61 protein-coding genes (2 of these 61 cut by a window edge) are annotated in these 57,671 nt (G+C 43.0%); 5 read left to right on the forward strand and 56 right to left on the reverse strand.

Annotated elements, in window-relative coordinates:
- On the reverse strand, window positions 1-1,687 hold the 5' portion of the coding sequence (locus AAE02nite_RS00270) for a MutS-related protein (RefSeq protein WP_146894441.1). It extends 116 nt beyond the left edge of the window; the window shows 1,687 of its 1,803 coding nt (coding positions 1-1,687); its start codon is at window positions 1,685-1,687; the stop codon falls past the left edge of the window.
- 306 nt (window positions 1,688-1,993) lie between these two features.
- On the opposite strand from AAE02nite_RS00270, the gene AAE02nite_RS00275 reads away from it, so the two are divergent.
- A complete protein-coding gene (locus tag AAE02nite_RS00275) occupies window positions 1,994-2,551 on the forward strand; it encodes an O-acetyl-ADP-ribose deacetylase (RefSeq protein ID WP_146894442.1) in 558 nt (185 codons plus the stop codon).
- 1 nt (window position 2,552) lies between these two features.
- Here AAE02nite_RS00275 and amaB read toward each other — a convergent pair whose 3' ends face one another.
- The 13 genes from amaB to dapF form a co-directional block, all read right to left on the reverse strand.
- Window positions 2,553-4,118, reverse strand: coding sequence for an L-piperidine-6-carboxylate dehydrogenase (gene amaB, locus AAE02nite_RS00280; protein WP_174761886.1), 1,566 nt, complete (start codon window positions 4,116-4,118; stop codon window positions 2,553-2,555).
- A gap of 181 nt (window positions 4,119-4,299) precedes the next feature.
- Window positions 4,300-5,811: a Do family serine endopeptidase gene (locus tag AAE02nite_RS00285; RefSeq protein ID WP_146894443.1), complete on the reverse strand. Its 1,512-nt coding sequence runs from the start codon at window positions 5,809-5,811 to the stop codon at window positions 4,300-4,302.
- 202 nt (window positions 5,812-6,013) lie between these two features.
- Complete coding sequence (locus AAE02nite_RS00290) at window positions 6,014-6,451, reverse strand: Hsp20/alpha crystallin family protein (RefSeq protein WP_246150697.1); 438 nt, start codon at window positions 6,449-6,451, stop codon at window positions 6,014-6,016.
- A 166-nt stretch (window positions 6,452-6,617) separates the two neighbouring features.
- Window positions 6,618-7,466 (reverse strand): porin family protein, encoded by an 849-nt coding sequence (locus AAE02nite_RS00295; RefSeq protein ID WP_146894444.1) that lies wholly within the window; start codon window positions 7,464-7,466, stop codon window positions 6,618-6,620.
- Between the two features lie 83 nt (window positions 7,467-7,549).
- Window positions 7,550-8,740 carry a M20 metallopeptidase family protein gene (locus tag AAE02nite_RS00300; protein WP_146894445.1) on the reverse strand — a complete coding sequence of 397 codons (1,191 nt, stop codon included), beginning with the start codon at window positions 8,738-8,740 and terminating at the stop codon, window positions 7,550-7,552.
- Window positions 8,741-8,902: 162 nt separating this feature from the next.
- Window positions 8,903-9,436, reverse strand: coding sequence for an SPOR domain-containing protein (locus tag AAE02nite_RS00305; RefSeq protein WP_146894446.1), 534 nt, complete (start codon window positions 9,434-9,436; stop codon window positions 8,903-8,905).
- Complete coding sequence (deoC, locus tag AAE02nite_RS00310) at window positions 9,417-10,106, reverse strand: deoxyribose-phosphate aldolase (protein ID WP_246150700.1); 690 nt, start codon at window positions 10,104-10,106, stop codon at window positions 9,417-9,419. Before deoC ends, AAE02nite_RS00305 begins: the two co-directional genes overlap by 20 nt.
- On the reverse strand, window positions 10,096-13,479 hold the full coding sequence (gene secA, locus AAE02nite_RS00315) for a preprotein translocase subunit SecA (protein ID WP_146894447.1): 3,384 nt from the start codon (window positions 13,477-13,479) through the stop codon (window positions 10,096-10,098). The genes deoC and secA overlap by 11 nt, the downstream gene beginning before the upstream one ends.
- Before the next feature lie 327 nt (window positions 13,480-13,806).
- On the reverse strand, window positions 13,807-16,068 hold the full coding sequence (locus AAE02nite_RS00320; protein WP_146894448.1) for a family 1 glycosylhydrolase: 2,262 nt from the start codon (window positions 16,066-16,068) through the stop codon (window positions 13,807-13,809).
- Complete coding sequence (glf, locus tag AAE02nite_RS26505) at window positions 16,055-17,248, reverse strand: UDP-galactopyranose mutase (protein ID WP_218033418.1); 1,194 nt, start codon at window positions 17,246-17,248, stop codon at window positions 16,055-16,057. Before glf ends, AAE02nite_RS00320 begins: the two co-directional genes overlap by 14 nt.
- A 78-nt stretch (window positions 17,249-17,326) precedes the next feature.
- Window positions 17,327-18,571, reverse strand: coding sequence for a glycosyltransferase family 1 protein (locus AAE02nite_RS26510; RefSeq protein WP_246150702.1), 1,245 nt, complete (start codon window positions 18,569-18,571; stop codon window positions 17,327-17,329).
- Window positions 18,572-19,063: 492 nt separating this feature from the next.
- Window positions 19,064-19,582, reverse strand: coding sequence for a GNAT family N-acetyltransferase (locus AAE02nite_RS00330; protein ID WP_146894449.1), 519 nt, complete (start codon window positions 19,580-19,582; stop codon window positions 19,064-19,066).
- A gap of 159 nt (window positions 19,583-19,741) precedes the next feature.
- On the reverse strand, window positions 19,742-20,521 hold the full coding sequence (gene dapF, locus AAE02nite_RS00335; RefSeq protein ID WP_146894450.1) for a diaminopimelate epimerase: 780 nt from the start codon (window positions 20,519-20,521) through the stop codon (window positions 19,742-19,744).
- Between the two features lie 213 nt (window positions 20,522-20,734).
- Here dapF and AAE02nite_RS00340 point away from each other — a divergent pair, with 213 nt between their 5' ends.
- From AAE02nite_RS00340 to AAE02nite_RS00350, 3 genes are all read left to right on the forward strand, one after another.
- Window positions 20,735-21,634, forward strand: a complete 900-nt coding sequence (locus tag AAE02nite_RS00340; RefSeq protein WP_146894451.1) for a class I SAM-dependent methyltransferase — start codon at window positions 20,735-20,737, stop codon at window positions 21,632-21,634.
- 3 nt (window positions 21,635-21,637) lie between these two features.
- Window positions 21,638-22,588 (forward strand): Ppx/GppA phosphatase family protein, encoded by a 951-nt coding sequence (locus AAE02nite_RS00345; protein WP_246150704.1) that lies wholly within the window; start codon window positions 21,638-21,640, stop codon window positions 22,586-22,588.
- A gap of 99 nt (window positions 22,589-22,687) precedes the next feature.
- Window positions 22,688-23,749, forward strand: coding sequence for an Ldh family oxidoreductase (locus AAE02nite_RS00350; RefSeq protein ID WP_146894452.1), 1,062 nt, complete (start codon window positions 22,688-22,690; stop codon window positions 23,747-23,749).
- Window positions 23,750-23,821: 72 nt separating this feature from the next.
- Here AAE02nite_RS00350 and AAE02nite_RS00355 read toward each other — a convergent pair whose 3' ends face one another.
- Window positions 23,822-24,649, reverse strand: coding sequence for a murein L,D-transpeptidase catalytic domain family protein (locus AAE02nite_RS00355; RefSeq protein ID WP_146894453.1), 828 nt, complete (start codon window positions 24,647-24,649; stop codon window positions 23,822-23,824).
- Window positions 24,650-25,083: 434 nt separating this feature from the next.
- Here AAE02nite_RS00355 and hscA point away from each other — a divergent pair, with 434 nt between their 5' ends.
- The gene (hscA, locus tag AAE02nite_RS00360) at window positions 25,084-26,949 is read left to right on the forward strand and encodes a Fe-S protein assembly chaperone HscA (protein ID WP_146894454.1); all 1,866 of its coding nucleotides are present in this window, start codon (window positions 25,084-25,086) and stop codon (window positions 26,947-26,949) included.
- 118 nt (window positions 26,950-27,067) lie between these two features.
- On the opposite strand, the gene AAE02nite_RS00365 is transcribed toward hscA, so the two are convergent.
- From AAE02nite_RS00365 to rplJ, 41 genes are all read right to left on the reverse strand, one after another.
- Window positions 27,068-27,373 (reverse strand): FtsB family cell division protein, encoded by a 306-nt coding sequence (locus AAE02nite_RS00365; protein WP_146894455.1) that lies wholly within the window; start codon window positions 27,371-27,373, stop codon window positions 27,068-27,070.
- An 81-nt stretch (window positions 27,374-27,454) separates the two neighbouring features.
- The gene (gene eno, locus AAE02nite_RS00370) at window positions 27,455-28,726 is read right to left on the reverse strand and encodes a phosphopyruvate hydratase (protein WP_146894456.1); all 1,272 of its coding nucleotides are present in this window, start codon (window positions 28,724-28,726) and stop codon (window positions 27,455-27,457) included.
- 56 nt (window positions 28,727-28,782) lie between these two features.
- Window positions 28,783-29,898, reverse strand: coding sequence for a glutamine-hydrolyzing carbamoyl-phosphate synthase small subunit (gene carA, locus AAE02nite_RS00375; protein WP_146894457.1), 1,116 nt, complete (start codon window positions 29,896-29,898; stop codon window positions 28,783-28,785).
- A 77-nt stretch (window positions 29,899-29,975) separates the two neighbouring features.
- Window positions 29,976-30,494 carry a 50S ribosomal protein L17 gene (gene rplQ / locus AAE02nite_RS00380; RefSeq protein ID WP_146894458.1) on the reverse strand — a complete coding sequence of 173 codons (519 nt, stop codon included), beginning with the start codon at window positions 30,492-30,494 and terminating at the stop codon, window positions 29,976-29,978.
- Between the two features lie 71 nt (window positions 30,495-30,565).
- Window positions 30,566-31,555 (reverse strand): DNA-directed RNA polymerase subunit alpha, encoded by a 990-nt coding sequence (locus AAE02nite_RS00385; protein ID WP_146894459.1) that lies wholly within the window; start codon window positions 31,553-31,555, stop codon window positions 30,566-30,568.
- 40 nt (window positions 31,556-31,595) lie between these two features.
- Window positions 31,596-32,201 carry a 30S ribosomal protein S4 gene (rpsD, locus tag AAE02nite_RS00390; RefSeq protein ID WP_146894460.1) on the reverse strand — a complete coding sequence of 202 codons (606 nt, stop codon included), beginning with the start codon at window positions 32,199-32,201 and terminating at the stop codon, window positions 31,596-31,598.
- 51 nt (window positions 32,202-32,252) lie between these two features.
- Window positions 32,253-32,645, reverse strand: coding sequence for a 30S ribosomal protein S11 (gene rpsK, locus AAE02nite_RS00395; protein WP_146894461.1), 393 nt, complete (start codon window positions 32,643-32,645; stop codon window positions 32,253-32,255).
- Window positions 32,646-32,654: 9 nt separating this feature from the next.
- A complete protein-coding gene (gene rpsM / locus AAE02nite_RS00400; RefSeq protein WP_146894462.1) occupies window positions 32,655-33,032 on the reverse strand; it encodes a 30S ribosomal protein S13 in 378 nt (125 codons plus the stop codon).
- A 9-nt stretch (window positions 33,033-33,041) separates the two neighbouring features.
- Window positions 33,042-33,158 carry a type B 50S ribosomal protein L36 gene (gene ykgO / locus AAE02nite_RS00405; protein WP_071885446.1) on the reverse strand — a complete coding sequence of 39 codons (117 nt, stop codon included), beginning with the start codon at window positions 33,156-33,158 and terminating at the stop codon, window positions 33,042-33,044.
- A 1-nt stretch (window position 33,159) separates the two neighbouring features.
- A complete protein-coding gene (gene infA, locus AAE02nite_RS00410; RefSeq protein WP_026461690.1) occupies window positions 33,160-33,378 on the reverse strand; it encodes a translation initiation factor IF-1 in 219 nt (72 codons plus the stop codon).
- 5 nt (window positions 33,379-33,383) lie between these two features.
- Complete coding sequence (gene map / locus AAE02nite_RS00415) at window positions 33,384-34,154, reverse strand: type I methionyl aminopeptidase (RefSeq protein ID WP_146894463.1); 771 nt, start codon at window positions 34,152-34,154, stop codon at window positions 33,384-33,386.
- A 2-nt stretch (window positions 34,155-34,156) separates the two neighbouring features.
- The gene (secY, locus tag AAE02nite_RS00420) at window positions 34,157-35,473 is read right to left on the reverse strand and encodes a preprotein translocase subunit SecY (RefSeq protein ID WP_146894464.1); all 1,317 of its coding nucleotides are present in this window, start codon (window positions 35,471-35,473) and stop codon (window positions 34,157-34,159) included.
- A 6-nt stretch (window positions 35,474-35,479) separates the two neighbouring features.
- Complete coding sequence (gene rplO / locus AAE02nite_RS00425; RefSeq protein ID WP_146894465.1) at window positions 35,480-35,926, reverse strand: 50S ribosomal protein L15; 447 nt, start codon at window positions 35,924-35,926, stop codon at window positions 35,480-35,482.
- Window positions 35,927-35,933: 7 nt separating this feature from the next.
- Complete coding sequence (gene rpmD, locus AAE02nite_RS00430) at window positions 35,934-36,107, reverse strand: 50S ribosomal protein L30 (RefSeq protein ID WP_146894466.1); 174 nt, start codon at window positions 36,105-36,107, stop codon at window positions 35,934-35,936.
- Window positions 36,108-36,112: 5 nt separating this feature from the next.
- Complete coding sequence (gene rpsE, locus AAE02nite_RS00435; protein WP_146894467.1) at window positions 36,113-36,631, reverse strand: 30S ribosomal protein S5; 519 nt, start codon at window positions 36,629-36,631, stop codon at window positions 36,113-36,115.
- Window positions 36,632-36,634: 3 nt separating this feature from the next.
- Entirely contained in the window at window positions 36,635-36,985 is a 351-nt protein-coding gene (rplR, locus tag AAE02nite_RS00440; protein WP_146894468.1) for a 50S ribosomal protein L18, read from the reverse strand.
- Between the two features lie 8 nt (window positions 36,986-36,993).
- On the reverse strand, window positions 36,994-37,548 hold the full coding sequence (gene rplF / locus AAE02nite_RS00445; protein ID WP_146894469.1) for a 50S ribosomal protein L6: 555 nt from the start codon (window positions 37,546-37,548) through the stop codon (window positions 36,994-36,996).
- Window positions 37,549-37,560: 12 nt separating this feature from the next.
- On the reverse strand, window positions 37,561-37,959 hold the full coding sequence (rpsH, locus tag AAE02nite_RS00450) for a 30S ribosomal protein S8 (RefSeq protein WP_146894470.1): 399 nt from the start codon (window positions 37,957-37,959) through the stop codon (window positions 37,561-37,563).
- Between the two features lie 85 nt (window positions 37,960-38,044).
- Window positions 38,045-38,314, reverse strand: coding sequence for a 30S ribosomal protein S14 (rpsN, locus tag AAE02nite_RS00455; protein WP_146894471.1), 270 nt, complete (start codon window positions 38,312-38,314; stop codon window positions 38,045-38,047).
- A 4-nt stretch (window positions 38,315-38,318) separates the two neighbouring features.
- Window positions 38,319-38,873, reverse strand: a complete 555-nt coding sequence (gene rplE / locus AAE02nite_RS00460; protein WP_146894472.1) for a 50S ribosomal protein L5 — start codon at window positions 38,871-38,873, stop codon at window positions 38,319-38,321.
- Window position 38,874: 1 nt separating this feature from the next.
- Complete coding sequence (rplX, locus tag AAE02nite_RS00465) at window positions 38,875-39,210, reverse strand: 50S ribosomal protein L24 (protein ID WP_146894473.1); 336 nt, start codon at window positions 39,208-39,210, stop codon at window positions 38,875-38,877.
- A gap of 2 nt (window positions 39,211-39,212) precedes the next feature.
- On the reverse strand, window positions 39,213-39,581 hold the full coding sequence (gene rplN, locus AAE02nite_RS00470; protein ID WP_146894474.1) for a 50S ribosomal protein L14: 369 nt from the start codon (window positions 39,579-39,581) through the stop codon (window positions 39,213-39,215).
- A 1-nt stretch (window position 39,582) separates the two neighbouring features.
- Window positions 39,583-39,840, reverse strand: a complete 258-nt coding sequence (rpsQ, locus tag AAE02nite_RS00475; protein WP_146894475.1) for a 30S ribosomal protein S17 — start codon at window positions 39,838-39,840, stop codon at window positions 39,583-39,585.
- Between the two features lie 7 nt (window positions 39,841-39,847).
- Window positions 39,848-40,051, reverse strand: a complete 204-nt coding sequence (rpmC, locus tag AAE02nite_RS00480) for a 50S ribosomal protein L29 (RefSeq protein ID WP_146894476.1) — start codon at window positions 40,049-40,051, stop codon at window positions 39,848-39,850.
- 4 nt (window positions 40,052-40,055) lie between these two features.
- The gene (gene rplP, locus AAE02nite_RS00485) at window positions 40,056-40,475 is read right to left on the reverse strand and encodes a 50S ribosomal protein L16 (protein ID WP_146894477.1); all 420 of its coding nucleotides are present in this window, start codon (window positions 40,473-40,475) and stop codon (window positions 40,056-40,058) included.
- 26 nt (window positions 40,476-40,501) lie between these two features.
- Window positions 40,502-41,341 (reverse strand): 30S ribosomal protein S3, encoded by an 840-nt coding sequence (gene rpsC, locus AAE02nite_RS00490; protein WP_146894478.1) that lies wholly within the window; start codon window positions 41,339-41,341, stop codon window positions 40,502-40,504.
- A gap of 24 nt (window positions 41,342-41,365) precedes the next feature.
- Window positions 41,366-41,734 (reverse strand): 50S ribosomal protein L22, encoded by a 369-nt coding sequence (rplV, locus tag AAE02nite_RS00495; protein WP_146894479.1) that lies wholly within the window; start codon window positions 41,732-41,734, stop codon window positions 41,366-41,368.
- 2 nt (window positions 41,735-41,736) lie between these two features.
- A complete protein-coding gene (gene rpsS, locus AAE02nite_RS00500; protein ID WP_146894480.1) occupies window positions 41,737-42,015 on the reverse strand; it encodes a 30S ribosomal protein S19 in 279 nt (92 codons plus the stop codon).
- Complete coding sequence (rplB, locus tag AAE02nite_RS00505) at window positions 42,015-42,839, reverse strand: 50S ribosomal protein L2 (RefSeq protein WP_146894481.1); 825 nt, start codon at window positions 42,837-42,839, stop codon at window positions 42,015-42,017. The genes rpsS and rplB overlap by 1 nt, the downstream gene beginning before the upstream one ends.
- 10 nt (window positions 42,840-42,849) lie before the next feature.
- Window positions 42,850-43,137: a 50S ribosomal protein L23 gene (rplW, locus tag AAE02nite_RS00510; protein ID WP_146894482.1), complete on the reverse strand. Its 288-nt coding sequence runs from the start codon at window positions 43,135-43,137 to the stop codon at window positions 42,850-42,852.
- A complete protein-coding gene (rplD, locus tag AAE02nite_RS00515) occupies window positions 43,137-43,769 on the reverse strand; it encodes a 50S ribosomal protein L4 (protein ID WP_146894483.1) in 633 nt (210 codons plus the stop codon). The genes rplW and rplD overlap by 1 nt, the downstream gene beginning before the upstream one ends.
- Window position 43,770: 1 nt before the next feature.
- Entirely contained in the window at window positions 43,771-44,388 is a 618-nt protein-coding gene (gene rplC, locus AAE02nite_RS00520) for a 50S ribosomal protein L3 (RefSeq protein ID WP_146894484.1), read from the reverse strand.
- A gap of 176 nt (window positions 44,389-44,564) precedes the next feature.
- A complete protein-coding gene (gene rpsJ, locus AAE02nite_RS00525; protein ID WP_146894485.1) occupies window positions 44,565-44,870 on the reverse strand; it encodes a 30S ribosomal protein S10 in 306 nt (101 codons plus the stop codon).
- Between the two features lie 10 nt (window positions 44,871-44,880).
- Entirely contained in the window at window positions 44,881-46,980 is a 2,100-nt protein-coding gene (gene fusA, locus AAE02nite_RS00530; protein WP_146894486.1) for an elongation factor G, read from the reverse strand.
- A gap of 7 nt (window positions 46,981-46,987) precedes the next feature.
- Window positions 46,988-47,455: a 30S ribosomal protein S7 gene (gene rpsG / locus AAE02nite_RS00535; RefSeq protein WP_146894487.1), complete on the reverse strand. Its 468-nt coding sequence runs from the start codon at window positions 47,453-47,455 to the stop codon at window positions 46,988-46,990.
- Between the two features lie 18 nt (window positions 47,456-47,473).
- Window positions 47,474-47,896 (reverse strand): 30S ribosomal protein S12, encoded by a 423-nt coding sequence (rpsL, locus tag AAE02nite_RS00540; RefSeq protein ID WP_146894488.1) that lies wholly within the window; start codon window positions 47,894-47,896, stop codon window positions 47,474-47,476.
- 96 nt (window positions 47,897-47,992) lie between these two features.
- Window positions 47,993-48,313: a DUF3467 domain-containing protein gene (locus tag AAE02nite_RS00545; RefSeq protein WP_146894489.1), complete on the reverse strand. Its 321-nt coding sequence runs from the start codon at window positions 48,311-48,313 to the stop codon at window positions 47,993-47,995.
- Between the two features lies 1 nt (window position 48,314).
- Entirely contained in the window at window positions 48,315-52,628 is a 4,314-nt protein-coding gene (rpoC, locus tag AAE02nite_RS00550) for a DNA-directed RNA polymerase subunit beta' (RefSeq protein WP_146894490.1), read from the reverse strand.
- A gap of 81 nt (window positions 52,629-52,709) precedes the next feature.
- Window positions 52,710-56,582 carry a DNA-directed RNA polymerase subunit beta gene (gene rpoB, locus AAE02nite_RS00555; RefSeq protein WP_146894491.1) on the reverse strand — a complete coding sequence of 1,291 codons (3,873 nt, stop codon included), beginning with the start codon at window positions 56,580-56,582 and terminating at the stop codon, window positions 52,710-52,712.
- A 150-nt stretch (window positions 56,583-56,732) separates the two neighbouring features.
- Window positions 56,733-57,113, reverse strand: coding sequence for a 50S ribosomal protein L7/L12 (rplL, locus tag AAE02nite_RS00560; RefSeq protein ID WP_146894492.1), 381 nt, complete (start codon window positions 57,111-57,113; stop codon window positions 56,733-56,735).
- 39 nt (window positions 57,114-57,152) lie between these two features.
- Window positions 57,153-57,671 carry the 3' portion of a 50S ribosomal protein L10 gene (gene rplJ / locus AAE02nite_RS00565; RefSeq protein ID WP_146894493.1) on the reverse strand. It continues 24 nt past the right edge of the window, so only the last 519 of its 543 coding nucleotides appear in the window; the start codon falls outside the window, past its right edge — the gene reads right to left on this strand; its stop codon occupies window positions 57,153-57,155.

The following is a 57,671-nucleotide window of genomic DNA, read 5'->3' on the forward strand; positions in this document are numbered from 1 at the left end:
TAAAACTGTAATTGGTTATATAATCAGGATGCTCCTGCTGCATGGCTCCCAGTTCTAAATCGTGGGTAGAAACCAGGCCCGCCGCGTTCCGGGTATGCATTTGCCGGATTAAAGCTTTTGCCCCTTCGTGCCGATCCCGCGAGTTGGTGCCTTTTAATATTTCGTCGAGTAAGTAAAAAACCGGGGTACTATCTGTGGTCAAATCCAGCAATTGCCGCAATCGTTTTAACTCGGCGTAAAAAGAAGAAGTACTTTCGGCAAGGTTATCTTCGGTGCGCATGGCCGTAAAAACCTGCACCGGATACAACCGGAAACGACGCGCGCATACCACCGAACCCGCCAGTGCCAGCACCAGGTTAACACCCAGCGTACGTAAAAACGTGCTTTTACCCGACATATTAGAGCCGGTAATAATACAGGTGTGCCCAGCCCCGGCCATTTTAAAATTATTCGTAATACGTGTATCTGTAAAAATTAGCGGGTGTCCCAATTCTCCGGCATCTGTCTCGAAAGGCGTTTGGCCGATAGCAGGCCAGGTATACTGGGGGTAAGCATAGCAGAAAGCAGCCAGGCTCGCCAGTGCTTCCGTTTCGGCAATTACGTCCAGAATATGCTCCAAATCCGGTGCTACCTGCTTTTTCCAGCTTTCCAGCCGGTACATCCAAAAGAAATCCCACATCAGAACAGCGTTCAAGACAAAGCTGATATACACATTCATGCGGGCCGAAAGGTATTCAACAATTACCGCTAACCGATGAATTTGGGTGGAGGCCGGCTGCCCTTCCACCACCAGGTTTTGTTTAAGATTATTTAGCTTTTTTGCTTCGGACGGGCGGTTTTCCAGGTGTTCGAGTAAATCGCGGTAGCTACGCAGCACATCGTACATGCCACTGCTTTGTTCGTAATAATCATCGCGGGCAGATGCATATTTATAACAGAGCAGGTATTGCGCCAGCATGAATATTACAGCCGGGTAACCACTAAAACCACTAAAAAAAAGAGTAATACTGGCTACCGTTAATACAGGTAATATAAAAGTAGCTGCTTTTAACCAGCTTTTATTGCGGTAAAAATCGGGCGCTTTCAACCAATCGAAAAAGGCAAAAGGTTCTTCTACCTGGTGCTTGTAATGCAGGGCTTTAGCTTGCAGGTGTTGCCGCCAGTCTATATCGGCCGCCAGTTCGGCCACGGCCGCTTGTCTTTCTAAAATCTCAGGTACGGGTGCAGCAGCGCTCAACCAATTAGCTACTTTTACTTTGCCAATACCGGTTACCGCCCGGTTTACAAGTTGGTAAACCGAATGCACCCCAAAAATATCTAAGTCGGAGGTATACGGATGTTTAGAATCTTTAAACTGGCTGCCTCCTTCAAATTGACTTAATTTTCCGTTTAACCGCTCCGTTTCTGCTTCGTTTATTCTTTTTAAGAATCCATTATGTTTCTGATGATATTGCAGACGGGTGTGTTTTTTAAAAGCAATTAGAAAAACTACGTACGCTACTAAAAGCAATACAAAACCCAGGCTGTTCTGGTTATGATAAAAAAGATAGCCGCAACTAACAGCCCCGGCGGTAAATATGGCTAACCGCAACCAACCCATGGCATTGGCCTGGCGCTTAAAACATTCTTCTTGCTGGGCAAAAGCTTGCCGGCGATTTAAGAATACTACATCGGGGGAATCAACCATTATATGAATACACTTGAAATAAGTTAGCGAGCAGAAGTAAATATTTATTACCAGTACCAGTGAAAGCATCCGGCAGCAAATATTAAAATATATTACGTAACTTTCTCAGGTATATTATTGCGGGCTGGTTTTAATACTTACCAGATTGGTAATAATTGGGAGAAAGGATTCAATATTGGCAACCTAGTACCAGGTAAAGTTGTGCAATTGCCATTAATCGGTTTTGAGTAGTTTGATTAAAAGCTGCTCCTGCTCCAATTAATACAACCCTTTTCTTAATTCAGAAACCTTCATAAAACTATAAATATGGATTCCTGGAAAAAAAAAATCCAACAAGGTAACCGGCTGGTATTATTTCAGGGTGATATTACCAAAGTTGCGGCCGATGCGATTGTGAATGCAGCCAATAGTTCCTTGCTGGGTGGCGGCGGAGTTGATGGGGCTATTCACCGGGCCGGCGGTCCGGCTATTCTGGAGGCTTGTAAAGAAATCAGGGCTCGCCAAGGTTCCTGCCCTACCGGCGAAGCGGTTGTTACCCCGGCTGGCAACTTACCCGCCAAATACGTTATTCATACGGTAGGCCCGGTTTGGCAGAGCGGCGATAGGGACGAACCGGAACTTTTGGCCAATTGCTACCGCAACAGCTTAAAATTAGCCGTAGCGCACGGGGCTAAAACCGTAGCATTTCCGAATATCAGTACCGGTGTTTACAGCTACCCCAAAGACAAAGCCGCCGAAGTAGCTATTCGTACCGTTTCAACTTTTCTGGCCCAGGATAGTTTTCTGGATTATATTATTTTTGTTGTATTCGATAAGGAGAATTATAATATTTACCAGCAGCTTATAAACAAAGACAAGCGCTAAATCAGATATCAAATTTTATTCCTTGTGCCAGCGGGAGTTCGGCACCAAAATTAATGGTATTGGTCTGGCGGCGCATGTAAACTTTCCAGGCATCGGAACCGGACTCGCGACCGCCACCGGTTTCTTTTTCGCCTCCAAAAGCGCCCCCTATTTCGGCGCCGGACGTACCAATATTTACGTTGGCAATGCCGCAATCAGAGCCCCAGGCTGACAAAAAGGTTTCGGTTTCGAGTAAGTTGCTAGAAAATATGGCCGAAGATAAGCCTTGCCTTACGCCGTTTTGTAACGCAATAGCCTCCTCTACTGAACCGGAATATTTGATTAAATACAAGATTGGCCCGAAGGTTTCTTCCTGTACCGTTGGGTAATGGTTTTCTACTTCTATAATGGCCGGGCTTACGTAAGTACCCGTTTTGTAATCGCCGTCGCTCAATATTTCGCCTCCAATCAATAATTTACCTCCTTCTATCTGTACCTCCGCTATGGCGTGCTCAAAAGCTTTGGCAGCCGTTTTATCAATCAAAGGGCCAACAAGTATATTTTCCTGTAAAGGATTACCAATAGGCAGGTTGGCGTAAATTTTTAGCAGCCGCTCTTTTACTTCTTCGTATACCGAGTCGTGCACAATCAGCCGGCGCGTAGAGGTGCAGCGCTGACCACAGGTACCAACTGCCCCGAATACTACCGCCCGGATAGCCATTTCCAGATCGGCGTTAGGGGTAATAATTATGGCATTATTGCCACCAAGTTCGAGTAAAGCCCGGCCCAGGCGGGCTCCTACGGCTTCGCCTACTTTTTTACCCATGGGCGTAGAACCCGTAGCAGATAACAAAGGAATGCGGGTGTCGTGTGCCATTAAATTACCAATGCCTGCATCACCAATAACCAGGTTAAATATACCTTCGGGCAGGTCGTTATCGGCTAATACTTCCCGGATTATATGCTGACAGGCTAAGGCGGCTAAAGGCGTTTTTTCGGATGGTTTCCAGATACACACATTGCCGCAAACTGCTGCTAGCATGGCATTCCAGCTCCACACAGCTACCGGAAAATTAAAGGCCGAAATAATGCCCACAATTCCTAGTGGGTGGTACTGGTCGTACATGCGGTGACTGGGGCGTTCCGAGTGCATGGTCCGGCCATGGAGCTGCCGCGATAGCCCAACGGCAAAGTCGCAGATATCAATCATTTCCTGTACTTCGCCTAACCCTTCCTGTACTATCTTGCCCATTTCGTAACTGACCAGCCGTCCCAATGCTTCTTTGTTTTCGCGTAATTTATTCCCAATCTGCCGCACAATTTCGCCCCGCTTGGGCGCCGGCATTTGCCGCCAAATAAGAAATGCCTCTTGCGCCGTATTAACTACATTGTTGTAATCAGCGGCCGTAGCCATCCGCACCGAGGCAATCAGGTTACCATCTACCGGCGAATGGATTTTCTTTATCTCTTCGTTCTTTTCACCCCCATCCATTAAACCCGTACTCCAGGCATTATTTACAGCCTCAATGCCTAATTGCTTTAAGGTAGCCACCGGGAAATACCTTTTGATAACTGTTGATTGACTCATGGCTCTTTAATGTGCTAATGTGTTGATTGTTAATCCGCCAAGGCGTTAGTTTACTAAGGTGCTAAGGTAAATACGTAAAAAATAAAGAATGTGATAATACCTTTAACCGAAGGCCGGTAAATTTCACGCGAAAAAAAAGCTCCTGTAAAATTACAGGAGCTTTTTTTATAATCTATAGCTGTTATCCGCGCCCGATAGGGTAGTAAGCACGTCGGCCGTCCGGATATATTCCTTCTACCAGTACCCCCTCCTCTTTCGCATTTTTAAGCAGGCGCTCCACATCCTGGGGCTTTTCTACTTTAGCTTTATCGATGCGGGTAATAATAAATCCATCTTCGATACCTGAATTCTTAAACTCGCTGGATCGCACATTGCTTATTTTAGCACCGCCTTCCAGGTTTAACTTATTCAATTCGTCTTTGCTCAACGGCGAGAATTTAGCGCCGGAGAAAGTAATGGCTTTGGCAACTTCCCGCTTAACCACATTGGTATCGCCCATGCGGTTGCGTAAGGTAGCCGTTACAGTTTCCGTATCGCTGCCGCGAACGTACGTAACTTTAATTTTATCGCCCGGACGATAACGGGCCACCTGCTCCTGCAACTGGGCCGAAGTATTTACCGGAATATTATTAATATGGGTAATTATATCGCCGGCCTTTAATCCAGCCGCTTGCGCAGCACTGTTTTCGGTAAGCTGCACCACGTAAATACCGTTCAGGTTTTTAATTTTCTTTTCTTCGGCTAGTTTGGCATCTACTTCCTGCATCCGGATACCCAGCAAAGCCCGCTGCACCTCACCATATTTTAGCAAATCGTCTACTACTTTACTTACTATGGCCGAAGGCACCGCAAAAGAGTAGCCTTCAAATGAACCCCGGCGGCTGGCAATAGCGGTATTAATACCTACTAAATCGCCGTTCAGGTTAACCAATGCCCCGCCGCTGTTACCAGGGTTTACTACGGCATCGGTTTGCAGGAAAGACTCTATACCTACGTTGTTATTTTTATCGTCGGTAGCTTGTATAATACCCACGTTGCGGCCTTTAGCACTAATAATACCGGCCGTAACGGTTGAGTTGAGGTTAAAAGGATTACCTACGGCCAATACCCACTCGCCTACCCGCAGATTATCGGAGTTGCCGTAACGAATCGTTGGCAGGTTGTTCGCATTTACTTTTAACAAAGCCAGGTCGGTGCTGGGGTCAGTACCTACCAGGGTAGCTTCAAATTTACGTTTATCATCCAGTACTACTTCAATTTTATCGGCTTTGTCAATAACGTGGTTGTTGGTTACAATGTAGCCGTTAGAAGAAATAATTACGCCGGAACCCGAGCCCAAGGAAGGTCCTTGCTGCCGGTGGTAGTTTTCAAAATCATCGCCAAAAAAATCGCGTAAAAACGGATCCATCATGTCGCGTTGTCGCGAGCCACCCCGCGAAGCCTGTACGCCATACTCGGTATTTACGTGCACCACGGCCGGGGTAACCGTTTCGGCAGCCGTTATAAAGTTTAAGCCTTCGGGTACTTTTACATCGCTATTGCGTAACAAGCTGGAGTAACGCACATTCTGATTTAATGATTGTACCTCCTGTGCCTGCTCCTGGTCATCGAGCAGTTTATAGCCGCCAATGGCTATACCGCCGCCCATTACAGCAGAAAGCACCAGGCCAAACATAAATTGTTTTGCTTTCATATTTTACACGAATAAGATTGAATGGTGTATATTTTAATAAGTTTGAAAAGTATCGGATTAAGCTAATCTTCAGAATATTACAACGCTGTATATTACAGGTATATTATATTAAAAAGATCACCGGTTTTACTTCTGTATTATAAACGGTAATAAAACAAAAAAGACGCTAAAATATGCGTCTTTTTTGTTTTAAGTCAAAGATTTATTTTATCTCAATTTGCCGTTTTAACGGTTTTTGTTCATCCTTAGGTACTGTTACCAACAGCAAACCATTTTCGAATTGGGCTTCTATGGCGCCTTCGTTAATGTTGTCTGGCAGGAAGAACGACCGGCTAAACTTGCCGTAATTGGTTTCGAGGAAGTGATACTTGTTTTCTTTATTTTCAGCATCAAACTTCCGTTCGCCCGAGATAGTTAATTTACCTTCCTGAAATTCCAGATGAACATCTTCTTTGCGGAAGCCAGGCAGGGCTACCTGCAATTTAAACTCCTTGTCGGTTTCGATAGCATCTACCTGCGGATGAAACTTTGTTAAATTGCGTTTGGCAGTTAGTCCTTCAGTAAAAAATTTATCTATCAGCGAACCATAGGTTTCTGGTAATCTGTCTAATAACTGACCGTTTACTCTTGCTACTGTCATGGTTGTAATCTCCTATTTTATATTTATGTTTTTTAATTCTTAATCGGATACCTAACTATTAATAAATTTTGTACCAAATCAACAAAACACGAATATCAAGACACTATGGCATATAAACTAACATTTTACGTAAATAAAAATGACTAATAGTCATATATTTAATAACTTATTCGCTCGGAGCGGTGGGTATTGTCCTGGAAAAAGGTTTACCGCCCTGAAACAAAACATAGCGTAAATCGAGTCCCCAAATGGGAAGGTACGCATTCTGTTTAGCAGCCGGTTTTATTATTTCTCCGGCAGCATTAGAAACTGGCGCCACGCCCGTAAAATCCATCTGATCGGCAAAATAAGGAGTTGCTGAAAACTTTTGATTTAAGACATACATCACCTCCAGCCGCAAGCGGGCCCGGTCAACCAGTCGTTGATTATTACTCTGTTGCTTTTGAGGCTCGTAATTCAGATTATAAAAAAGTTCGTAAGAAATCCGGGGCCGGATATCCTTTCTGCCGATTGTAAAATTCCGGTCTAAATCGGCCCGGAATTTAATCCGGCCATTATTACTACCAGGCCAGCGCACAACATGTTCTAAGGTGGCCCGCTGCCCAAACCTTATTTTACCGATAGCGTTTACCTGGCGAATATAAAGTTCATTAAATAAAATATTGCGGGTCCGTTCCGTGGCATAAGACTCCGCAATGCCCAGGCTCCATTGGTTATTAAATACATGCTCATATCCAGCCCTAACCTGCACCCGTTCCAGATTCCTGGTTATACCGTCATCGCCTAAGTACCTGATTTCATCGTTGAAATTAAATCGGTAATGATTCCGGAAATAAAAGAAGCTGGTATTTTTCAGAACGTATTCTACCTGCAACTCCGGCCAGAAGTTAACCGGACGTATTACTTTTTGCTGCGCCAGGCATTTCTCCGCCGAAAAAAGAAAACTAAAAAAGCACCCTATCACCCACCAATTACTCCGGACCAGAACCCGGCGCAAAAAATATTCTAGCTTCACAAACGCTTCAACTATTAATTATCTTATAATCCGATATTTTCCGGTATAACACTGACGGCTACATCTGTGTTCATAAAATCCTGCTACCCTTTCAACTCTTCTAAGGCCAGCCAGGCCATTAAACCCATACCCGTTTGCAGCGCATCTTCGTCTACGTCGAAAGTAGGCGTATGCACCGATGAAGTAATACCCCGTTCTTCATTGCGGGTACCCAAGCGGTAAAAGCAAGCATCTACCTGCTGGGTATAGTATGCAAAATCTTCGGCCGCCATCCAGATATCCAAATCTATTACGTTTTCGGCTCCTAAAAAGGTCTCGGCGGCCGCACGCATTTTGGCAGTCAGTTCGGGCGAGTTTTGCAGATAAGGATAACCCCGGCGAATATTAAATTCGCAGCTGCCGCCCATAGCTTCGGCCATTTGTTCGGCCATTTTTTTCATTTTCTGGTGCGCTTCGGCCCGCCACGGTTCGTTCATGGTCCGGAAGGTACCTTCAATTTTAACTTCGTTAGGTATAACATTTGTTGCGCCATTGGCAATTACTTTCCCGAAAGACAAAACGGTAGGTATACGGGGACTGGCGTGGCGGCTTACAATTTGCTGCAGGGCCACAATAATGTGCGCCGAAATAACTACCGGGTCGATGTTTATTTCGGGCATGGCGCCATGACCGCCTTTGCCTTTTACGGTTACATACAATTCATCGGAACTGGCCATGTACATACCGGAACGTACGCCTACCTGGCCAGCCGGTAACACCGGGAATACATGCTGCCCAAAAATGGCCTGGGGTGTTGGGTTTTGCAGCACCCCTTCTTTTATCATAAGAGAGGCTCCGCCGGGAATAATTTCCTCGCCAGGCTGAAAAATAAGCTTTACGGTACCTTCAAAGTCGGCGCGCAATTGGTTTAATATACGAGCGGTACCTAATAAAGAAGCGGTGTGAACATCGTGCCCGCAGGCGTGCATAACACCTTCATTCTTCGATTTATAATCTACTTGGTTCTGCTCATTAATCGGTAAGGCATCCATATCGGCCCGCAGCGCAATAGTACGTTTCTCCGGATTTTTACCTTTTACCAAAGCTACTACCCCGGTTTCAGCCATGCTAATTGGCTCCAGACCGTACTCCTGTAATCTCCCCGTTACAAAAGCAGCCGTGTTGTATTCCTGAAAAGAGAGTTCGGGATTGGCGTGTAAATGCCGGCGGATGTTTACGGTATCGGCAGCGAAATCAGCCGCCATCTTCTTAATTGCCTCTTTTAAATCGGCCATAACTATGTTAAAATGAGATTTCTAATTTAAAACCGAAAGTTAATAAAACTAATTTGTTTTACTAATGGCTGACCGGATGAAGGGCAGTATTCACCTTTTCAGCCACCCTCCTGTAGATGAAATTGTTTTTGGTTAAAAACAAAAAAGGCCGGTTAAGGCCTCTTATTTTACGTTTATCTGATCCACCACAATCATGGCATTGGGAGCTAAATCTTTGATTCGGAGTAATACCTGCTGGGCCTCTATCCGGCTAAAATAATCGCCTACTTTAACGCGCCAGGTGGGTTGTTTGTATTGGGGATAAACCGGCTCATCGGGCACCCGCGATACAATTTCTGCCCGTAAATCAAGGGCCGTTTTGCGTTCTGTACCAGTGTAAGCTAATATGCGGTAACCCTGGGCAAACCGGATAGATTTATTCATGCTAATCAAGGTATCCATCAGGGCGGCTACTTTGGCATTCGCGTGATTGGTGGGCATGGGTGTTGCGGCAGCAGTAGCAGTTCCGCTTCCGGAATTGGGCGTATTTGGCAGGTTAAATTTTGGCCGGTATTTACTCAGGTCCTCTGCTTTGGCGTTCGTACCTTCAGCCCGGGAATCGGCACTGCCGGCGGGCGTTCTCACAGCGCTCGCACAAGCCGACAGAAAACTAATAAGCAAAATAATATATAATCTGCTAAAGTATTTCTTTCTCATTTTTTATTAATTGAATCCCCGCCGAAGTACCAATGCGATCTGCCCCGGCAGAAATTAATTCTCTGGCAAAAGCTAAATCCCGAATACCACCGGATGCTTTTATCTGAATATGTTCCGGCAAATATTTTCGCATTAATCTTACGTCTTCTACGGAAGCGCCCCGGTTGGAAAACCCGGTTGAAGTTTTTACAAAATCGGCCTCTGCTTCTGCGCAAATCTCGCAGGCCTTCTTAATTTCTTCTTCGGTTAATAAAGCCGTTTCGATAATAACCTTTAATTGCGCATCCTTAAAATGACAAAGGGTAGCCATTTCACCGATTTCATTTTCTACCTCTTCGTAATGGCCCGATTTGAAAGCAGCGAGATTCATGACCATATCAATTTCGACAGCCCCGGTAGTTAAAGCTTTATGAGCCTCAAAAAACTTTACTTCGGCGGTTTGATACCCCAACGGGAAACCAATAACGGTGGCAATTTTAATATCGTACCCGTTTAAGGTATTCTTGGCCAACTTTACAAAACAGGGCGGAATACAAACGGCGGCAAACCCAAACTCCTCCGCTTCGGCACATAAAGAAACGATCATACGCTCGTCTGCGTCGGGACGCAACAGCGTATGATCGATATAAGGTGCTATTTTACTTCGCGTTTCTATATCTTTAATCTTCAATAATCACACAACGATTATTGTTCACATCTTGTTCTACGTTTTTAAACTTCACATCCCGTACAATCCGGCCATCGTTATACCGGACACTTACTTTATCGTTGCGGTTAGCAACTTTATGTGCGCGCACCGGCACGTGTTTTTCCGGTTCTGCCACCGCAGGTATACCCGGCAGGCCATTACCACCATCCAAAGTAGAATGTGCTTCTTCTTTCTCCAGTTTTAAAGCCGGCGCTTTTTGCTGCGGTTTCGGACGCGCTTCACGTACTTCCTGCACTTCTTCGCGTTCCTGCACCGGAATATCGGCCCGGAATAAGAAAGATACGGTTTCTTCGTTTACTTTTCCAATCATCCGCTTAAACAACTCGAAAGATTCGAATTTGTAAATCAACAACGGATCTTTTTGTTCGTAAACGGCGTTTTGAACCGATTGTTTCAGGTCGTCCATTTCGCGCAGGTGCTGGGTCCAGGCCGTATCAATAGTAGCTAAAGCAATAATTTTCTCCATCTCCCGGATTAATTCCTGCGAGTGGGTTTCGAAAGTTTTGCGTAAGTCAGCGACTACGGTTAATTGCTGGCGACCATCGGAGAAAGGCACAGCCACATTCTGAATAATGGCCCCGCGGTTATGGTAAATATCCGAAATAATCGGGTAGGAATTTTCGGAAATTTGTTTAGTCCGTTCTAAGTAATAGGTCAGAGCCTCCTGATACAAGCGTTCGGTGAGTTGCTCAGGTTGCAGGCGTTGCATTTCATCGGCGGTAATTTCGGTATCGAAACCAAACACCCGGATAATATTCAGTTTAAAGTCTTCGTAGTCGCCACTGCCTTTGTGATTCAGGGCAATATCTTCGGCGGTATCGTAAATCATGTTCCAGATATCAAGTTGCAGGCGTTCGCCGTACAAAGCGTTTCGGCGGCGGCGATAAACTACTTCACGCTGGGCATTCATTACGTCGTCGTATTCCAGCAAACGTTTCCGGGTACCAAAGTTATTTTCTTCTACTTTTTTCTGCGCCCGTTCAATCGAGTTCGAAATCATAGAATGCTGAATTACTTCGCCTTCTTCAAGACCCATCCGGTCCATGAGGCGGGCAATCCGGTCCGAACCAAACAAGCGCATGAGGTTATCTTCCAAACTCACGAAGAACTGCGAAGAACCCGGGTCGCCCTGGCGACCGGCCCGCCCCCGCAACTGGCGATCTACGCGGCGTGATTCGTGACGTTCGGTACCAATAATGGCCAAACCACCGGCCGCTTTCGATTCCGGGGTTAACTTAATATCGGTACCCCGGCCAGCCATGTTCGTAGCGATGGTTACAGTAGATGGTTTACCGGCCTCGGCTACAATTTCGGCTTCGCGCTGGTGTTGCTTGGCATTTAATACCTGGTGCGGAATTTTACGCATTTGCAGCATCCGGCTTACCAGTTCCGAAATTTCTACCGAAGTAGTACCTACGAGCACCGGGCGACCGGCTTTGGTTAGTTCTACAATTTCTTCGGCTACGGCATTAAATTTCTCGCGTACGGTTTTGTAAACTTTATCGTGTTGGTCGGCGCGTTGGGTGGGTCGGTTAGTCGGAATTACCACGACGTCCAGTTTATAAATTTCCCAGAACTCACCGGCTTCTGTTTCGGCCGTACCGGTCATACCGCAAAGTTTGTGGTACATCCGGAAATAATTCTGCAACGTAACGGTGGCGTAGGTTTGGGTTGCATCTTCTACCTTCACGTTCTCCTTCGCCTCAATGGCCTGGTGCAAACCATCGGAGTACCGGCGACCTTCCATTACCCGGCCGGTTTGCTCGTCTACAATTTTTACTTTTTTGTCTTCGGTCAGGATATATTCAACATCCTTCTCAAACAACGTATAAGCTTTTAATAATTGGTTTACTGTATGAATCCGCTGCGACTTTTCGGCAAAGTCGTTCATTAGTTTTTCTTTCCGGTGCAATCTTTCATCGTGCGATGCTTCCGAATCATTTTCAATCGCGGCCAGTTCACTGCCCAAATCCGGCATAATAAAGAATTGCGGATCTTCTCCCTGACCGGTAATCATATCAACCCCTTTCTCGGTCAGTTCAATATTGTTATGCTTTTCGTCGATGGTAAAGTAAAGTGGCTCATCTGCTTCGGGCATTTGGCGTGCATTATCCTGCAGGTAGAAATTTTCGGTTTTTTGCAGAATGGTACGCATACCGGTCTCGCTCAGGAATTTAATCAAAGGCTTGTTTTTGGGTAAGCCCCGGTAAGCCCGGAATAAGGCCAGACCGCCCTCTTTTTCGTTGCCTTCTTTAATCAGACGTTTTGCTTCTACCAAAAGATTACCAACCAGTTTACGCTGGGCATCTACTAACATCGAAATACGCGGTTTAAGCACATAAAATTCGTGTTCATCGCCACGCGGTACGGGTCCCGAAATAATCAAGGGTGTACGGGCATCATCAATCAACACGGAGTCTACCTCATCTACCATCGCAAAATGGTGTTTGCGCTGTACCAGTTCATCGGTATTCCGCGACATATTATCGCGCAAATAATCGAAGCCAAATTCGTTGTTGGTACCATAAGTAATATCGGACTGGTAAGCCCGGCGGCGGGCGTCGGTATTGGGCTGGTGTTTATCAATGCAGTCGATGGTGAGGCCGTGGAATTCAAATAAAGGCGCCATCCACTCGGAGTCACGCTTGGCCAGGTAATCGTTTACGGTTACAACGTGTACGCCGCGTTTAGCCAGCGCATTCAGGAAAGCCGGGAGGGTTGCCACCAACGTTTTACCTTCACCGGTCGCCATCTCGGCAATTTTACCCTGGTGCAATACAATACCACCAATCAACTGCACGTCGTAATGCAGCATATCCCAGGTAACTTCGCTGCCTGCTGCCAGCCATTTGTTGTGCCAGGTAGCCTGATCGCCGTTTATTTCTACGTTGGGCTTACGGGCGGCTAATTGCCGATCCAGCTCGGTAGCGGGTACTACTAATTGTTTGTTTTCTTTAAACCGGCGGGCCGTTTCTTTTACAATGGCAAATGCCTGGGGCAGCACTTCCATTAATACCGTTTCCAGATCTTTGTTGCGGGTTTTCTCTAATTCATCAATTTCGTTGAAAACCGCTTCCTTCTGCATAATATCCAGATCAGGATTATCGGCCACTTTTTGGTGCAGCGCCTTTATTTTTGTATCTATATCCTGCAACCGCTCATCTATGATGGCTTTTACGGCCGCTGTCCGGTTGCGCAATTCGCCATCGGTAAGGGAAGCAAGTTTATTATATTCTTCATTTATTAAGCCAACATAAGGGGTAATCTCTTTAATATCGCGCTCAGATTTAGTTCCGAACACTTTGGCAATGGTTTTTCCGATAAAATCGAACATTTCGTATCTATTTTAGAAATTAATAGTAATCGTCAAAATTAAATTCTTTTTCCGAATATTCGTAAGAATACCGGGTAAAACAAGGTATGGATTAATAAGTTAGATAAGTTTAGAACTATTATACGCCGCAAACTTATCTTTTAAATATAGCCTTATGTATAAACGCTAAGGAATAAAAATGAATTCCACATCTCCGGCAAAGATTATACCTTAAATATTTATTACCGGTTCCGGCGGTTTTTCTGCCAAATATTCCTGTAAAAGAAAGCCGGGTACAAGTAAATATCATTTACCTGTACCCGGCTTTTTGGGTTGCTTTACGCTTTATTAATCGGTTCCGGTATTACTAGTCCTGAAATTATTAATGTTGCTTTCGGCTTCTTTTAGTTTTTCTGCATGAATATTTTCCTGCTGCATTTGCATCATAATTTCCTGCACACACCGGTACAAGGCATCTTCTACGGTAGGCATTAAATCGGCTTTAATACTGGTTAAAGCGGTATTTAATGGCCGGTAAGCCGGTAAACGCATTTCGGCTATGTCTATTTCCTGCAGGTTAATATTATCCAGCTTGGCAATAGCAGCAACCTGCCGGGCCAATTCTGCCCAGGTATAAATACCTTTATTGGCCAGGTGCCAGATTCCCTGCGCATCATCAATCAGCAAATCCAGCGCAACATTTACCAGGTCGGGCACATAGGTTGGCGTTATAGCAACATCTTTCGCGGCTGTAAATACATTACCTGACACAAAGGCATGTAACGCCTGGTAAATAAAATTATGCTTATCCCAAATACCAAAAAAAGCACTTGTCCTTACCACTAATGCCGTAGGCAATATTTGTAAAACTTCCTGTTCGGCTAAAAACTTGCTGCTACCATATACATTGCGGGGCGCCGGGGTATCTTCTTCGGTGTAGGCTTCGGTTTTGGTACCGTCAAATACCAGATCCGACGAAAAAGTAAGCAACTTAATATCATGCTCCTTACATTTCTCTGCCAGAATGGCCGGGCCATCCGTATTCTCGCTATAACACCGGTAAGAATCCTGTTCGGCCTCATCTACCCTTACGTAACCAGCGGTATTAATAATGGCCCACGGTTTATATGCGGCAATTACCCTTTCTACCGACTGCACATCTGTAATATCTAACTCCTGACGACTCAGTAGCTGGTAGGCTAAACCCCGGTCTTTGCAAATGCGGGCAAAGGCCTGCCCCAAAGTACCTGTTTGGCCGGTAATTAAAATTGGCGCTACATTTTTATGATGATTAACCAACTGGTGCTTGGGCCGACTGATGTAGGCTTTTTTATGCTTATACACGTACCGTTCTTCCCGGTCCCACCAACCTTTACTACCTAGAACCGGGTGGTAATATTTACCCGATTGGGCCAGGTTCCGGAGCATGGTTACCATAGCCGTAGCTCTGGGCTCGGTGCTTCTTAAGTCAAAAACGCCGCTCTCGTAATGGTTGCGTTTTTGTATTAGTAAACTGTCCCAATCATAAGAACCTAAAAGCGCCCAGGCAGTAACTGCTTGGATATTTACACCTTCGTTTTTAAGAGCCGTGGCAGCATCCCAGATTTCTTTAAACCAGCGCATTTGTTCTTCGCGGGTGCAGCAAATATGAGCTTCGGTAACACTTATGGGCAGCTTATACCTTTCCCATGTTTCTTGCAACAAACCTTTAATGCCTACGCGGTCTACACCCAATACCCGTACCGTTTCAACATCGGCAAAGCGGTGCTTGCCGTTAGAGCCGTGGGTATGCAGCGGGTAGGCAATCAGGTGTTCATCCAGGTAGCGTTCGCTGGTAATATAATGGTTAATGCCCATTATATCGGGTGGCATGGGGTCATTCACAAACGAGAGCAATTCGGCTTCCGTCAGGCCTGATTCTGTCAAATATTGCCACATGTAATGGTCTGGTGTGACTTTACCGCATAGCATATCAAAGGAAAGCCAACGACGGGCATTATCGAAATAGGCTTGGTAAGCTAACAGCGGGGTACTTTGGGTATAACCCAAATCTTCGGTTTGCACCAGTTTAGCCGCCGGATTTACTTTTCGGATAGCTTTCATGGCCAGGCGGGTGCCTAGCAACTGGTTGTAAAGTGCCCGGACAAATTGGTTATCGCTTTTACCGTGCGGATACCAAAAGCCATACAGCCCGCTGAAACGAGCCGTTGTAACCGGCTCGTTTACGGGGGTGTAATATTCTAACCATGGGTACCGCTCAGCTACTCTACCGGCAAAAAAGGCTAAACCTTCGGCAAAATTCGCATCTACCAGGCTGGTATAAGCCGGTCCGCTGCCATGATGCACCAAGCCGGCAATTGGTTCTATATTTAGTTCCTTTAAACGAGATAAACGCTTATCTGTCCAACGCCAATCCAGGTTATCTAAACTCTCAGGAGCAATGTGCTCCCAAAGAATTGGATACCGAAGTTTTTTTATGCCAAGCCCCGCAAATAAATCCAGGTCGGAAATACGACTTAAATGGCCATTACGGCTAATTTGGTCGAAATATTGGTTTCCTACCCTATTATGACTGCATTCAATCCCGCCCCAAAGACTAATGTGCTCCATTCGAACTGAGTTTGATGGAAGATCCGTTTAGCGACGACTTGCCTTTAATGACAATCTTTTCGATTTCGGCAATTGTCTTGTCTTCTTCTACCTTTTCAGTTATTTTTTTGTAAAGGGTTAAAGCTTGGGCCACTACTTGGTCCATGTTATAATATTTGTAAGTAGCCAAACGGCCTACAAAATGCACACCGGGCGTTTGGTCGGCCAGCTTTTTGTATTTATTATAAAGTTCAGCATTTTCTGGCCGTGGCACCGGATAATACGGATCGCCGTCGGCTTGCGGATATTCGTATACCACGCTAGTTTTCGGATGTTTCTGACCGGTCAGGTACTTAAACTCCGTAATGCGGGTGTAAGGCTGCTCGTTCGGATAATTTACCACGGCGGTTGGCAGGAAGGTTTCGGTGTTCAGGGTTTCGTGCTTAAACTCCAGCGACCGGTAAGGCAGCTTGCCGAATTTATAATCAAAATATTCATCTACCGGACCCGTAAAGATCATTTCTTTATAAGGGATTATATCCATAATCTCTTTATAATCGGTATTAAGCATTATTTTAATATTCGGGTGCGACAGCATGTTTTCGAACATCTTCGTAAACCCGTGCAACGGCATAGCTTGGTAAGAATCGGTAAAATAGCGGCCATCACGGTTGGTACGGGTTGGAACACGCGAAGTAACCGATTTATCTAACTCCGATGGGTCCATGCCCCACTGCTTGCGGGTATAGTTCCGGAAGAATTTTTCGTACAGTTCGCGGCCTACTTTACTTACTACTACGTCTTCCGATGTTTTAATTACCGGTACCGATTCGGCTACCGATTCAAACCAATCTTCTAATTCAAAAGACGTTAAATTTAAGCCATACAGTTTATTAATGGTATCGAGGTTAATTGGGATAGGAACCAACTGGCCATCTACACTGGCGAGTACCCGGTGTTCGTAAGACCGCCACTCGGTAAATTGGCTCAGGTAATCGAAGACATCTTTAGAATTGGTATGAAAAATATGCGGACCATATTTGTGAACAAGAATGCCTTCTTCGTTAAAATGATCATAGGCGTTACCCGCAATATGCGAACGTTTGTCTATGATAAGCACTTTTTTATTTGATCTGGTGGCAAGACGCTCTGCCAACACGCTACCGGCAAAACCAGCTCCGACGATTAGATAGTCAAACATATTTATTAATAATTATAAAGTTAATTTTTTAATTTATTTCTAAGGTTTGTGCCAAAACAGCCTGTATCCGGCTAGGCTTTACTTTTTGTTAACCGCAATCTGCATAAGGCCTACCATATTTTGCCAGGTTATATCCCAGGAAATACCCGACAAAAATTCGTCTGTTTTGGCTTTCCACGCGGTATCTTCACGTTGCGCCAGGGCTTTTTCAATGGCGGCCACAAAATCTTCGGGGGTATCGGCAATATGCACCAGCTCCAGCTCGCCATAAGGCCTAATTACATCGGTTATAGAAGTTGACACAACCGGTTTGCCCGCTGCCAGATATTCAGGCGTTTTGGTAGGGCTTATATACTTAGTAGATTCGTTCCGGGCAAAGGGCAGTAAAGCCACATCCCAGCCACCTAAATACACCGGCAATTCCTTATAATTTTTACCACCCAGGTAATGAATATTTTCGGCCCTTGGCAAATCGGCCGGGTCTATTTTCACAACCGGGCCAATAATTACAAAATGCCAGTCCGGGCGCAAAGCAGCCATGCTGCGTAATAACTCAATATCAAAACGCTCATCAACTACCCCGTAAAAACCAAATCGCGGGTGCGGAATATTGGCCTGATCTGCCGGTTCAATTAAAGCTTCACGGCCCTGGGCGAAATGTGCTTTATCAATGCTGCTCGGAAACGCGTAAACTTCCGGGTGCTGGTTTTTCTTCGATTCGTAAATGCTTTGGCCACCGGTAAATACCAGGTCGGCCTTCTTAAACATTTCGGCTTCCAGTTCACGCAACCGTGGCGGTGCCCCTTTAAAAGCCGATAACTCATCCATACAATCAAATACAGTAAGTTCTGGCTGCAGATGACGGGTAATTTCTAACGCCATAGGCGTGTAGTACCAGAAGATAAACCGGTTCAGGTTACGCTCGGCTAAAAACTGGTCTATTAACTTAATCTGGTGCGCATCTGATTCCTGCGGAGTTAATCCATTAGGCAGGTGCGCCACTACAATATTTATGTTGCCGCCTTCGCGGGTAGTTACATCTAAGCGGGGCTCCGCTCCATCGTAGAACAGCGGTTCTTCAAAATAATACAGGTTAGAATGCTGCGCGAAACGCGTTAATAAATGCTGCGGGCGCTGAAAAACAAAGTCCCAGCGTAAATGCGACATGCAAATAATATCGGGCATGTCGGCCAAAAAATTACTTATATTGTTAGCCGTAGTTTTCAGGCTCGCTTCTTTCTTTAAGGTTAAAGACTCTTTCATCAATAAATCAGTTGTTAAATCAGCTTTTTGAGCTGCATCGTTGTAGTCAGTTTTTAGCATAGTATTATCATAGTTATTAAAACCTTAAATTAAATTCTAGAATTTTTAAGGGTAAAAATGTAACAAAAACCAGTTAGGCAGGATCGGTTTTGCTTACAGTAAGGATTGTACGGAAAATCCTGAAAAAGGCTGTTAAAAAACTAAAAAAATGCTTGCTTTTTATAGTAATATCAGTATAAAACGTATTTAATGCGTACGTACTTATTCCAAATCCGCTTAGCGTTTATTGCTAAAGGGCGCAGCCAACGCTAAATTTTAAATAATAAAATAAAGCGTAGCCAGAATTAGACTGAATATTAAGAAGGATAATAAGAAGAAGGAAAGTAGTATTATTAGTACACTACTAATGAGGAGAGTATTGTAAAATTAGCTTTAATTTTTGAACGCATTAAAGTAATTACAAATTTAGTACAATGTGCTCTAAACATTACTCTTTTAAAAATACAAATATTGCTGTAATGGTAGATAGCACCAATAATCTATAACAACATTTCAGGCTAATATTTTCTGCAACTCCATTACATCTTCCCAACCAGACGGCATCTTCATCCATTGCTTCCGTAAACCAATAGTGGTAAAGCCGGCTTGCTGGAATAATCTTAAACTAGCTTGGTTAGAAGCCGTAATTGTACAATAAACCTGGTGAAGCATCAGAAAATTTTGGCAATAACTTAAAAGCAGGTCCAAGGCATGCGAGGCAAACCTTTGTTGTCGAAAATTTTCTGCTATAATAATACCCACGCCGGCTCGCTGGTGTAAGGGCTCAAAATCGTACAGATCGACTAAGCCTACCGGCTGATGCGCCGGTGAGCAAATCATTAGCCGTAATTGTTTGGCGGTATAAATATCAGCAGTGGCTTGCTCCAGATATAACCGCAGCACTTCTTTGGAATAGGGTGTTATGGTGTTACTGACGCGCCAAACCGCGGTATTATTTTCCAGTTGGTATAAAAATTCCAGATCCGAACTTTCTAATGCCCGTAGGTATAACAAATCAGATTTCAGGAACACGGTTTAGTTATTAGTGAGCAGTTATTAGTTGTTAGTTATAAAATTTCTGATAAGGATTCTGAAAGGTTAAATTTCTGCTGATTTTTAATTTATCGAAAGTCTTTGGTAATTTTGAAATAAAGCGCTGTAGACTAATAACAAACCTCTAATTACTAACACCTAAACACTAATTTTCCCTTCGAACACCAGCACAGCCGGGCCAATCAGATAAATATCCGTAACCATTTCACCGTTGCGGTTAAAAGCTACTTCCAGGTTACCACCCAGGGTTTTAATTTTTACCGGATTGGTGCGACCTTTAAAAGAAGCAGCAATAGCCGTAGCCGTTACACCGGTACCGCACGAGAAAGTCTCATCTTCTACGCCGCGCTCGTAGGTACGCACAAACATGGGCTCATCCAGCTGCCCTAATTCGGCAAAGTTTACGTTGGTTCCTTCGGCTTTAAAACGGTCGTTATAGCGAATACTGCGGCCCTTCTGGAAAACTTCGTACTGGTTTAAATCTTCTACAAATTCTACGTAGTGCGGCGAACCGGTATTTAAAAAGTAGAAATTATCGGCACATTCAATGGCTTGTACATCGTTCATTTTCAGCGAAACAGTACCATCAGATGAAATACTGGCATAATGATCGCCGTCGGCGGCCAGGAAATAAGCCTTATCGGTTATTACACCCAGTTGTTTGGCAAATTGCACGGTACACCGACCGCCGTTGCCGCACATTGAGCCTAGTCGCCCGTCGGCATTAAAGTAAACCATTTCGAAATCATATCCGGCCCGGTTCTGCAATAAGATTAAACCATCGGCCCCAATGCCCATGCGGCGTTCGCATAAACTGGCTACCAAGGCTTGGTTTTTTATATCAAAAAATGCCTGCCGGTTATCAATCATCACAAAATCATTGCCGGTACCCTGGTATTTATAAAAGGTAATTTCCATCTTACTTCAATTTTCCGTATTAATATTATTGCGGCGACGCTGGTGTAAGGCTAAAGCTACCGGTGTTTTATTTTTATATTTGCCCCGCTGCACCTAATTATCTGCAAAGATAAAAATATTCGGGCAGCAAATTCAGTTTTTGCGTAAGCGGGCGTTAAAGCCAGGGTCTTAGCGAACTACTTGTAATAAAAATTTAATCAAAACAAAGGCTACATGTATACCTTTTTAACGGTACAAGATTGGGCAGATTATGAATTACTCGACACCGGCAACTTTGAAAAACTGGAGCGCTTTGGGAAATATATTTTAGCACGTCCCGAGCCCCAGGCTATTTGGGACAAAAGTTTAGCCCAATCGGAATGGGACCGTTCGGCGCAGGCCGTTTTTAAAAAAGAAAAAGGCAGCACCGAAAAGGGCCTGTGGCTGCTGAAGAAAGGGATGCCGGAGCAATGGTTTATTCAGTACCAATACGGACAAATGGATTTGCGTTTCCGCTTAGGTTTATCGTCGTTTAAGCACGTGGGCATTTTTCCGGAACAGGCCCCTAACTGGAGATTTATTTACGAACAGGCCCGGCAACTTAAAACGTCGCAGCCCAAAATATTAAATATGTTTGCCTATACCGGCGGCGCTTCGCTGGCAGCCCGGGCTGCCGGTGCCGATGTAACTCACCTGGATGCTGTTAAAGCCGTAAACTACTGGGCCCGCGAAAACATGGAAGCCAGCAACCTGACCGATATTCGGTGGATAGTAGAAGATGCCATGAAATTTGCCCGCCGGGAAGTAAAGCGCGGCAATAAATATCAGGGCTTAATATTAGACCCACCGGCTTACGGACGCGGTCCTAACGGCGAAAAATGGCAGCTCGAGGACGAATTGAACGAGCTTTTTAAACTCTGCGGCCAGTTACTCGACCCAACCGATAACCTGTGCCTGATAAATTTATACTCGCTGGGGTTTTCGGCTTTAATTCTGGAGAACCTGGTTAAACAAAACTTTCAGCTTGCCGGGTCGGGGTTTCAGGAGCTTGGCGAATTGTATTTGCAGGACCATAATGCCCGTAAATTACCTTTAGGTACTTTTTACCGGTTTAGCACTGGTAGTAAAACATAAAATATGATGGAGAAAGATAAAAAGGTAGCCCTGATTGATATGGGCACCAACACGTTTCATCTTTTAATTACCCAAATCCAGGAAGGTAGCGAACCGAATGATTTGGTAAGAATAAAAGAACCTGTAAAATTGGGTGAAGGTGGGATAAGCCACGGCGAAATTGCTCCGGCTGCTTACGCCCGCGCCCTCCAAACCCTGAAAGGTTTTAAATCGCTGATTGACCAGCACGGGGCAGAAGAGGTAAAAGCCATGGCTACCAGCGCGGTACGCAATGCTGCGAACGGCCCCGATTTAATACAAGATATTGCAGCAGAAACCGGCATAACGGTAGAAATTATTGATGGCGACCTGGAAGCCGAACTGATTTATTACGGGGTAAAATCGGCCTTGGAAATTGGTTTTGAGAAAAGCCTGCTGATGGATATTGGTGGCGGCAGCGTGGAATTTATTATTTGCGACGACCACCAGGTTTTCTGGAAACAAAGCTTTGAAATTGGAGCGCAACGCTTGCTGGATAAATTTTTTATTACCGATCCGCTGGAAGAACACGCTATAGAAGCCCTGAAACTATATTTACAGGAGCAACTAACACCTTTGGCCGAAGCCGTAGCGCGTTGTAAACCTACTGTTTTAATTGGTTCTTCGGGCACCTTCGATACCCTCTGCGATATTGACTCTAAACGCAAAGGCCTGGACCGGGAACAGGATTGCTGCCCCGAAGCAGATTTACCTCTGGCCGACTTTTACGAGATCTACGAAGATATTTTGCGCAAGAACCGCAGTGAACGGCTGGCTATACCGGGTATGCTCGAAATGCGCGTAGATATGATTGTAATGGCGATTATTCTGATTGATTTTGTCCTGGAGAATTATTCGATAAATAAAATCCGGGTATCGGCCTACGCCTTAAAAGAAGGCATGCTGTACCGGATGCTGAACCAGGAGCATAAATAACAACTAAGCCAAACTATTCCCGAAGCAAAAGCACAGTCAGTATCTTTCCTATACCACTTTTTTTTGCCTGACCTTTTATTATATATAAGTTTCACCCCAATGTTTCCTTACGAACAACTAAAACAATTTACCCAAAATATATTCCGGGCCATCGGCCTTTCGGAGGCAGATGCTACGCTGGCAACCGATGTTTTACTTTCCGCCGATTTACGGGGCATCGATTCACACGGCATTGCCCGTTTATCGGGGTATGTGCGCTTATGGGAGGCCGGCCGCATAAACGCTACGCCTGATATTAAAGTAGTGCACGAAACCCCCAGCACAGCCGTAGTGGATGGCGACCGGGGATTGGGTTTAGTAGTTGGGCCTAAAGCGATGGAAATTATTATTCAGAAGGCGAAGCAGGTGGGTACCGGTTGGGTATCGGTTAAAAACTCGAACCACTTTGGTATTGCCGGGTACCACGCCATGATGCCCCTGGCCCACGACATGATTGGTTTGGCCATGACCAACGCCAGCCCCCTGGTAGCCCCCACATTTTCGGTAGAGCGCTTATTGGGCACTAACCCAATTGCCGTAGCCATACCGGCCAACGAACAACCACCGTTTGTTGCCGACCTAGCCACTACTACTGCTGCTAATGGCAAGCTGGAGATTCTGCAACGCAAAGGTCTGGATGCACCCGTTGGCTGGATACAAGATGCGGCCGGCAATAATTCTACCAATACCCATGAGTTAAAGAATGGGGGAGCCTTAATGCCATTGGGCGGCGAACACGGCAGCCACAAAGGTTATGCCCTGGGCGCCGTAGTCGATATATTTTCCGCGGTGCTTTCGGGGGCTAATTACGGGCCTTGGGTACCGCCCTTTGTAAGCTTTTTGCCTTTGCCGGCTAACCCGGTAGGCGAAGGTATCGGACATTTTTTTGGGGCGATGCGGGTAGATGCCTTCCGGCCAGCTGATGAATTTAAACAACACATGGATAACTGGATTAAAACTTTCCGCGCGGCCAAAACCAAAGCCGGTCAGGCGGCGGTACTCATTCCCGGCGATCCGGAACGCGAAATGACTGGCCAGCGGCTACAAACCGGTATACCACTACTAGATCCGGTTATAAAAGACCTGGAAACCCTGGGCCAACGTTTCAGCATAAAGCTTTAAACTAATGAAAAAGCCGCTTTCAGGTAAAACTGAAAGCGGCTTTTTAGCAAATATTCTTTGCTAAGCCTTCTGCTAATTGTAGGCGTACGCCGGTACAGGCTGTTTAAAGAAGGTATTCATGGCTACTTCGGTATCCAGCAACTTAGAATTGTAATCGGCTTTAGATGCGTGCAAATATAAAACTGAGCCGTCTTTTATGTCCTGGATTATTTCCTTATGATTTTTCATGGGCAACGCCGGACAACCCTGGCTCCGGCCTAACCGGCCGTGTTGCTTCACAAAATCTTCGCTCACATATTCGGCCCCGTGCACTACTATATTCCGGTCGTAGGCATTTTTGTTATAATCTTCATCCATACCCACCAGTTTCAGCGATAAACCGTGCCGGCCCTGGTAAGTATTCTGCGTTACAAAAAAACCTAAACTACTTTTCTCCGACTGAATTACATTCGAAAACTCTTCGGCTACATCCCAACCAGAATTTTTACCGTGCGCCACCAAAGATTGGTGCAGAATTACTTTATTCTGGATATCAATTACCCAAAACCGCTTTTCGGAAGAAGATTTATCAAAATCGGCAATGGTTAAAGTTCTGTTATTTTGGACCAGGCCCGCATGTAAAAGATTCAGGTAGCCAACTAATGCCTGGTTAAATACCTCCAGGCTTAATCCGGCCTGTTCTAAACCTATTTGCTCGTATAAATCATAGACTTCTAACTCAAACTGAATAAATTTCAGTGCTTCGCTATTAGGGGCTACCACCGTTGCACCTTGCTTTTGCATTGTACTGCCGGCCGGTAGCGGCGAATGAGCAAGGAAAAAGGAGGCAAAAAGCGGTATAGCTTTCTTTACTTGTCTCCCACTCCATTTTTTTCTTAAACGCACTTTACCTTTTTTCATAATTGCTTTTCTTAGAAAAGTCGAATAATTTTAATTATACGGATATTATCTGCTTGTGGCCCAATAATTTACCAAAACAGCTAAACAAAATATTAGTATCTACAAGCTTTAACCTATTTTTCTGATGGTTCAGATACTCTTTGTTCTTAAATAATTAGAAATGAAAATTGATTAAATACTTTACTAGTTGTACTTATTCAAATTCAAAGACACACCACGTAAATAATTGATAATCAATAAAGTGTATTTATTCTTAAAAAGCCATTAACCGCTTTGACTTGAAAAAACAAATTGACGAATTTAGGGTATGATTTATATCTGTTTCCAGAGCGCCCTACTTGTCTGCGGCTATCCCGATACTTACAGATAGTTAATTTAATTCGTAATTTTGCACTTTCATTGGGCTGTTTATACAGCCGAAACGTTTATAGAAGATGGCTAAAGTTGCAATAAATCTGTCTACGGGCACGATACAGAAAGAAGAAATAATAGTAGGAATAGATTTGGGTACTACCAACAGCCTGGTTGCCTATATTCATCCGGAAGAAAAAAGGGCAATTGCCATTAACGATCAGGGCTTGGGTACCATCGTGCCTTCGGTCGTCCACTTTACCAATTCGGGTGAAGTACTCGTGGGGCACGATGCCAAAGAATATTTAATAACCGATCCGGCCCATACTATTTATTCGGTAAAACGGCTATTGGGCAAATCTTACCAGGACCTGGGCAGCCACAAAGATTATTTTGGCTATAAAATTATAGATGATAATACCGAGGGTCTGGTTAAAATTCGCGTGGGCGATCAGTTTTATTCGCCGATTGAGTTATCGGCCGAAATATTAAAAGAACTCCGCAAACGCGCCGAGCACGCCCTGAAAACACCGGTTAACCGGGCTGTAATTACGGTGCCGGCTTATTTTAACGACTCGCAACGACAGGCCACCCGCGATGCCGGCAAACTGGCCGGCCTGGAAGTTTTGCGTATTGTAAACGAACCAACTGCTGCCTCGCTGGCCTACGGCATTGGCCTGGACCCCTCCGAAGAAAAAACCATAGCCGTTTATGATTTAGGTGGCGGTACTTTCGATATTTCTATCCTGCACATTCAGCAGGGAATATTTGAAGTACTCAGCACCCACGGCAATACTTATTTAGGCGGCGATGATTTTGACCGCGCCATTGTGAATTATTGGTTGCAGGAAAACAATATTCCGGAAGCAGAGCTTACACATAATAAAGAATTGTCGCAGGCCTTACGCTTAAAGGCCGAAGAAGCTAAAATAGCGCTGAGTGCTGCCGATACCTACGCGACCACCACCCATAACATTACCTGCAATATTACCCGGGTTACTTTTGAAAGTTTGATTAGCCCAATCGTAGAAAAAACTATTAAAGCTTGTGAGCAGGCTTTAAACGATGCTAACATTAGCCACGAGGCTATTCAGTCGGTGGTAATGGTGGGAGGCTCTACCCGTGTACCATTGGTGTACCGCACGGTTTCCGATTTCTTCGGCAAAGAAGCTAACAATTCGTTAAACCCCGACGAAGTGGTAGCCTTGGGAGCAGCTATTCAGGCCGATGTGCTGGCTGGTAATCGGAAAGATATATTGCTGCTGGATGTTACCCCTTTAACCCTGGGCATCGAAACCATGGGCGGCTTGATGGACTCGATTATTCCCCGAAATTCTAAAATTCCTACTAAAGCCGGCCGCCAGTATACTACTTCTATCGATGGGCAGGTAAACATGAAGATTGCGGTGTACCAGGGCGAGCGCGATTTGGTTAAAGAAAACCGGAAACTAGCCGAATTCGACTTAAAAGGTATTCCGGCCATGCCCGCCGGCTTACCCAAAGTAGATGTAAACTTTATTCTGAACGCCGATGGTATCTTAAAAGTAGAAGCCATTGAACTACGGTCAGGTGTAAAACAGCAGGTAGAAGTAAAACCCCAGTACGGCCTAACCGACGAACAGGTAGAGCAAATGCTGCTGGATTCGGTAACACACGCCCGCGAAGACGTGGCAACCCGCATGGTTATCGAAGCCCGCACCACCGCCGAGCAACTCCTTTACCAGGTAGATAGGTTTGTACAGAAAAATCGCCAGCATTTAACCGAAGAAGAAATTGCCCAAACTATGGCTAAGAGACAAGTAGTGGCCGATTTACTGGCCACCGGCAACCAGGATAAGGATACCATTCTGCGGGCGGTAGATGACCTGGAAGAAACCACCCGACCCTTCGCCGAAAGAGTAATGGATATTTCGATTAAAGAGGCAATGGCAGGTAAAAAAATAGAGTAGATAAATAACCTTAAATAAAACATAAATGCCACCCGATAAAGGTGGCATTTATGTTTTATTTAAATTTCTATACGGTTTACTATTATCCGTTTTAAATGAATTAACCAAATATTTATTTTTATTTGGCTTTATCCTCTTTCTTCATAATAATAAATAAATCTTCGGCAGGCTTTTTCATCTGGTATTTTTCGCGAGCATATTTTTCCAGCAACGCCGAATTACTTAATAATTCTTCCCGGTCTTTCTGTACCTGGGTTATCCGCTGCATATAATGTTCTTTTTCATCTTCCAGCTCACTCAGTTTCTTGCTCATCTGGTACTGGGTAATAAAATCGTTCGAATCGAAAAAGAACATCCAAACCAGGAACAGAATGGTAAATAAAAAATAGAAACTGCGGAAAAACTTCGGGATTCTTGCCAACATATACACCAGTTTTAAAAGAAAAGGCCTGTTAACACCAAAAGTTTAACAGGCCCCTAATTTAAGAAATTTCCGGAACAGGCATTACATTTTTTTGCCCGGGAAATAAGCGGTTTCGCCTAGTTCTTCCTCAATCCGGAGTAACTGGTTGTATTTAGCCATCCGGTCAGAGCGCGAAGCCGAACCGGTTTTAATCTGGCCGGTATTTAAAGCTACCGCTAAATCGGCAATGGTATTATCTTCGGTTTCGCCGGAACGGTGTGACATAATGCTCTTATAACCGTTGCGACGGCCTAAGTTAATAGCATTTATGGTTTCGGTGAGCGTACCAATCTGGTTTACTTTAATCAGGATGGCGTTCGCTATCTGCTGGTCGATACCTTGCTGCAAGCGGTTAACGTTGGTTACAAACAAATCGTCGCCTACTAATTGGGTGGTTTTACCAATAGAATCTGTCAAAGCTTTCCAGCCTGACCAGTCATCTTCATCCATACCATCTTCAATCGAGATAATCGGGTATTTCTTTGTCCAATCGGTCCAGTAAGAAACCATTTCGGAAGAAGTTAATTTATCGCCGGTTGATTTCTTGAAGTGGTAAGTACCATTTTCGTAGAATTCAGAAGCTGCTGCATCCATGGCAATCATTACATCATCACCTGGTTTATAACCGGCCGTTTCAATGGCTTGCAGAACTATTTTAATGGCATCTTCATTAGACTTAATATTAGGCGCGAAACCACCTTCATCGCCTACGTTGGTAGATAAGCCTTGCTTATGCAGTACATTTTTCAGGTGATGGAATATTTCAGAACCCCAGCGTAAGGCTTCCCGGAAAGAAGGAGCTCCCACCGGCATAATCATAAACTCCTGGAAATCAATAGAATTATCAGCGTGGCTACCGCCGTTCAGAATATTCATCATCGGTACGGGCAACGTATTGGCATTAACGCCACCTACGTAGCGGTAAAGCGGAATTTCTAACTCTTGGGCGGCAGCACGAGCAGCGGCCAATGATACACCCAGAATAGCATTAGCTCCTAATTTGCCTTTGTTGGGAGTACCATCCAGCTCAATCATTATTTTATCAAGCAGGCTTTGCTCCAATACGCTAAAACCTACTAATTCTTCGGCAATAATATCATTAACATTACTAACGGCTTGTAATACGCCCTTACCCATGTATTTAGACTTGTCGCCATCGCGTAACTCTACGGCTTCGTGTTTACCGGTAGAAGCACCGGATGGTACCGCCGCACGGCCTAAAGAGCCCGTTTCGGTTAATACATCTACTTCAACCGTAGGATTACCTCTTGAGTCGAAAATCTGGCGGGCATTAATACTTGCTATTATACTCATTGTTACTTTGGTTTAAAATATTACAAAAGATTATAGGTGGAGGTGTTCAAATCCGATTAGGCTTCTCCCTTACGCTGCTTAATCAACTGAATAAATTCGTCGAAAAGATAGGCAGAATCGTGGGGACCCGGTGAAGATTCCGGGTGATATTGCACCGAAAAGGCAGGTTTATCTTTAACCCGGATACCTTCGATGGTACCATCATTCAGGTTAACATGGGTTATTTCTACCTTTTGGTTATTTTTTACTTGCTCCGCATCTACCGCAAAACCATGGTTTTGGGAGGTAACTTCGCATTTGCCGGTTAATAAATTTTTAACCGGATGGTTTAAGCCGCGGTGGCCATTATGCATTTTGTAGGTAGAGATGCCATTGGCTTGCGCTAAAATCTGGTGCCCCATGCAAATTCCAAATAAAGGTTTTTCCTGCTCCAGCATTTTGGTTACATTCTCAACAGCTTGGGTAGTTGCGGCCGGGTCCCCGGGTCCGTTAGAAATAAAATAACCGTCTGGTCCCCATTTCTCCATTTCTTCAAAACTGGTATCGAACGGGAATACCTTGCATTCGCAGCCACGCTGCGTGAAGTTGTTCAGAATATTCTTCTTCACGCCTAAATCCAGAATAGCCACTTTATATTGCTTATTCGGCGCTGCCAAATCATAAACTTCATTAGTGCTAACTTTTGAAGCTAGTTCCAATCCATCCATCGAAGGTGTTTCGGCTAACTTCTCCTGCAGAATTTTAATATCAGCCTCATCGGAAGAAATAATGGCATTCATGGCACCCTTATCGCGAATATGCCGAACCAACTCACGGGTGTCAATTTCACAAATGCCAATAATATTGGCTCTTTCGAAATATTCCTGCAAAGAACCTTCTGCGGAATTGCGGGAAAAAAATTCCGAGAATTCTTTACAAACTAACCCTTTGATTTGAACCTGCTCCGATTCTACTTCTTTCCGAACTACGCCATAATTACCTACGTGTGGAACTGTCGTAATTACAATCTGGCCGTAATAAGAAGGGTCTGTGAATATTTCCTGATATCCCGTCATACCGGTATTGAAGCAAAGCTCACCGGAACTGGTACCAATGCGGCCTAAGCTTTTGCCGCGATAAATTTTTCCATCTTCTAATAATAAGATGGCTTCTGTTGCAATTCTTTCTTTCATGCTCTTGTATTACTGCAAAAATAAAAAAAGGGATATGATAAATATCATATCCCCTTATAAATTACTTGAAAAAATATTTATTCAGCATCCTCTGCTTTAGTAGCTTGATCAGCGTTAGTTGATTCTTCCGGTTTGGCAGGAGCTGCATTAGCTGCAGGTGTATCGGCACTATCTTTCTTTTTAGACCGTCTTCTGGATCTTGGTTTAGCAGCCGCCGCAGTAGCACTCAACATATTCTCGTTGTAATCTACTAACTCAATAATGCACATATCGGCATTATCACCTAAACGGTTGCCGGTTTTCAGAATACGGGTATAACCACCCGGCCGGGTAGCAATCTTATTTGCTATTTCATCAAATAAAATTTTAACCGATTCTTTGTCCTGCAAATAAGAAAATATAGTACGTCTGGAATGCGTCGTATCGTTCTTAGATTTAGTTAAAAGTGGCTCAACATATTTGCGCAATGCTTTTGCTTTTGCCACTGTGGTAGTAACGCGTTTGTGCAAAATCAGCGAAGAAGCCATGTTTGATAACATAGCCTTCCGGTGAGAAGCCGTTCTACCTAAATGATTTATTTTTTTACCGTGTCTCATTATTATTTACTTGTGCACGTGCATACCGTCAATCAACCTTTTACGGGATCGGGAATTATGCCGTTAATTAATTAATCTTCCTCTAATTTATACTTCGACAAATCCATTCCGAAGGTTAAACCTTTTTCCTGAACCAAATTTTCCAGCTCGGTTAAAGATTTTTTACCAAAATTCCGGAACTTCATCATGTCTTGCATATCCAATTGTACCAGGTCTCCCAAGGTACGAATATCAGCCGCTTTTAAGCAGTTGTAAGCGCGTACTGAAAGGTCCATATCGTTCAATGGCGTTTTCAGAACTTTGCGCATATGCAGCATTTCTTCATCTACTGCCTCTTCTTCTTCTGGTTTGGCCGTTTCAAAAGTCATGGTGTTGTCGGAGAACAACATGAAGTGCTGAATTAATATATGAGCAGCTCCTTTAAGCGCATCTTCCGGATGAATAGAACCATCCGTCTGAATATCAATTAAAAGCTTCTCATAGTCAGTTTTTTGTTCAACCCTGGTGTTTTCAATGCTGTACTTTACATTCTTAATAGGTGTAAAAATAGCATCGATTGCAATCTGGCCAAAAACCTGATCATTTGGTTTATTTTCTTCCGCCGGTACATAACCGCGACCTTTTTGAATGGTTAATTCCACATCCAGCGAAATGTTATTGTCCAGGTGACAAATAACTAATTCGGGATTTAGAATTTGAAAGCCATTGGTAAACCGGTTGATGTCGCCAGCCGTAAAGGTGTCCTGATTTCGGATAGAAACTGTAATCTTATCCTCAATGGCATCGTTTGCTTTTTTAAAACGAACCATTTTAAGGTTAAGGATAATTTCTGATACATCTTCTATCACTCCTTCTATGGTGGAGAACTCATGCAATACACTAGGTATTCTCACAGAAGTGATAGCATAACCTTCCAATGAAGACAGCAATATTCTTCTAAGTGCGTTGCCAATTGTTACTCCATACCCTTTTTCAAGCGGTTTAAATTCAAATTGACCATTAAAGTCGTCGGATTTTTCCATTACGACTTTTTCAGGCATCTGAAAGGCTAATATAGACATATAGACTACTTTATTTTTAAAAGATGGAACTAAAGAACTATTACTTAGAGTAAAGTTCTACAATTAATTGTTCCTGAATTTTCTCAGGAATTTGATCCCGCTGCGGCGCAGAAACAAATTTTCCTACCATTTCTTTGCCATCCCATTCTAACCAGCCAAACTGACGGGCGTTACGGGCAGAAAGACTAGTGGTAATAGCTTCAAGAGACTTTGACTTTTCACGCACACCAATTACCTGTCCTGGTTTTAAATTGTAAGATGCAATATTTACAATTTCGCCATCTACGGTAATATGTTTGTGTAAAACTAATTGACGGGCAGCTCTACGGGTAGGTGCAATGCCTAAACGGTAAACGGTGTTATCTAAACGAGCTTCTAACAAAGCCAGTAAGTTTTCACCTGTAATTCCGCCTTTGCGCTGTGCTTTTTCAAATAGATTAGCAAATTGCTTTTCTAAAACACCGTACAAATATTTAGCCTTTTGCTTCTCTGTTAATTGTAGGGCGTATTCCGATTGTTTTTTTCTTCTGCCTCTTCCGTGCATACCAGGAGGATAAGCTTTCTTGGTCAAAGCTTTGCTAGTACCAAAGATAGGCTCGTTAAATCTTCTGGATATTTTCGTTTTCGGGCCAGTATATCTTGCCATTTCTAATAATATTTATGATGAAGCCTCTGCAAAAGAGGCTTCATAATTTTTTTAAACTCTTCTACGTTTTGGTGGACGACATCCATTGTGTGGCAAAGGAGTTACATCTTTTATAGTAGTAACTTCAATACCTGCATTCTGCACCGTACGGATTGCAGATTCTCTACCGGCACCTGGTCCTTTTACAAATACCTCTGCTTTACGCATACCTAACTCATGTGCTACTTTAGCGCAGTCAGAAGCTGCCATCTGAGCAGCATAAGGCGTATTCTTTTTAGAACCTTTAAAACCCATTTTACCAGCCGATGCCCAAGAAATTACCTGGCCATTGTTGTTGGTAATAGAAACAATTATGTTATTGAAAGAAGCTTTAATATGAACTTGTCCGGTTGCCTCAACAACTACGACCCGTTTTTTAGCTTTATCTTTTCTTTTTTGAGCCATTTATATTAATTATTTAGTAGCTTTTTTCTTATTAGCAACTGTTTTCCGCTTACCTTTTCTGGTACGGGAGTTGTTTTTTGTCCGCTGACCTCTCACAGGCAAGCCTTTTCTGTGACGTAACCCTCTGTAAGAACCGATATCCATTAACCGCTTAATGTGCAGTTGCACCTCAGAACGTAAAACACCTTCGGTTTTATGTTCAGCGGCAATAATAGATCTGATAGCACCCGCTTCTTCTTCAGTCCATTCACTAACTTTTTTATCCAAGTTTACACCTGCTTTTGTCAGAATGGATTGAGATGCTCTACGGCCAATACCGTAAATATAAGTCAAGGCAATTTCGCCTCTTTTTTTATCCGGAATATCTACTCCTGCTATTCTAGCCATTTTATTATATTAACCTTGTCTTTGTTTATACCGTGGGTTCTTTTTGTTGATTACATAAAGTTTTCCTTTTCTGCGGATAACTTTACAATCCTCACTTCTCTTTTTAACTGATGCTTTAACTTTCATTTTACTTATACCGATAAACTATTCTTCCTTTAGATAAATCGTATGGCGACATTTCAATTTTCACTTTATCACCGGGTAATATTTTAATATAGTGCATCCGCATTTTACCAGAAATGTGAGATATTACCTGATGACCGTTTTCCAGTTCAACACGAAACATAGCATTTGATAAAGCTTCCACAATAGTCCCGTCCTGTTCTATAGAAGACTGTTTTGCCATATATATTATTTGTGCACCTTTTCAATATATTCGAACGTAGTTAAAACTTCCGCTTTATCCTTACGCACGACGATTGTATGTTCAAAATGAGCAGATGGCTTATTATCCTTTGTTCTGATTGTCCAGCCGTCTGCTTCCTGAACAATATTTTTACTTCCTAAATTTACCATGGGCTCTACTGCTAATACTAAACCGTTTTGCAGTTTTAAACCCTGGCCTCTTTTTCCGTAATTAGGAACTTCGGGGCCTTCATGTAAGCTTTTACCGATACCGTGTCCAACCAACTCCCGCACCACCGAAAAACCTTCTTTCTCAACTTCCTGCTGAATAGTTGAGGACATGTCGCCTAAACGATTACCGGCAATTGCCTTCTCCAGTCCTTTGTATAAAGAGGCCTTTGTTACCCTTAGTAACCGCAAAACATCCTCGGAAAGTTCACCAACACCATGCGTATAGGCACAGTCGCTGTGAAAACCGTTTTTGTATACTCCGCAGTCAATAGAAACTATATCACCACTTTTAATTACGTACTTTCCTGGAAAACCATGTACAACCGCCGAATTAACAGAAATACAAAGACTGTAAGGAAAACCATTGTAACCTTTAAAAGAAGGATGAGCTCCGTGGTCTTGTATAAACTCCTCGGCCCTGGTATCCAGTTCTTTTGTGGTAATACCTTCCCTGATTAAGGAAGCTACTTCTCCATGCGCCTTACTTAAAATTAAAGCGTTTTCACGGATAATATTAATTTCTTCTTCTGTTTTGTAATAAACCATTATTAAGATGCCATCGCAATATTTTGCGTACGGCCTTTCAGTTTACCCGACTTCATCATTCCATCATAGTGGCGCATCAAGAGGTAACTCTCTACTTGATTCAGGGTATCTAAAACTACCCCTACCATAATAATAAGCGAGGTACCTCCGAAGAAAGCTGAAAATTCTCGGGTAACGCCAAATAACATGGCAATTGCTGGTAAAATAGCAATTAAAGCCAGAAACAATGCACCTGGTAAAGTAATTCTATCCAGTACCTGACCAATGAATTCCGAAGTAGCTAAACCGGGTTTAATGCCTGGAATAAATCCTCCGCTCCGTTTTAAATCGTTTGATATCTGGTCAGGATTAACACTAATAGCGGTATAAAAATAGGTAAATACAATTATTAATATACCGAATAAAAGGTTGTATTGCCAGGAAGTAAAATCAGAAAAAGTTGTTCCGATGGAAGCAGCTAGTTCAGAAGAATCGCGCCAGATAGAAGCAATCAAAGATGGAATGAACATCAATGATTGTGCAAAAATAATTGGCATTACGCCCGCTGCATTAACCTTTAATGGAATAAATTGGCGCTGTCCGCTATATTGAGTAGTACCTCCAACCTGCTTTGCATATTGAATAGGAATTCTTCTGATGGCCTGCGTCAGCATTACCACAGCCATTACTATAAAATAAAGTGCTATAAGCTCCAAAATAAATATTAAAGCACCATTTAATTGTTTTGACAAGGCTTCGGCAATTAAAGCACCTGGTAAGCGAGATACAATACCAATCATAATCAGCATTGAAATTCCATTACCAATTCCTTTATCGGTAATTTTTTCGCCCAACCACATACAGAACATGGTGCCGGCGGTAAGAATAAAAATTGAAGTTATGCTAAACCAAAAGGGGTCTACCACAATAGCTTCGGCATTAATCGTTTGAATAAATCCAAAAGATTGAGCTGCTGTAATAACAATGGTCAATACACGCGTGTATTGATTGATTTTTTTTCTTCCGGATTCACCCTCTTTCTGGAGTTTCTGGAAATATGGAACGGCTATTGTTAATAATTGCAAAACAATAGAAGCCGAAATATAAGGCATGATACCTAATGCAAAAATAGAAGCATTGCTAAATGCTCCTCCCAGCAAGGTATCTAAAAGGCCGAAAATACCTTCTGAATTTGATTGCAACCGATTAGGGTCTATACCTGGTAAAACCACGTAAGATCCTAAACGGAATATTGCAATAAAGCCTAAGGTATTCAGTATCCGAATCCTTAGGTCTTCTATTGCAAATATATTCTTAAAAGTTGTTATAAGTTTTTTCATACTTAATTAGAGGGTAACAACTTTACCACCAGCATTTTCTATGGCAGTTATAGCAGTTTTAGAAAATGCATGCGCATGAACTTCTACAGAACTATTCAACTCACCACGGCCAAGAACTTTTATTTTATCATTCTTAGATACTAAACCGTGCGCCTTTAAATAGGCGAAGTCTACTGTTGTAGCATTATCTCTCTCAATTAATGATTGGATAACATCTAAATTTACACCGGCAAATTCAACCCGGTTGAAGTTTTTAAAACCAAATTTAGGAACTCTTCTCTGTAAAGGCATTTGACCACCTTCAAAGCCAGCTTTTTTGCTGTAGCCCGAACGAGATTTAGCGCCTTTATGACCTCTGGTGGAAGTACCACCACGGCCTGAACCAGTACCTCTACCAATTCTTTTTCTATCTTTTACAGAACCTGCAGCAGGTTGTAATGTACTTAAATTCATAATAACTTTATTTTACTTCAACCAAGTTATGCACTTTCTGAATCATACCTAAAATCTGGGGTGTATCTTCAACCGTAATGGTTTTGTTTATTTTACCCAGACCTAGTGCTTTCATCGTCTTCTTTTGTCTTTCCGGACGATCAATAACACTTTTGATTTGTTTAATAGTTATCTGCGCCATCTTACTTATCCGTTAAAAACCTTCTGAAGACTTACACCTCTTTGTTGAGCAACTGCTAAAGGATCTCGCATTTTGATTAAAGCATCAAAAGTGGCCTTAACCACATTGTGCGGATTAGATGAACCTTTAGATTTAGCTAATACATCTCTAATACCGGCACTTTCTAAAACTGCCCGCATAGCACCACCTGCTAATACACCTGTACCAGCTGCAGCAGGTTTAACAAGCACAAAACCACCAGAATACTTACCTTCCATGGCATGGGGAACTGTATTATGATACATCGGGATTTTTACCAGATTTTTCTTGGCATCATCAATACCTTTAGCAATAGCATCTGTTACTTCGTTAGCTTTTCCTAAGCCGTAACCCACGGTACCATTACCATCACCTACCACCACGATAGCAGAAAAACTAAATCTTCTACCACCTTTTACTACTTTAGCTACACGCTTGATTGCCACAACCCGTTCTTTGAGGTCAATCTCACTCGCTTTTACAACACGTATGTTATTCTGTGACATATATTAAAATTTAAGACCGGCTTCTCTGGCGCTGTCTGCTAATGTTTTTACCCGGCCGTGGTATAGATATCCGGAACGGTCAAAAACCACTTCCGTTATACCCTTTTCCTGAGCCAATGTGGCTAATTCCCGTCCAACGGCTGATGACAACTCGCTTTTGCCAGTAGCTTCTCCTGCTAATTTAGCAGAGGAAACAGCTACTAGAGTATTACCAGCAGTATCATCAATTAATTGGGCATAGATATTTTTATTACTTCTGAAAACGGATAAACGCGGTCTTTCAGGAGTACCAGAAATTTTACTTCTGATACTTTTTCTAATTCTGGTTCTTCTTTCGAGTTTACTTACTGCCATGACAGTTATTATTTAGAGGCTGTTTTACCTGCTTTTCTTCTTACTACCTCACCAACAAAGCGTACACCTTTACCTTTGTAAGGTTCTACTTTTCTCAGTGATCGGATTTTAGCAGCTACTTGGCCTATTAGTTGTTTATCGTTAGATTCAAGAGTAATCAGCGGCGCTTTACCTTTTTCTGTAACAGCAGCAGCTTTTACTTCCGGAGGTAAGGCTAAATATATATTGTGCGAGTAACCCAAAGACAACTCAAGCGTATTACCCGCTACAGTGGCTTTATAACCTACACCAATCAATTCTAAAGATTCTTTATAACCTTCGCTTACCCCAACCACCATATTGTTAATCAATGAACGGTATAAACCGTGCATGGCTTTGTGGCGTTTCTGCTCAGTCGGACGAGCTACTGTAATGGTGCCGTCCTCCTTTGATATAGTTATATCTCTGTCTACTAAGGTACTAAGTGAACCTTTTGGACCTTTTACGGTTACTAAATTATTATCTGCTACTGTCAAATCAACATTAGCAGGTAAAGTAATGGGCAATTTACCTATACGTGACATAGTGATGTTTTCTTAATAAACGTAACACAAAACTTCCCCACCCACATTAAGGTCTTTTGCCTCTTTTTCAGTAATAACCCCTTTAGAGGTGGATAAAATGGCTACACCTAAACCGTTTAATACTCTCGGCAAGTTTTCATAATGAGCATATTTCCGTAAACCAGGTTTACTTACTCTTTCCAGGTTTACAATAGCAGGTTGCTTTGTACTTGGATTATATTTGAGAGCTATTTTAATAGTTCCCTGTACACTAGAGTCATCAAACCGATAGCTTTGAATATACCCTTTCTCGTGAAGTACTCTGGTTATTTCCTTCTTGATTTTGCTGGCCGGAATTTCAACCACCCGATGATTTGCTTTGATAGCATTTCTGAGCCTGGTCAAATAATCTGCTATTGGATCTGTATTCATTATGAATAAATATTTTAGCTCTTCTTTTTAAAGAGCCGCAAAGATACTAATATTTTAGTTATTAATTACTATTGATAAAAAAAAATTACCAACTTGCTTTGGTTAAGCCGGGAATTTTTCCTTCAGAAGCCATGTCGCGGAACATAACCCGGGAAATACCAAACTTCCGCATGAAACCCCGCGGACGACCTGTAATCCGGCAACGGTTATGTAACCGAATAGGCGAAGCATCTTTCGGTAATTTATCTAAAGCATCCCAATCGCCGGCTGCTTTAAGTGCTTTTCTTTTTTCAGCATACTTGGCAACCATCTTTTGCCGCTTCAGCTCTCTCGCTTTTACTGATTCTTTGGCCATTTTATTATTTTTTTACATTCATGAATGGCATACCAAATGCTTTTAACAGCTCATAACTTTCTTCGTCATTCTTAGCTGTTGTTACAAAGGTAATATCCATTCCTGAGATTGCTTTAATTTTATCGATGCTTATTTCGGGGAAAATGATTTGCTCTTTTACACCTAAAGTATAATTTCCTCTACCATCAAACCCTTTTTCGCTTATACCTCTGAAGTCACGAACCCGTGGTAAAGCAACAGTCATTAACCGGTCCATAAATTCGTACATCTTGTCACCTCTTAAAGTAACTCTAGCACCAATGGGCATACCTTCGCGCAATTTAAAGTTAGAAACCGAAGTTTTTGCCTTCGTTGCAACAGCTCTTTGGCCCGAAATAGTGGTCAATTCATCAACACCTACATCAACTAATTTCTTGTCTGATACCGCGCTGCCAATACCTTTATTAATGCAAATCTTAACTATTTTAGGAACTTGCATTACACTTTTATACTGAAACCGCTCTCTTAATTGATTAACGATTTCCGTGTTATATTTTTCTTTTAAACGTGCAGTAGCCATATTAAATTAAATCTCCTGTTTTTTTAGAATACCGCTGCAGTTTACCATTTTCTCCCGCTCTTTTGCCGGTTCTGGTTACCGCACCGGAAGCAGTTACCAGCTGTACATTGCTGGCGTGAATTGGTGCTTCCATTTTGCTGATACCTCCCTGTGGGTTTTTAGCACTTGGCTTATTGTGTTTAGTAACCAGGTTTATACCCTCTACTATAACTTTATTCAGTTCTCTTTTAACGGATACAATCCGCCCTGTTTTACCGCGATCGTTACCGGAAATAACTTTTACAGTATCACCGGTTTTTACATGCAGTTTATTTACTTTTTCGTTTTGTGCTTTCATGATTATAATACCTCCGGAGCTAAAGAAACGATTTTCATAAATTGCTTTTCACGTAATTCACGCGCAACCGGACCAAATATCCGGGTTCCTCTTGGCTCATCGTTATTGTTTAATAACACCGCTGCGTTATCATCAAAACGAATGTATGATCCGTCTTTCCGGCGGATTTCTTTTTTGGTGCGAACAACTACCGCTTTCGAAACAGAGCCTTTTTTAACGTTACCAGATGATAAAGCTGATTTTACAGTTACTATTATTTTATCGCCAATAGAAGCGTATTTTTTTCCTGTTCCGCCTAAAACCCGGATTACTAAAACTTCTTTAGCTCCGCTGTTGTCGGCTACAGATAATCTTGATTCCTGCTGTACCATCTTACTTAGCTCTTTCTATTATTTCTACTAAACGCCAGTTCTTGCTTTTGCTCAATGGCCGGGTTTCCATGATTCTTACTAAATCACCTTCACCGCACTCGTTGTTTTCGTCGTGGGCTTTAAACTTCGTAGACTTGTTTACAAACTTCCCGTAAATGGGGTGTTTCATTTTACTTTCTACGATAATGGTGATTGTCTTATTCATTTTGTTACTGACAACCCGACCTGTTCTTTCTTTTCTGAGATTTCTTTCTTCCATTGTAATATTATTTAGAAGCTCCCTCTAATTCTCTTTTTCTTAATTCCGTCTGTAATCTGGCGATAACTTTCCGGTTTTGCTTTATCCGCAGAGGATTCTCTAATGGAGAAATAGAATGTGCAAATAACAAAGACTGACGGCTGGAAGTTTCTGCTTGTAAGCGTTCTTTTAGATCTTCTAAAGAAAGCGCTTGTATTTCTGAATATTTCATTTTACTATTCTACGAAATCTTTACGTACAACAAATTTTGTTCTCACTGGCAGCTTTTGGGCTGCTAATCTTAAAGATTCCTGAGCAGTTTCCAGAGGTACTCCATCAGATTCAAATAAAATGGTACCTGGTTTAACCACAGCTACCCAATATTCTGGCGAACCTTTACCTTTACCCATCCGAACCTCAGCTGGCTTTTTGGTAATTGGTTTATCAGGGAATATCCGGATCCACACCTGGCCTTCACGTTTCATGGCACGCGTCATTGCAATACGCGCAGCTTCGATTTGGCGGCTGGTAATCCAGGAAGCTTCTAATGATTTTATAGCAAAAGAACCGAAGGAAATGGTGCTACCCCGATGAGCTAGCCCTTTAACTCTCCCCTTCTGCATTTTTCTATATACTGTCCTTTTCGGCTGTAACATTTTCTAAAATGTTTTAATTCTTAAAATTATTTGTTTCTGGGTTTACCACCCCCACCACCGCTTCTGCGCTGTTGGCCGCCATCTCTTCTGTCTCTGTTGGCATTATCGCCCCGGTCGTTGCGATCTCTGCGACCACCACGGTCACCTCTATCGCCTCTTTCACCACCTCTTTCGTTCCGTGGAGCGCCGCCAGCATTGCCAGATGGTTTGGATTGCTCTTGGTTTGGAGAAAGGTCTTTTTTACCAAATACCTCTCCTTTAAAGATCCATACTTTAATACCTAACTTACCGTACACTGTCTGCGCTTCAGATAACGCATAGTCAATATCGGCCCGTAAAGTATGCAAAGGCGTTCTGCCTTCTTTGTATGATTCGGTACGTGCCATCTCGGCACCACCTAAACGACCAGAAACCTGAACTTTTACTCCTTCGGCTCCTACCCGGATAGCAGAGGCAATTGCTTGCTTCATGGCTCTCCGGAAAGAGATTCTGGCTTGTAACTGCTGTGCAATTGATTCACCTACTAATTTAGCATCCAATTCCGGGCGCTTAATTTCGTAGATGTTAATTTGAACATCTTTGTTCGTTACTTTTTTAAGCTCTTCTTTAATCTTATCTACTTCCTGGCCACCTTTACCAATAACAACACCCGGGCGAGCCGTGTTAATTGTAATGGTAATCCGCTTCAGGGTTCTTTCAATAATTATTTTTGAAATACCTCCTTTAGGAATACGAGCCAGAATATATTTTCTTATTTTCTCATCTTCGATGAGCTTATCAGCGAAATCTTTTCCACCGTACCAATTAGAGTCCCATCCTTTGATGATACCTAATCTTAAACCTACCGGATTTACTTTTTGTCCCATTATTACAAAATATTTCGCTTATTACTATTGATTATTTACCTCGAGTTCTTCCACGCGGCTATCAATAATAATAGTAACATGGTTTGATCTCTTTCTGATTCTATGACCGCGGCCTTGAGGTGCTGGTCTTAATCTTTTCAGCATTTTGCCTTCATCTACTCTGATTTCTTTGATGTAAAGATTAGAATCTTCGATGCGGGCATCAGCATTTGCTTGCTGCCAATTAGATAAAGCTGATAGTAATAATTTTTCAATTTTCTCAGCTCCAACATTTGCTTCAAATTTTAATAAACCTAAAGCTTTGTTTACACTTTGGCCTCTAACCAAACCAGCTACCAGGCGCATTTTGCGAGGGGAGGTAGGAACGTTTCTTAATTTAGCTATTGCTTGCATTGTTATCTCTTACCTTTATCTTTTTTAGCAATATGGCCTCTGAAATTTCTGGTTGGAGCAAATTCTCCTAGTTTGTGGCCTACCATGTTTTCTGTAACATAAACCGGAATAAATTTATTCCCATTGTGAACAGCAAAGGTATGACCAACGAAATCCGGAGAAATCATGGACCGGCGAGACCAGGTTTTAACCACGGTTTTCTTGCCGGTATCTTCCATTGCTGTTACTTTCTTTTCGAGCCTGAAGTCAATATACGGCCCTTTTTTTAATGATCTTCCCATTATTTTTTACCTCTATTAACAATCAGGTTCTCTGAATATTTATTTTTATTTCTTGTCTTTTTACCTTTTGAGAATAAACCTTTTCTAGAACGAGGCTGCCCTCCAGAAGATTTACCTTCACCTCCACCCATTGGGTGATCTACTGGGTTCATGGCTACACCACGAACTCTAGGCCGGATACCCAACCATCTGCTTCTTCCCGCTTTACCCAAATTCACATTCATGTGGTCAGCGTTAGATACCGTTCCTACGGTTGCCATGCAGGTTACTAAAACCATGCGCATTTCACCAGAGGGCAATTTAATGGTAGCGTATTTATTTTCCCGGGCTACTAACTGGGCGTAAGTACCAGCGCTGCGTGCTAAAGTACCGCCATTCCCAGGCATCAATTCAATATTGTGTACAATAGTTCCCAAAGGCATATCCGACAGTGGCAAGCTATTGCCAACTTCTGGTGCTACACCCGGGCCCGAAATAACGGTGCTGTTTACATTCAGTCCTGCTGGCGCCAGAATGTAGCTCTTCTCGCCGTCTGCGTAGTACAATAATGCAATACGGGCAGTTCTGTTCGGATCGTATTCTATAGCTTTTACAGTAGCCGGAATACCAAACTTATTTCTTTTAAAATCGATGATCCGGTATTTTTGTTTATGACCGCCTCCTATGTAGCGCATGGTCATTTTACCTGAATCATTTCTACCACCAGATTTTTTTATAGGTGCCAACAAAGATCTCTCTGGCTGGTCTGATGTAATTTCATCAAACGTCGGAGCCACTCTAAATCTTTGACCTGGTGTTGTCGGTCTTAATTTTCTTAATGCCATCTTCTAATTATTAAATGCCGCTGTAAAAATCAATAAATTCCCCTTCTTTTAAGCTAACGATTGCTTTTTTAATAGAAGGCTTACGTCCGCTTACAACACCGGCTTTCGTATTCTTAACTTTAAGTTTTCCTTGTACACGCATGGTAGAAACTTTTTCTACGGTTACGCCATACAATTTTTCAACCGCTTTCTTTATCTCCACTTTATTAGCAGTTCTTTCAACTTCAAAGGCATATTTGCCTTTCTCGTTTAAAGCGGCCATCTTTTCAGTAACCAAGGGTTTTTTTAATACTTGCATTATTTTGTGCTATAAAGCTTCTCTAAAGTGGACAATGAATCTTCCGTCAGTAACAAAGTTTCGGCTTTCAATAAATCATAAGTATTTAAATCCGCTGCTTCTGCTACTTTCACTTTTTGGATATTACGGCTTGATAAATAAAGATTAGTATCTTTTTGAGCCGTCACGATTAAAGTTTTCTTATTAGAAAAATTCAATTTTCCTAAAACACCTACAAATTCACTGGTTTTTGGTTGTTCAAAAGACAGTGATTCTATTAATGCCACTTTATTGTCTTTTGCCAGGGAAGATAATGCTGATAAACGGGCAAGGGATTTTAGCTTTTTGTTTAATTTAAAGCTATAGTTCCGTGGTCTAGGTCCAAATACTCTACCACCACCAATAAATACCGGGGATTTCATGCTGCCTGCACGGGCACCGCCTGTACCTTTTTGTTTCTTCAGTTTCTTAGTGGTTCCAGAAACTTCGTTGCGTTCCTTGGATTTGTGCGTTCCCTGACGCTGGTTTGCCAGGTATTGTTTTACATCCAGATACATGGCGTGCTGATTCGGCTCAATGCCAAATATCTCCGCCGAAAGGGTTACCTTTCGGCCAGTATCTTCTCCTGCTTTATTTAATACAGAAAGCTCCATCTTATTTCTCTAAAACTACAAATGAATTTTTGGCACCAGGAACGGAACCACTAACTAGAATCAAATTTTTATCGGTTAATACCCGTAAAACCCGTAAGTTCTGGACTTTTACGCGGTCATTACCCATGCGGCCCGCCATTCTCATGCCTTTAAACACGCGAGAAGGCCAGGAGCAAGCTCCAATTGAACCTGGGTGTCTTGCCCGGTTATGCTGACCGTGGGTTTGGCCGCCAACACCGCTAAAGTTATATCTTTTTACTACGCCTTGGAATCCTTTACCTTTTGAAGTTCCAATTACATCCAAAAACTCACCTTCTTCGAAAAGGTCAACGTTAATGGTATCTCCTAAATTAAAACCTTCAACTTCGGTCTTAAACTCTACAACCTTTACTTTAGGAGTTGCGTTAGCTTTTTTAAAGTGGCCGATTTCAGCCTTATTTGCTAATTTTTCTTTTTTGTCACCGTAGCCAACTTGAACAGCTTTATAGCCATCAACTTCTACAGTCTTCACTTGTGTTACCACACACGGACCTGCTTGAATAAGCGTAGCAGCTACGCTTTTCCCGTCAGGTGTGAAGAGGCTTGTCATTCCGATTTTTCTACCGATTATTCCAGGCATTCTACTTTCTGATTAAACAATCTTAATAAATACACTTATCCCTTCGTTAAGGGAGTGCAAAGATACTATTTTTAAATTTCTTTTTGCAAACTATTGTTAATTAATTTTTTAACTAACCATAATAAAAAAAGAACCAGTAAATACCGGTTCTTTTTTTATTAGCAAAAAAAAGGTTATCAAACTTTAATTTCTACATCAACGCCACTTGGTAACTCCAGCTTCATTAAGGCATCTACTGTTTTTGAACTAGTTGAATAAATATCAACTAATCTTTTGTAGGTACAAAGCTGAAATTGCTCCCGTGCTTTTTTATTTACGTGGGGTGAACGCAATACTGTAAAAATATCTTTTTCGGTAGGTAAAGGAATAGGTCCACTAACAATGGCACCGGTCGTCTTTACGGCTTTTACAATCTTTTCAGCAGATTTATCTACCAAATTATGATCGTAAGACTTTAATTTAATTCTGATTTTCTGGTTCATTATTTTAAGACTATTTACCTGTACCTTTTACTTTAGCTATTATACCTTCGGCCAAATTTGTTGGCACTTGCTCGTAATGCGAAATAGTGATGTTGGCTGTTGCACGACCAGAGGTTAAAGTTCTTAAATCAGTTACATAACCAAAAAGTTCCGATAAAGGTACATCTGCTTTAATTACCTGAGAACCGGCCTTTGTATCCATACCTTTCATTAAGCCTCTGCGACGGTTTAAATCGCCGGTTACAGGGCCAGTATACTCATCCGGCGTAACTACCTCAACTGCCATAATTGGTTCTAATAATTTCGGCGAGCATTTTCTTGCTGCTTCTTTAAAACCCTGGCGAGCGGCTAATTCAAAAGATAACGCATCAGAATCGACATCATGGTAAGAACCGTGGAATAACCGCACCCGCATAGATTCTATCGGGAATCCAGCTAATACACCTTCTTTCATTGATTCTTCAAAGCCTTTCTGAATAGCAGGAATAAATTCTTTTGGAATTACCCCCCCCACAATCGCATTAACAAATTCTAATCCGGCTTTTCCATCTTCCCGCGGTCCTAATTCAAATACAATATCGCCGTATTTACCACGACCACCCGATTGTTTCTTATAAGTTTCCCGGTGCTCGGTTTTAGAGGTAATGGTTTCTTTATAAGCTACTTGTGGTGCACCTTGGTTTATTTCTACCTTAAATTCTCTTTTAAGGCGATCCATGATAATTTCGAGGTGCAACTCACCCATACCTCTCAGAATGGTTTGTCCTGTTTCCTGGTCTGTATGTACTAACAAAGTTGGATCTTCTTCTACCAACTTACCTATCGCCATACCCATCTTATCTGCATCGGCTTGGGTTTTAGGCTCAATAGCGTAACCAATTACCGGTTCTGGGAACTCCATAGCTTCCAAAACAATTTTATGATTTTGGTCGCACAGCGTATCTCCAGTCTTTATATCTTTAAAGCCAACTACCGCTCCTATATCACCAGCTCCTAAACGCTCAATCGCGTTTTGCTTATTAGCATGCATTTGGAATATACGAGAGATACGTTCTTTATTGCCGGAACGGGTATTAAATACGTATGATCCTGATTCCAGTACACCAGAGTAAGCTCGGATAAAGCAAAGACGGCCTACATAGGGGTCAGTTGCAATTTTAAAAGCCAACGCTGCAAACGGATCAGTTTCGCTTGGTTTACGGGCTACTTCAGCACCGGTATCCGGGTTAGTTCCTTTAATACTTTCTTTATCCAGCGGAGAAGGGCATAATGCCATTACATAATCCAGCATGGTTTGTACACCTTTGTTCTTGAAAGAAGATCCACATAGCATTGGTACAATGGCCATGTCGATAGTTGCTTTGCGAAGAGCAGTCAGAATTTCCTCTTCGGTAATAGATTCCGGATTATCAAAATATTTCTCCAGCAATGTCTCATCGTAATCAGCTACTGCTTCTAATAACTTTTCCCGGTATTCAGTAGCTTCTTCCATCATATCATCCGGAATGGGCACTTCGGTAAAGGTCATACCTTTGTCATGCTCGTTCCAAACAATACCGCGGAAGTTTACTAAATCCACTACTCCTTTAAAATCATCTTCTGATCCGATTGGCAATTGTAAAGCTACCGCATTGCTGCCTAACATTTCTTTAACTTGTTTTACAACAGCTAAGAAATCCGCACCTGAACGGTCCATTTTATTTACGAAACCAATACGAGCAACATTATAATTATTCGCTAAGCGCCAGTTAGTTTCTGATTGTGGCTCTACACCATCAACCGCACTAAATAAGAACACCAAACCATCTAATACGCGCAGAGACCGGTTTACCTCTACTGTGAAATCCACGTGGCCCGGGGTATCAATAATATTGATATGGTAAGTATTATTTCTGTATTTCCAATCAACTGTTACAGCCGCTGAAGTAATGGTAATACCACGCTCCTGCTCCTGCTCCATCCAGTCTGTAGTTGCCGCGCCATCATGAACTTCTCCTAATTTATGGCTTGCACCTGTATAATAAAGGATACGCTCAGTGGTTGTGGTTTTACCAGCATCAATGTGTGCCGCTATACCTATATTTCTTGTATATTTTAAATCGCGTGCCATTTATTACTTAGAATCTAAAATGTGAGAAGGCTTTGTTAGCCTCTGCCATTCTATGTGTATCATCTTTTTTCTTCACTGCTGCACCTTCACCTTTGGCCGCGGCAATTATTTCACCGGCTAATTTATCGGTCATGGTTTTTTCTCCGCGCTTTCTGGCGTAAAGAATCATCCATTTTATTCCCAAAGAAATCTTCCGATCAGGTCTAACTTCAGTAGGAACCTGGAACGTTGCACCACCCACGCGCCGGCTTTTTACTTCCACACTTGGCATGATGTTGTTCAACGCTTTTCTCCACTGCTCTAAACCATTTTCTTTGGTCCGTTTTTCAACTGCTTCGCACGCGTCATAAAAAATATTGTAAGCAATACTTTTTTTGCCATCGTACATCAGGTAGTTAACAAAACGGGTTACCAAAGTTTCTTTGTACTTTGGATCTGGAAGAAGAATTCTATTTTTAGGTTTTGCTTTTCTCATTGTATTACTACTGTCTTATTATTTCTTCTTACCTGGAGCTGGTTTACCACCTTTTGCAGCTGGTTGCCCCGGTTTCGGACGTTTTGCTCCGTATTTTGATCTGCGCTGAAGCCTGCCATTTACACCGGCCGTATCTAACGCACCACGAATAATGTGGTACCGAACGCCTGGTAAATCTTTTACTCTGCCACCTCTGATAAGCACAATAGAGTGCTCTTGTAAGTTATGGCCTTCACCCGGTATGTAAGCGTTTACCTCTTTACCATTGGTTAAGCGCACACGGGCAACTTTACGCATGGCAGAATTAGGTTTCTTAGGGGTTGTTGTATAAACCCTGGTGCACACCCCTCGTCTCTGTGGACAAGAATCTAAGGCTGGAGACTTTGATTTATAAATCAATTTCTCTCTTCCTTTTCGTACTAATTGTTGTATAGTAGGCATTTACTAAATTTTTATAGGAATTCTTCTTCTCAAAATTTTGGTCTGCAAAGGTATACAAAAACTTTTGCAAATTCAATATTAATTTATTATAAATAATTAAGCTTCACCTATATTGCCTCCAAAATTCATTGGAAAGCTTGGCTCCTGGTGAATTTGCTTTATATCTCCGTAACTTTCTTCAAAACGGCGGATGTTATCGGCCAGAGCCGCTAACAAACGTTTAGCGTGCTCCGGCGTGATAACTATTCTGGCTTTTACTTTAGCTTTCGGAATACCCGGCATTAGCCGGATAAAGTCAATCACAAACTCACTGCTGGAGTGAGCTATCATTGCCAGATTGGCATATTCTCCTTCCGCTATCTCCTCGGTTAGTTCTATGTTAATCTGGTTTTCCTGGGCTGCTGGTTCTTTCGCCATTTTATTTGTTCTGTAACTCTGCCTGACGGGCTTTAGTAGCTTGTTTAGAAGAAACCAGGCTATCGTACTCTTCTTGTGAACCAACTATTAATTTAGAGTATTCACGCAACCCTGTACCGGCTGGAATCAGGTGTCCTACAATAACGTTTTCTTTTAAGCCTAATAACTCATCGGCTTTACCTCTGATGGCGGCTTCGCTTAATACCTTGGTTGTTTCCTGGAAGGAAGCTGCCGAAATAAAGCTCTGCGTACCCAAAGACGCTTGTGTAATACCTTGCAGAGTAGGACGAGAAACTGCCGGCTGTGCATCTCTAACCGTTACCACCCGCATATCGCGGCGTTTCAAGCTGGAGTTTTCATCCCGCAATCTTCTGGCCGTTACAATTTGCCCTGGTTTCAGGCTAGCCGAATCACCCGCATCTTCCACTACTTTCATGTCAATGATCATATCATTCTCTTCCATGAAAGTAACTTTGTCTACTACCTGATTTTCTAGGAACGAAGTATCACCCGGATCGATAACGGCAACTTTCTGCATCATCTGGCGAACTACCACCTCAATGTGCTTGTCGTTTATTTTCACCCCTTGCAAACGATATACTTCCTGAATTTCATTTACCAGATATTCCTGTACGGCTCCTGGTCCTTGAATATTCAGGATATCGGTTGGCGTAATAGCACCATCAGACAAAGGCATACCGGCCCGGATAAAGTCATTATCCTGTACCAGAATGTGTTTAGACAAAGGCACCATGTATTTCTTTTTCACGCCGTCTTTCGACTCGATGAAGATTTCACGATTACCCCGTTTAATACCGCCGTATGTTACTACTCCGTCAATTTCGCTTACTACCGCCGGGTTAGATGGATTCCGGGCTTCGAATAATTCCGTTACCCTTGGCAGACCACCCGTAATATCGCGGGTTTTACCAATGGCACGTGGAATCTTAGCCAGGATTTGTCCAGCCCTAATAGGCTCGGCATCTTCTACCGTTAAGTGCGCACCTACTGGAATATTATAAGCTTTATACTCATCGTTACGAGCTCGCACCCCAATGGCTGGGTTCTGGGTTTTATCTTTGGTTTCGATAATTACTTTTTCGCGGTGACCAGTTTGTTCATCTGATTCTTCGCGGTAAGTAACCCCTTCAATCAAAGCCTCATATTCTACAGCACCATCGTATTCCGATAAGATTACTGCATTGTATGGATCCCACACGCAGATTTCGTCGCCTTTGGCAACAGTCTGGCCTTCGTCTACCATCAGGAAAGAGCCGTAAGGAACGTGGTTACTGATTAATATTTTACCGGTTCCTGGCTCAACCACCCGAACTTCACCCGAACGACCCATTACTACTTTTACCGGGGTGCCTTCGTTGTTCACAGTTTCAATCGTCCGAACATCTTCAAACTCGATGGTACCGTTAAACTTAGCCCGGATAGCAGCATCTACCGCAATGTTAGAAGCTGTACCACCCACGTGGAAAGTACGGAGCGTTAACTGGGTACCTGGTTCACCGATGGACTGAGCGGCAATAACGCCTACTGCTTCGCCTTTCTGCACCATTCTGCCCGAAGCCAGGTTACGACCATAGCATTTAGCACAAATACCACGCTTGCTTTCGCAGGTTAATACCGAACGAATCTCCACCGTTTCGATGCTGGTAGCATCAATCCGCTTGGTAATATCTTCGGTAATTTCCCCTCCGGCCTCAATGATCAATTCATTGTTCAATGGATCCAGAACATCATGTACCGTTACCCGGCCCAAAATTCTCTCGGATAAAGATTCTACAATATCCTCGTTGTCTTTCAGGGCACTTACTTCCAGTCCGCGTAAGGTTCCGCAGTCAGTTTCGTTTACAATAACATCCTGCGATACGTCTACCAGACGACGGGTTAAGTAACCGGCGTCCGCTGTTTTCAACGCAGTATCGGCCAGACCTTTACGGGCACCGTGGGTAGAGATAAAGTACTCGATTACATCCAAACCTTCTTTAAAGTTAGAAAGGATTGGGTTCTCGATAATTTCACCTACTGAACCTTGCAACGATTTCTGCGGCTTTGCCATCAGACCCCGCATACCACCTAACTGACGAATCTGCTCACGAGAACCACGGGCCCCAGAGTGCATCATCATGTAGATAGAGTTGAAGCCTTGGTCGTCTTTTTCCAGACGGCCCATCAGGGTTTCGGTAATCTGGTTGTTAATACGCGTCCAGATATCAATTACCTGGTTGTAACGCTCGTTATCGGTAATCAGACCCATGGAGTAGTTCGCCCAAACAGCATCTACATCTTTTTTGGCCTGTTCTACCAGAATATCCTTTTCTTTTGGAATAACAATATCACCCAGACCCATCGACAGACCACCCTTGTAGGCAGACTGGAAGCCTAAAGTTTTAATATCATCCAGGAATTGAGCGGTACGCGCCATTCCGGTTACTTTGAATACGCGGGAAATAATTTGCTGTAACTTTTTCTTCGTTAACAGCTCATCCACGAATCCAACTTCTTCCGGAACGAATTGGTTAAATAATACCCGACCGGCAACGGTTTCGATTACTTTTGTAACCAGTTGCTCGTTTTCGTCTTGTATTTTGGTTCTTACTTTTATAAAGGCATGTTTAGATAAACGGCCTTCGTTAATGGCAATAACTACTTCTTCTGCACTGTAGAAAGACATGCCTTCACCGGCAATCTTTTCGTTTTCAGTAGAGCGCTTGCCTTTGGTTACATAGTATAATCCCAAAACCATGTCCTGCGATGGCACCGCAATTGGTGCACCGTTAGCTGGGTTCAGGATGTTGTGCGAAGCCAGCATCAGCATAGAGGCTTCCAAAATAGCAGCAGGTCCCAGGGGAACGTGCACCGCCATCTGGTCACCGTCAAAGTCGGCGTTGAATGCCGTACACACTAACGGGTGTAACTGAATCGCTTTACCTTCAATTAAGCGCGGCTGGAAAGCCTGGATACCTAAACGGTGAAGCGTAGGAGCCCGGTTCAGCAGTACCGGGTGACCTTTCAGAACGTTTTCCAAAATATCCCAAACTACCGCATCTTTCCGGTCAACTATTTTCTTAGCCGATTTTACGGTTTTAACAATACCCCGCTCGATCAGTTTACGAATGATAAATGGTTTGAAAAGCTCAGCCGCCATGTTCTTAGGCAGACCGCACTCGTGCAATTTCAATTCCGGACCTACTACGATAACCGAACGACCAGAATAGTCAACCCGCTTACCCAATAAGTTCTGACGGAAACGGCCTTGCTTACCTTTCAGCATATCCGAAAGCGATTTCAAAGCCCGGTTACCTTCTGCCCGCACGGCGTTTACTTTACGGGAGTTGTCGAACAAGGAGTCAACGGCTTCCTGTAACATACGCTTCTCGTTCCGCAGAATAACTTCCGGCGCTTTAATCTCGATCAGACGTTTCAGACGGTTGTTCCGGATTATAACGCGGCGGTACAAGTCATTTAAGTCGGAAGTAGCGAAACGGCCACCATCCAACGGCACCAACGGACGCAATTCTGGCGGAATAACCGGCACCATCCGAATAACCATCCACTCGGGGCGGTTTTCAATACGGGTAGCAGCATCCCGGAAAGCTTCTACTACTCTTAAACGCTTCAGGGCTTCACCTTTACGTTGCTGAGAAGTTTCGTGGGCGGCAGAGTAACGTAAGTCGTAAGATAAATCGTCTAGGTTAATGCGCTGTAATAATAATTCCAACGCATCCGCACCCATCTTAGCGATGAATTTATTCGGATCACTGTTGTCCAGCATCTGGTTTTCCCGAGGTAACTTATCGATCATATCCAGGTATTCATCTTCGGTTAAGAAGTCGAGTTGGTTTACACCATCTTCGGCCAGAATACCGGGCTGTACTACTACGTACCGCTCGTAATAAATAATTTGGTCTAATTTTTTGGTCGGTAAACCTAACAGGTAACCAATTTTATTGGGCAACGATTTGAAGTACCAGATGTGAGCAACTGGTACTACCAACTCGATGTGGCCCATGCGCTCGCGACGTACTTTCTTCTCAGTAACCTCAACCCCGCAACGGTCGCAAATAATGCCTTTATATCGGATTCGCTTATATTTACCGCAGTGACATTCCCAATCTTTCACCGGACCAAAAATACGCTCGCAGAACAAACCGCCCATTTCAGGCTTGTAAGTCCGGTAGTTAATGGTCTCTGGCTTGGTTACTTCACCGTTAGAGCGCTCCAGAATAGATTCCGGCGATGCTAAGCTGATAGTAACTTTCGAGAAGTCCTGGTTTAGTTTTTTATTTTTTGCAAATGCCATCTTTCAGATTTAAAAATTCTAAAATTTTATCTTTAACGAATAAAAGAGTAGCAACATTCCGTTGCTACTCAAAATTCATTATTAATCTAAAGTAATCTCCAGTGCCAGACCTCTTAGCTCGTGAATCAATACGTTGAAAGATTCCGGTATATTTGGTTTTGGCAGCACGTCGCCTTTTACAATGGCTTCGTACGCCTTGGCTCTACCAATTACGTCATCCGATTTTACGGTCAGGATTTCCTGCAACACATGCGATGCACCGAATGCTTCGAGTGCCCACACCTCCATCTCACCGAAACGCTGACCACCAAACTGGGCCTTACCACCCAAAGGCTGCTGCGTAATAAGCGAGTAAGGTCCGATAGAACGGGCGTGCATTTTATCATCTACCAAGTGACCCAGTTTCAGCATGTAAATTACCCCAACGGTTACCGGCTGATCAAATTTATCACCGGTTAAACCATCGTACAGATAAGTACGGCCGTATCTTGGTACACCTGCCTCCGCCAATTCTGCCGAAACTTGTTCTTCGGAAGCACCGTCAAAAATAGGCGTAGAATATTTTCTGCCTAATTTCAGACCGGCCCAACCTAATACTGTTTCGTAGATCTGACCGATGTTCATCCGCGAAGGCACCCCCAGCGGGTTCAGTACAATATCCATTGGCGTTCCATCCTCCAGGAATGGCATATCCTCTTCCCGTACAATCCGGGCTACTACCCCTTTGTTACCGTGACGACCTGCCATTTTATCACCCACTTTCAGTTTACGCTTTTTAGCAATGTAAACTTTCGCCAACTGCACAATACCGGCTGGTAATTCATCACCCACTTCCAGAGTAAATCTTTCCCGCTTAAACCGGGCCGAAATCATGTTGCGGCGTTTGTTGTAGTTTTTCACCAACTCCACCAACATGGTATTCGTCTGTTCTTCGGTAGTCCAGTTTTCCAGAATCAAATCCTTAAACAAGTTCACCTCTTCGGGCACGGCATAATTGCTTTCGTCCTTATAAGGGTTTTTGTCCGGGAACAGGTTCTCCACCACATTTCTGCGGGTAAACTTCACGCCTTTCGACATGATTTCGTCGCCGAATTTATGCTTAACCCCTTGCGAAGTTTTGCCATCCAATAAGGCAACCAGTTTCTCAACCATTACCCCTTTAACAACTTTTAGCTCGTCGTTATATTTAGATTTCAGGTCTTCCACTTCCTTCTTAGACTTAGCCCGCAGGTTTTTATCTTTTTTAGGACGAGAGAATAATTTGGTATCGATTACTACGCCGTTTAAGGATGGCGGTGCTTTAAGAGAAGCATCTTTCACATCGCCGGCTTTGTCACCAAAGATGGCGCGTAACAGTTTTTCTTCCGGGGTTGGATCCGTTTCACCTTTAGGTGTAATCTTACCTATCAGAATATCGCCTTCTTTTACTTCGGCACCTTCGCGGATTATACCGTTTTCATCGAGGTTACGAACGGCTTCTTCGCTTACGTTCGGGATTTCAGAAGTTAATTCTTCTTCACCCCGCTTGGTTTCGCGTACTTCCAGTTCAAACTCCTCAATGTGGATAGAAGTAAATACATCGTCGCGTACTACTTTTTCCGATATTACAATCGCATCCTCGAAGTTATACCCTTGCCAAGGCATGAACGCCACCTGCAGGTTACGTCCTAAAGCCAGCTCGCCATCGTTAGTAGCATAGCCTTCGCATAAGGCCTGGCCTCTTTTAACTACTTCGCCTTTTTTAACGATTGGCGTTAAGTTAATACAGGTATCCTGATTGGTTCTCCGGAATTTTATCAGATCGTAGGTTACGAACTCAGCATCAAAGCTTACCAGTTTATCTTCTTCGGTCAGGTCGTATTTTACTACCACCTTGTTGGCATCAACGTATTCAATAATACCCGAACCTTCGGCTACTACCAAGGCACGGGAATCGATGGCCGCACGGGCTTCCAGACCAGTACCAACAATAGGGGCTTGTGGTTTAAGTAAAGGAACCGCCTGACGTTGCATGTTTGAACCCATCAGGGCCCGGTTAGCATCATCGTGCTCCAGGAACGGAATCAAAGACGCCGCTACCGATACAATCTGGTTAGGCGCAATATCCATGTAAGTATAAGTACCCGGATCGGTAACGGGGAAGTCACCCTCAAAACGGCCTTTTACTTTATCATTAATGAAATTACCCTGCTCATCAATGCGGGCATTCGCCTGAGCAATGTGGTGGGTATCTTCTTCTTCTGCCGTCAAATATTGCACATTAGACTCTACCTCTACGCGTCCGTCCGATACCTTCCGGTAAGGAGTTTCAATAAAGCCCATGCTGTTTACGCGGGCATGCACGCACAAGGAAGAAATCAATCCAATATTCGGACCTTCTGGCGTTTCAATGGTACACAAACGTCCGTAGTGGGTATAGTGAACGTCCCGAACCTCGAAACCAGCTCTTTCCCGTGATAAACCTCCAGGCCCTAAAGCTGATACCCGACGTTTGTGGGTTATCTCGGCTAACGGGTTGGTTTGGTCCATGAACTGCGAAAGCTGATTGGTACCAAAGAAAGAGTTGATAACCGAAGAAAGTGTCCGGGCATTGATCAAATCAACCGGTTTAAATTCCTCGTTATCCCGTACGTTCATCCGCTCTTTAATAGTCCGGGCCATACGGGCCAGACCTACCCCAAACTGCGCATATAGTTGTTCACCAACGGTTCTTACCCGGCGGTTACTTAAGTGGTCAATATCATCTACTACCGCTTTGGAGTTTATTAAACCAATCAGATATTTAACAATCAGTACAATGTCTTCATTGGTTAATACCTTGGCATCCCAGTTGGAATCCAGACCTAACTTTTTGTTAATCCGGTATCGGCCAACATCCCCCAAATCATATCGCTTGTCGCTGAAAAACAATTTCTGGATAATATCGCGCGCGGTTTCTTCATCGGGTGCTTCGGTGTTCCGGAGCTGGCGATAAATTTGTTCAACGGCTTCTTTTTCAGAATTTGAATTATCTTTCTGAAGCGTATTATATATAATCGTGTAATCCGCAATGTTAATATTTTCGCGGTGCAAGATTATTGATTTGGCACCTGATTCCAGGATAGTATCAATGTCTTCCTCGGATACGGTTGAATCCCGTTCCAGCAACACTTCATTCCTGTCGATGGAAACCACTTCACCAGTATCTTCATCCACGAAATCTTCTGTCCAGGTTCTTAAAACCCGCGCCGCCAGTTTCCGACCTACTGCTTCTTTTAGTCCCTTGCGTTCAGCTTTAATTTCTTCGGATAAACCAAATAAATCTAAGATATCTTTATCCGTTCCGTAACCAATAGCCCGTAACAATGTTGTTACCGGAAATTTCTTTTTCCGGTCGATGTAAGCATACATCACATTGTTTACATCGGTTGCAAATTCTATCCAGGAGCCTTTAAATGGAATAATTCGGGCCGAATATAATTTAGTACCATTGGTGTGCTTGCTCTGAGCAAAGAAAACGCCAGGTGAACGGTGCAATTGAGATACAATAACTCTTTCGGCTCCATTTATTACAAAAGAACCTTTTTCGGTCATGTAAGGAATATTTCCTAAGAAAACTTCCTGCTCAATGGTTTCAAAATCTTCGTTGTCGTCGTCGTTACAAACCAGACGTAATTTTGCTTTTAAAGGAACTGAATAGGTTAATCCCCGGTCAATACATTCGTCGACTGAATATTTCGGCGGGTCTACGTGGTAATCAATAAATTCCAGAACAAAGTTCTCGCGTGAATCAGATATTGGGAAATTCTCAGCAAAAACTTTGAAAAGACCTTCTTCTGTTCTATTTTCGGCAGCAGTTTCTAACTGAAAGAAGTCGCGGAACGATTGTAACTGAACATCCAGAAAATCCGGGTAATCAATAACCGGAGTAATAGAAGCGAAATTAATTCGCTCCGAATTTTTATTTTTAGCCAAAACTTTTATAGTTTAAAGTTTACAACTCAACTGTAACATTCTCCTTCCGGAGAAAGAGAAAAAAGACTGAAATTTATTTTCCAGTACAAACAGGAAAAGACCTGACTATATTGCCAGGTCTAATCCGTAAGATATTTAAAGTTAGAGGGATTACTTAACCTCCACTTCAGCACCAGCTTCTTCTAAAGATTTCTTTAAAGATTCAGCTTCGTCTTTAGCAACACCTTCTTTCAATGGTTTTGGAGCGCCGTCTACTAATTCTTTCGCTTCTTTCAGTCCAAGGCCAGTCAGATCTTTTACTAACTTAACTACCGCCAGTTTAGAAGCACCGGCTGCTTTCAATATTACATCAAATGATGTTTTTTCTTCGGCTGCAGGAGCATCAGCACCAGCACCACCACCGGCTACCATAACAGGAGCAGCAGCTGCAGGCTCGATACCGTATTCATCCTTCAGGATAGTAGCTAGTTCATTTACCTCTTTTACAGTTAAATTTACTAACTGCTCAGCGAATGCTTTTAAATCTGCCATTTTATTAAAATTAATTGTTATTTAGTTATTGTGTTTAGTTTATTCTTTTTCTGATAATGTTTTTAAAATTCCGGCCAGTTTGTTGCCACCGCCTTGTAAAGCAGAAATAACATTCTTCGCAGGAGATTGTAACAGGCCAACAATTTCGCCGATTAAATCGTTCTTCGATTTGATATTTGACAGGAAGTCTAAATTCTCACTACCTGTAAATACATCGGTATCGATATAAGCGCCTTTTAATGCTGGTTTAGGAGTTACGCCTTTTCCGTAAGCTTCGGCTTTGTAAAAACGCTGCAATAATTTTGCCGGAGCGCTGCCCGAATCTGATGAAAACAAAATTCCGGACTGACCTTTTAACGCTGCATCCATTGCAGATGTATCAGCATTTAAGGTATCTAGTGCTTTACGGATTAAGGTGTTTTTATAAACTTTATATTCCATTCCCTGATCGAAGCACAGCTTGCGGAAACGATTAATAGATGCTACGGTTAAGCCAGCTGCATCAGTAATATAGAAAAAATTATACGTAGCGAATTTCTGGGTCAACTCATCTACGAT

Origin of the sequence: Adhaeribacter aerolatus, assembly GCF_007991635.1 — a bacterium.
Classification (GTDB): domain Bacteria; phylum Bacteroidota; class Bacteroidia; order Cytophagales; family Hymenobacteraceae; genus Adhaeribacter; species Adhaeribacter aerolatus.

Coding starts and splice junctions, on each gene's coding strand:
- rpsQ (WP_146894475.1), bottom strand. CDS start 39,840: ATGGAAGAAAGAAATCTCAGAAAAGAAAGAACAGGTCGGGTTGTCAGT.
- dapF (WP_146894450.1), bottom strand. CDS start 20,521: ATGGAAATTACCTTTTATAAATACCAGGGTACCGGCAATGATTTTGTG.
- AAE02nite_RS00365 (WP_146894455.1), bottom strand. CDS start 27,373: ATGTTGGCAAGAATCCCGAAGTTTTTCCGCAGTTTCTATTTTTTATTT.
- rpsC (WP_146894478.1), bottom strand. CDS start 41,341: ATGGGACAAAAAGTAAATCCGGTAGGTTTAAGATTAGGTATCATCAAA.
- rplX (WP_146894473.1), bottom strand. CDS start 39,210: ATGAAAGCACAAAACGAAAAAGTAAATAAACTGCATGTAAAAACCGGT.
- rplV (WP_146894479.1), bottom strand. CDS start 41,734: ATGCAAGCAATAGCTAAATTAAGAAACGTTCCTACCTCCCCTCGCAAA.
- map (WP_146894463.1), bottom strand. CDS start 34,154: ATGGTTTATTACAAAACAGAAGAAGAAATTAATATTATCCGTGAAAAC.
- AAE02nite_RS00385 (WP_146894459.1), bottom strand. CDS start 31,555: ATGTCTATATTAGCCTTTCAGATGCCTGAAAAAGTCGTAATGGAAAAA.
- eno (WP_146894456.1), bottom strand. CDS start 28,726: ATGAGTATAATAGCAAGTATTAATGCCCGCCAGATTTTCGACTCAAGA.
- rpsS (WP_146894480.1), bottom strand. CDS start 42,015: ATGGGAAGATCATTAAAAAAAGGGCCGTATATTGACTTCAGGCTCGAA.
- rpsJ (WP_146894485.1), bottom strand. CDS start 44,870: ATGAACCAGAAAATCAGAATTAAATTAAAGTCTTACGATCATAATTTG.
- rpsL (WP_146894488.1), bottom strand. CDS start 47,896: ATGCCTACTATACAACAATTAGTACGAAAAGGAAGAGAGAAATTGATT.
- rpsM (WP_146894462.1), bottom strand. CDS start 33,032: ATGGCTAGAATAGCAGGAGTAGATATTCCGGATAAAAAAAGAGGCGAA.
- rplO (WP_146894465.1), bottom strand. CDS start 35,926: ATGAATTTAAGTACATTACAACCTGCTGCAGGTTCTGTAAAAGATAGA.
- rpsN (WP_146894471.1), bottom strand. CDS start 38,314: ATGGCCAAAGAATCAGTAAAAGCGAGAGAGCTGAAGCGGCAAAAGATG.
- AAE02nite_RS00355 (WP_146894453.1), bottom strand. CDS start 24,649: ATGAAAAAAGGTAAAGTGCGTTTAAGAAAAAAATGGAGTGGGAGACAA.
- AAE02nite_RS00340 (WP_146894451.1), top strand. CDS start 20,735: ATGTATACCTTTTTAACGGTACAAGATTGGGCAGATTATGAATTACTC.
- rplE (WP_146894472.1), bottom strand. CDS start 38,873: ATGGCTACTGCACGTTTAAAAGAAAAATATAACACGGAAATCGTTAAT.
- infA (WP_026461690.1), bottom strand. CDS start 33,378: ATGGCAAAACAGTCTTCTATAGAACAGGACGGGACTATTGTGGAAGCT.
- AAE02nite_RS00300 (WP_146894445.1), bottom strand. CDS start 8,740: ATGGCCGATTTAAAAGAGGCAATTAAGAAGATGGCGGCTGATTTCGCT.
- rpsH (WP_146894470.1), bottom strand. CDS start 37,959: ATGAATACAGATCCAATAGCAGATTATTTGACCAGGCTCAGAAATGCT.
- AAE02nite_RS00320 (WP_146894448.1), bottom strand. CDS start 16,068: ATGGAGCACATTAGTCTTTGGGGCGGGATTGAATGCAGTCATAATAGG.
- rpsK (WP_146894461.1), bottom strand. CDS start 32,645: ATGGCTCAAAAAAGAAAAGATAAAGCTAAAAAACGGGTCGTAGTTGTT.
- AAE02nite_RS00285 (WP_146894443.1), bottom strand. CDS start 5,811: ATGAAAGCAAAACAATTTATGTTTGGCCTGGTGCTTTCTGCTGTAATG.
- ykgO (WP_071885446.1), bottom strand. CDS start 33,158: ATGAAAGTTAAAGCATCAGTTAAAAAGAGAAGTGAGGATTGTAAAGTT.
- rplW (WP_146894482.1), bottom strand. CDS start 43,137: ATGCAAGTATTAAAAAAACCCTTGGTTACTGAAAAGATGGCCGCTTTA.
- rpmD (WP_146894466.1), bottom strand. CDS start 36,107: ATGGCGCAGATAACTATTAAACAAATCAAAAGTGTTATTGATCGTCCG.
- rplQ (WP_146894458.1), bottom strand. CDS start 30,494: ATGAGACACGGTAAAAAAATAAATCATTTAGGTAGAACGGCTTCTCAC.
- rpsD (WP_146894460.1), bottom strand. CDS start 32,201: ATGGCAAGATATACTGGCCCGAAAACGAAAATATCCAGAAGATTTAAC.
- amaB (WP_174761886.1), bottom strand. CDS start 4,118: ATGAGTCAATCAACAGTTATCAAAAGGTATTTCCCGGTGGCTACCTTA.
- rplD (WP_146894483.1), bottom strand. CDS start 43,769: ATGGAGCTTTCTGTATTAAATAAAGCAGGAGAAGATACTGGCCGAAAG.
- AAE02nite_RS00290 (WP_246150697.1), bottom strand. CDS start 6,451: ATGACAGTAGCAAGAGTAAACGGTCAGTTATTAGACAGATTACCAGAA.
- secY (WP_146894464.1), bottom strand. CDS start 35,473: ATGAAAAAACTTATAACAACTTTTAAGAATATATTTGCAATAGAAGAC.
- rplL (WP_146894492.1), bottom strand. CDS start 57,113: ATGGCAGATTTAAAAGCATTCGCTGAGCAGTTAGTAAATTTAACTGTA.
- rplN (WP_146894474.1), bottom strand. CDS start 39,581: ATGGTACAGCAGGAATCAAGATTATCTGTAGCCGACAACAGCGGAGCT.
- fusA (WP_146894486.1), bottom strand. CDS start 46,980: ATGGCACGCGATTTAAAATATACAAGAAATATAGGTATAGCGGCACAC.
- rplC (WP_146894484.1), bottom strand. CDS start 44,388: ATGCCTGGAATAATCGGTAGAAAAATCGGAATGACAAGCCTCTTCACA.
- AAE02nite_RS00545 (WP_146894489.1), bottom strand. CDS start 48,313: ATGGCGAAAGAACCAGCAGCCCAGGAAAACCAGATTAACATAGAACTA.
- rplP (WP_146894477.1), bottom strand. CDS start 40,475: ATGTTACAGCCGAAAAGGACAGTATATAGAAAAATGCAGAAGGGGAGA.
- AAE02nite_RS00305 (WP_146894446.1), bottom strand. CDS start 9,436: ATGAGAAAGAAATACTTTAGCAGATTATATATTATTTTGCTTATTAGT.
- carA (WP_146894457.1), bottom strand. CDS start 29,898: ATGAAAGAAAGAATTGCAACAGAAGCCATCTTATTATTAGAAGATGGA.
- rpsE (WP_146894467.1), bottom strand. CDS start 36,631: ATGTCACAGAATAACATACGTGTTGTAAAAGCGAGTGAGATTGACCTC.
- rplR (WP_146894468.1), bottom strand. CDS start 36,985: ATGGCAGTAAGTAAACTCGAAAGAAGAACCAGAATTAGAAAAAGTATC.
- AAE02nite_RS00275 (WP_146894442.1), top strand. CDS start 1,994: ATGGATTCCTGGAAAAAAAAAATCCAACAAGGTAACCGGCTGGTATTA.
- rplB (WP_146894481.1), bottom strand. CDS start 42,839: ATGGCATTAAGAAAATTAAGACCGACAACACCAGGTCAAAGATTTAGA.
- AAE02nite_RS00350 (WP_146894452.1), top strand. CDS start 22,688: ATGTTTCCTTACGAACAACTAAAACAATTTACCCAAAATATATTCCGG.
- rpsG (WP_146894487.1), bottom strand. CDS start 47,455: ATGAGAAAAGCAAAACCTAAAAATAGAATTCTTCTTCCAGATCCAAAG.
- hscA (WP_146894454.1), top strand. CDS start 25,084: ATGGCTAAAGTTGCAATAAATCTGTCTACGGGCACGATACAGAAAGAA.
- rpmC (WP_146894476.1), bottom strand. CDS start 40,051: ATGAAATATTCAGAAATACAAGCGCTTTCTTTAGAAGATCTAAAAGAA.
- AAE02nite_RS00345 (WP_246150704.1), top strand. CDS start 21,638: ATGATGGAGAAAGATAAAAAGGTAGCCCTGATTGATATGGGCACCAAC.
- rplF (WP_146894469.1), bottom strand. CDS start 37,548: ATGTCACGTATAGGTAAATTGCCCATTACTTTACCTGCTAATGTTGAT.
- AAE02nite_RS26510 (WP_246150702.1), bottom strand. CDS start 18,571: ATGCTAAAAACTGACTACAACGATGCAGCTCAAAAAGCTGATTTAACA.
- secA (WP_146894447.1), bottom strand. CDS start 13,479: ATGTTCGATTTTATCGGAAAAACCATTGCCAAAGTGTTCGGAACTAAA.
- rpoC (WP_146894490.1), bottom strand. CDS start 52,628: ATGGCATTTGCAAAAAATAAAAAACTAAACCAGGACTTCTCGAAAGTT.
- glf (WP_218033418.1), bottom strand. CDS start 17,248: ATGTTTGACTATCTAATCGTCGGAGCTGGTTTTGCCGGTAGCGTGTTG.